Source organism: Cyanobium sp. ULC082 (assembly GCF_977927535.1).
Window position 1 is genome coordinate 764,133 of record NZ_OZ376397.1, and the last position, 53,377, is coordinate 817,509.

Consider the following 53,377-nt stretch of genomic DNA (forward strand, 5'->3'; position numbering starts at 1 on the left):
CACCTGGGAAGTGGCCGGAGCGCTCAGCCAGGCCCTTGATCAGGCGGAGCCCGGCCAGCTGCTGCTGATCGATTCGCTCGGCACCTGGTTGGCCCATCACCTGGCGCTGGACGCCGGTGACTGGAGTGATTGCCAGGCGGAACTGCTCGAGGCGCTGCTCCGGTGCCGCTCAGACCAGCTGATCGTCTGTGAGGAGGTGGGCTGGGGTGTCGTACCGGCCACGGCGATCGGGGGATTGTTCCGTGACCGGCTTGGCGAGCTTCAGCAGCAGCTGCATCAGCGTTGTCAGGCCAGTTGGCTGGTGGTGCATGGCCGTGCGATCAACCTGCTGGCGCTCAGCCAGCAGGTGCCCTGCGGCTAGTTCCATGCCTCGGCTTGTTCTCTTCCAGCCCCAGATCCCCCCCAACACCGGAAACGTGGCCCGCACCTGCGCTGCCACCTGCACCGAGTTGCACCTGATCGCTCCACTGGGGTTCAGCCTTGAGGATCGCCAGCTCAAGCGGGCCGGCCTCGATTACTGGCCCTGGGTGCAGCTGCACCTGCACAGCAATCTCCAGGCCTTTGCCAGGGAGCGCTCCGAGCGCGGCGGACGGCTGGTGGCCCTGAGCAGCCAGGCGGATGCTCCCTACACCCACTTCAGATTCGCCGACGACGACTGGCTGCTGCTGGGCCGCGAAACAGACGGGCTGCCTGCCGAGGCGCTGCAGCTGGCCGATGCGCAGCTGACGATTCCGATGCCAGGTTCGGTGCAGCTGGGTGGTGGCGTCCGCAGCCTCAACCTTTCGGTGGCTGCGGCGATCGTTCTGTTTGAAGCGATCAGGCAGTTGGAGAGAGGGATCTGATCCTTTCCCTCGCTCTATTCAGGCCCCATGAGGAACGGGTGAGACTTGTGCCTGGAGGTTCATACCGCTACTCTCGGCGCGGTCCGGGGATGCTGGCTTCTCCACCGGGCTTTGTTCCTCTGGGGATTTGCATGAAGCCTTACAAACTCCTCTGGCCCCTGGCGGGGGCCGTCCCGGTGCTTTCGCTGGTGGCCGTTGGAGCCATTCCCGGCAGTGCTGACTCCCGCTCATCCGGTTGGGACACCCTGCCGGAGGCCATCTCGGCTGAATCTCATCAGGTGGCAGCGCTGCCGGAGCCCAGCACGGCACGGCTCTGGGCGAAGGTCCGCTTCGGGATCAGGCTTGATGAACTGGCCTCCCAGCTCCGCTTGCCCCCCTCCGGACTGGCCCAGCTCAACGCCCTTGAAGCGGACCACCGCCTCCGAGCCGGGGACTGGGTGATGCTGCCTGCCAACAGAGGCGAGCAGGCCAGGCAACTGGCTTCCATCGATGCTTCCGAACTTCGCCGCCGGGCACCCCTCTCAACACCACCTCCGCTGGAAGCCATGGGCGTTGTGCGCCTTGGCGACAATCTTCGCAAGCTTGCCCAGCGCTATGGCATGAGTCTTCAGGATCTGTTACGGCTCAATCCCGGGCTGCAGGCAGCAGGCCTGGTGGCCGGCACCCAGATCCGGGTGGCCAATGCCGCGCCGGTCCGCAGTCGGATGATCCTGGGTCTCAATCCTGTCGGCAGCGGTGGCCTGAGCTGGCCTGAACTGCCGAATTTCGGGCGTCCTGCCGATGAGTCACCCCGTCCTGCCAATTCCACCTGGATCTGGCCGAGCCGTGGGGTGTTCAGCTCAGGCTATGGCTGGCGCTGGGGGCGGATGCACAAGGGCATCGACATCGCCAGCAATGTCGGAACTCCGATCGTGGCGGCCCGCTCCGGCCAGGTGAGCTTTGCCGGCTGGCACGACGGTGGTTACGGGTTCATGGTCGAGATTCAGCATGAAGACGGCAGCAAGTCGCTTTACGCCCACAACAGCCGCCTGCTGGTGCAGGTGGGACAGGTGGTGGCGCAGGGGGTGACGATTGCCGAAATGGGCAGCACCGGACGCAGCACCGGTCCCCACCTCCATTTCGAGATTCATCCTCCCGGCCGTGGTGCCGTCAACCCACTCACCTTTCTGCCTGGCCGGGCCTGAACGGTTGGCATTGATTCATTCCGGCTGGCTGGCCACGGCTTAAAATTCAGCTCAGGACTGACAACTTTTCTGCAGCCAGGTCAACTTCAGTGCAGACAGCTCCTCTGGCCACGGATCCCTCCTCCCTACTCACTGCCCTGCAGTGGCGCTATGCCACCAAGGTGTTCGATCCCGGCCGCCTGATTGCAGCCGACACCTGGAGCGCCCTCGAAGCCGCCCTGGTGCTCACGCCATCCTCCTACGGCCTGCAGCCCTGGAAGTTTCTGGTGATCGATGATCCGGCTCTGCGCTCCGAGCTGCGACCGTTTTCCTGGAACCAGAGCCAGATCACCGATGCCTCCCATCTGGTGGTGTTCCTGGCCCGGCGCTCGATCATCGCTTCAGATCTGGACCGATTGATTCAGGCCACCAGCGCGGCCCGTGGCCTGCCGTTGGAGCAGCTCGGCTTCTATCGCGATCTTATCCAGAAGGATCTGGTGGATGGTCCGCGCAGCGCCATGATCGACCAGTGGTCCACCAATCAGGTGTACATCGCCCTGGGCAACTTCATGACCGCCGCCGCCCTGCTGGAGGTGGACACCTGCCCGATCGAAGGCTTTTCTCCGCCCGATTACGACAGGCTGCTCGGCCTGGATACATCGGGCTATCGAACGGCGGTGGTCTGTGCGGCCGGCTACCGGGCCCCGGAAGACAAGTACGCCAGCCTGGCCAAGGTGCGCTTCCCTGCCGCCGAGCTGATCGAGCACATCTGAATCCGCCCCGCCTCGCCTTCCCTTCACTGCTGGCTCTGGTCCAGTGGGTTTTCGGGTGTGTCCATCCGCTGCCCATCGTCTAGGTTTGATCGCTGGAGGCTCGGTAGCTCAGCTGGTTAGAGCGTGGGATTCATAACCCCAAGGTCGGGAGTTCAAGTCTCCCCCGAGCCATTGATCGATGCTGGGGGGATGGCCAGGGAGCCTGGCTCCCGATGAGCTGGCTGGAGCCCAGCAACCTTCTGCTGCTGGCCTGCGCCCTGATCTATGGCCTGATCGGGGAATGGGCCGACGCCGGCATCCTGCTGCTGTTCGTGCTGGGCATCAGCCTGCTAGATGCGGTCCAGCAGCAACGCAGCAACCGCGCCCTGGCTGAACTGGCAAGGCTTTCGGCGCCGCGCGCCCGGGTGCTGCGGGCCGGCCAGACGCTCGAGCTGCCGGTCGAGCAGGTGCGTCTGGGTGATCTGCTCCGCGTTGAGGAAGGCGATCGGGTGGCGGCCGATGCCGAGCTCACCGAGGCGGTGGGGTTGTGGCTGGATGAGTCCCTGCTGACGGGTGAATCCCTGCCGGTCGCCCGCTCCAGGCCCGGGGAGCGGATTCTGGCGGGTTCGCTGGTGGCGGGCGGCCGCGGCTGGGCGGAGGTGACGGCCGTGGCCGATGCCACCGAACTGGGCCGGCTCGGCAGCAGCCTGGCCACGGTGCAACCGCCGCCCACCCGCCTGCAGCGCCAGACCCGTCGCCTCACCGGGCGCCTCACGGTTCTGGCCCTGGGGCTCTGCGCGGCCCTGGCCCTGATCCAGGGGGGACTGGGCGGCAACTGGCCCCAGGCCCTGCTCGCCGCCCTGGCCCTGGCCCTGGCGGTGCTGCCCAACGAAATTCCCGTGGTGCTGGCCCTGTTCCTGGCCCTGGGCGCCCTGCGCCTGGCCCGGATCGGGGTGCTGGCCCGCTGGCCCGCGGCGGTGGAGAGCCTCGGCAGTGCCACGGTGCTCGCCGTCGACAAGACCGGCACCCTCACCGAGAACCGGATGGGGGTGCAGCAACTTCTTACTTGGCCAGCGCTGGAGGGCTGGTGTGCTGGGGAGACCCTGGAGGAACCCTTTCACGCTCTGGTGGAACTGGCGGTGCTCTCCAGCCGCGGTGATCCGGTGGATGCGATGGAACTGGCGATCCAGCGCCTGGCTGCCGACCATCTCGGTGGCACCGAACACCTCCACCCCGACTGGCCCCTGGAGCGCGAATACCCGCTGCAGAGTGATCTGCTGGTGTTCTCCCGCCTCTGGCGGGACGGCGAGGGCGGCCTGCAGCTGGCGGCCAAGGGGGCACCCGAGGCGATCGCCGATCTCTGCCACCTCGATGGTGGGCAGAGCTCCGCACTGCTGGCCGCTGCCGATGCACTCGCCGCCAGGGGGTTGCGGGTTCTGGCGGTGGCAGGTGGGCTCGATGGCGCGCCCGTTCACGACGGGCAGCCGTTCGCAAGCAGCGGTGCACTGCCGGATGATGCCCATGGCTACCTGTTCGAGCCGGTGGGTTTCCTGGCTCTGGCGGACCCGCTGCGCCCGGATGTGCCGGCGGCGATCGCCACGGCGCGGAGTGCCGGCGTTCGCGTGGTGATGATCACGGGAGACAGCCCTGTGACGGCCCGCTCGATCGCCGATCAGGCTGGCCTGCCGCCAGGTCCGGTGCTGAGTGGTCAGGAACTGGAAGCCCTTTCACCGCAGGCGCTGGCTGTCTCCATCCGCGAGGTGTCGGTGTTCGCCCGGGTGATGCCCCAGCAGAAGCTGCAGCTGGTGCGTGCCCTGCAGGCCGCCGGTGAGGTGGTGGCAATGACCGGTGATGGCGTCAATGACGCCCCGGCCCTCAAGGCCGCCGACATCGGTGTGGCGATGGGCAAACGCGGCACCGCCGTGGCGCGTGAATCCGCCGATCTGGTGCTGCTGGGCGACACCTTCAGCGATCTGGTTGGGGCCCTGGAGCTGGGCCGCCGCGTCGACGCCAACCTGCACCGGGCCCTCGGCTACACCCTCGCCATTCACCTGCCGATCGCAGCCCTGGGCCTGGTGCCGCTGCTCAGTGGCCAGCCGCTGATCCTGCTGCCGGTGCACATCGCCCTGCTGCACCTGGTGATCGATCCGGCCTGCACGGTGGTGTTCGAGGCGCTGCCGCCCGCTCCTGGCCTGATGCGGCAACCGCCCCGCCCGCCGGAGGCGCCTCTGTTCGGTCCAACGATCTGGCGCCAGGCCCTCAGCCAGGGAGCGGTGCTGGTAGTGGCCGCCCTGGTGCTGGCCTTCTGGCCAGACACCGACGCCGAATCACGCCGCAGCCTGGTGTTCTCGCTGCTGCTGCTCGCCGGTGGGGGTCTGGTGTGGCTCAACGGTGATCCCAGGGAACCGATCACCGCCGTCGGTCCAGGCATCGGCATCGGCCTGTGGCTGATCGTGCTCGCCCTGCCGGGCCTTCAGCAGCTGCTGAGCCTGGCGCCCCTGCTGCCGGCCCAGATCCTCATACTGTTGGCCATCACGGTGATCGCTTTGCTGCTGGCCTGGCAGCTGGCCCCCCATCCAGCCGCTGAGTCTTCGCCCTGAACCCGCCATGGCCCGTCCCTACCAACCCTCCCTGCTGAGGCTGCTGCATGGAACCACCGCCGCCGGTGTGGTGCTGGCCTGGCTGAGCGGGCTGTTCGTCTACAGCCAGTACGACGGGCGCTGGGGACGGATGCCGATCCGCCTGCCCGGTGAGTGGATCGATATCCACGGCACGGTGGGGGTGGCGTTGCTGCCGCTGGCCGTGCTGTTCGCTGCCTATGCCTTCACCCTGGGGCGGCGGCAGCTCGCCAGGGCCAGCAATGCGCTGGCGCTGACCGCCCTGGCCCTGGCGATCGGCACCGGCAAGCTGATGCAGGAGGACTGGTTGCGGCAGGGAAACCTGAGCCAGCTCGTCTACAGCCTCCATCTGTTCGCCTGGGGCGTGATGGCGATGGCGGTTCTGGCCCATCTGGCCGGGGTGCTGGCCCGCGGTGGTTGGCCGCTGGCCGGCTCGATGGCCAGCCTGAGGCTCAAGGCCGGTGATCGACCCGCTGACTGGCCCCGCCAGCTGGCGAAGGCAGTTCGGCGCTCTGACCCACCAGCTCGGCGCTGATCGCCCAGAGCGCCTCGGCCAGGCTGTCATCGAGAGCTTCAGCGCTTGGTTCGCTCAGCTCGAAGCGCAGGCGGCCCAGACCCACCACCCGGTTGCTGCGGTAGCTGAAGCCTGGGCTGCCGTGGAGATCAGCGCTGGCGAGCTCCGCCAGCAGGCCTCCGGCGAGCTCAACCGTTGCGGTGATGCGCAGCAGGTCACGGGCCACCAGGGCAAACAGGCGCTGGCCCCATTCGTTGTGGCGGCGGCTGTAGCGGAAAAAGCCGCCGCTCCCTGGCGGGATCACCAGGCCCGGGCTCCAGGCGAGCACCGGCATCGGTGTGCCGCGCACCTGCAGGCGCCGCTCCAGCTCGCGAGCGAACAGCAGGTTGCAGAGCTTGCTGTCCTTGTAGGCCTTGTCGGCATCAAACGGCAGGCCGCCAGCCACCATCTCGAAGCCCGAGCCAGCCCTGAGGCCGGCCAGATCGCCCAGGCCAGCTGGCTGGCCGACCCGGCCACCGGCTGCGGCGGGGTCATGCACCTCCGAGGCGGTGACCACCAGCCGAGGGGCCTGGCTGCCATTGAGCAGGGGAAGCAGCCGCTGGGCCAGGGCCTGGTGGGCGAGGTGGTTCACCGCAATGGTGAGTTCATGGCCCTGGGCTGATCGCCTCGGCTCGGTGCCGCCGCTGTACTGGAGCCCGGCGTTGAGCACGAGGCTGTCGATCGGTTCACCGCGCCCGAGCAGTTCGGCGGCGCAGCGCTCGATGCTGGCCAGATCGGCCAGGTCACAGACCGGCGCGCGCGCGGATGGCCCCACCGGCTCGGCTTGTTCGAGACGCGCCAGCGTGGCCTCAGCCGTGGCCGGATCCCGGCACGGCAAGGTGAGCTGGTGGCCGGCGCGGCGCAGCTGCAGGGCAGCCTGATGGCCGATGCCGGAGCTGGCGCCGGTGAGCAGGATGTGCCTGCTGGTGTGGACCGGAGTGGAGCTGGGCGTCATGCCGTTCACCCTATGCAGATCCAGACTGGAGCGATCCGCGCCGAGCCGATGCTCCAACGACCCAGGCTTCCCCATCCGGAGCAGCGCTTTGGCGACGACGACGATGGGGACGACTGGCCGGTCGATCGTGGCCGCCCCCTGGCCCTGCGCTGGCTGGCTCTGGTGGGTGCGCTGGCCTTCGTGATGCTGGGGCTCAGCAGCCTTCAACCGTTGCTCCAGCCCGCGCCCCAGCCCTTGCCGGGTCCCCGTGATGCCGCTGTTTCCTGAATGACCTCCTCCTCATCGGAAGCTCCGCCGCCGCTGCAGGTGGCCCTGGCCATGCTGGAGCGGCAGGGATCCTGGCTGGTTCAGCTCCGTGACGACGTGGCCGGGATCGTGGCACCGGGCTGCTGGGGACTGTTCGGGGGGCATCTGGATCCAGGCGAAACGGCCGAGCAGGCCCTCAGGCGTGAGCTTCAGGAAGAGATCAGCTGGCAGGCGGGTGCTCTTCACTTCTGGTTCACCGACATCAATCCCCAGCGCAGCGCCCATTTCTTCAGGTCGAGCCTGCCGGTCCCCCTGGAGGCGCTGCGGCTGCTGGAAGGCCAGGACATGGCCCTGGTGAGCCTTGCTCAGCTGCGATCCGGTCGGATCTGGAGCCCCAGGTTGCAGGAGCCCAGGCCCCTGGCCCCCTCTCTGCAGCGGGCCGTCGAGGCTCTGCTGGCCGAAGGCATCCAGCCAACGGCCTGATCCGGCCGCGCGGTCTCGATAGCGTTGTCTCCAGCATGGGAATCCGCACTGTTCTGTGCCATCCCTCTCGGTTGATCCATGGCTGAACCTGCCCTCACCCTCCTTTTCGATGGGGCCTGCCCCCTCTGCCGGCGCGAGGTGGAGAGCCTGCGGGCCCGTGATCAGGGGCGCGGCCTGATCCGCTTCGTCGATATCGATGCGGCCGATTACGACCCGGTGGCCCATGCAGGGATCAGCTACCGGGAGGCCATGGGCCGCATCCGCGCCATCGGCGCTGATGGCCGGGTGATCAAGGATGTGGCCGTCTTCCGTGAGGCCTGGCGGGTGGTGGGCTGGGGCTGGCTCTACGCGCCCACCGCCTGGCCGTTGATCGGGCCGCTGGTGGATGCGCTCTATGGGCTCTGGGCCCGTTGGCGGCTGCGGCTGACCGGCCGGGGCGACCTGAACACGCTCTGCGATCTGCGGGGGTGCTGAAGCGCATCAACCCCGTGCAGCAGCCGGTGCAGATCGTCTGGTTCAAACGGGATCTGCGGGTGGCCGATCACCAGCCGCTGCTCCAGGCCAGCCGCCTTGGTCTGGTGCTGCCGCTGCTGGTGGTGGAACCCGAGCTGTGGCAGCAGAGCGATGCCTCAGCGCGCCAGTGGGCCTTCTGCGCCGAGAGCCTCCAGGAGCTCAGGCAGGCCCTGGCGGAGCTGGGTCAGCCGCTGGTGGTGCGGATCGGCCCGGCGCTGGACGTGTTGGAGCGAGCCCGCCGCCAGTTCGCAATTGCCGGGCTCTGGAGCCATCAGGAAACCGGTAACGGCTGGACCTACGACCGCGACCGGCAGGTGGCCCAGTGGGCCCTGAGCCATGGCATCCCCTGGACTCAGGTGCCCTCCTTCGGTGTGATCCGCCGCTTGCGCAGCCGCAACGGCTGGGCGCGCCGCTGGGAGGAGCGCATGGCCGAGCCGCTGGCGCCGCCGCCGCCGGGTCTGCCGTCCCTGGAGGGGCTTGATCCCGGTCCCATTCCCTACGCCGCCGAGCTGGGTCTGGCACCTGACCCCTGCCCGGGGCGTCAGCTCGGGGGGCGGCAGCAGGGACTGGCCGTTCTGGAAAGTTTTCTGAGCGAGCGCGGCTCTCGCTACCACCGTGAGCTCTCAAGCCCGCTCACGGCCTTCGAGAGCTGCTCGCGCCTGTCGCCCCACCTCAGCTGGGGCACGCTGTCGATGCGGGAAGTGGTGCAGCGCAGCCGCCGCCTCCGCAAGGCGCCGCTGGGCTTCGAGGCGCGGCTGCACTGGCACTGCCATTTCATCCAGAAGCTCGAATGCCAGCCGGATCTGGAGTTTCGCGAGCTCCATCCGCTCACCGCCGGCCTGCGCAGCAGCGACCCCGAGCGCCTGGCGGCCTGGGCCGAGGGGCGTACCGGGCTGCCGTTCGTGGATGCCTGCATGCGGGCCCTGATCGCCAGCGGCTGGATCAATTTCCGCATGCGGGCGATGCTGATGTCGGTGGCCAGCTACCAGCTGTGGTTGCCGTGGCGCCAGAGCGGGCTGCATCTGGCCCGCCTGTTCGTCGATTACGAACCGGGCATCCACTGGAGCCAGTGCCAGATGCAGTCGGGCACAACGGGCATCAACACGATCCGGATCTACAACCCGATCAAGCAGGGCCTCGAGCACGATCCCAACGGCGATTTCATCCGCCGCTGGCTGCCGGAACTGCGCAACGTGCCGGCGGTGTACCTTCATGAGCCGTGGACGATGGCGATGGTCACCCAGCAGCGGGTCGGCTGCGTGCTCGGCGTGCACTACCCACTGCCGATCGTGGAGCCCGCCGCCGCCGCCCGCCAGGCCAAGGAGAAGATCTGGGCGCGGCGTCAGGAGCAGGGCTTCAAGGAGATTGCCGATGCGATCCAGAGCAGGCACGGCTCCCGCCGCTCCGGCCTCGCGGCGAGTGGCGGCAGGCGGCGGCGGCGGCAGCGGCCAGTGGCGGCGAATGCCGCCGGTGATCAACAGCTGCAGCTCAGCCTGCAGCTCGACCCTGATTCGGCCTGACCATGGGCAGCTGAGGCGGCCGTCGCTTCGGCGGGATCAACCCAGGAAGGGATCCAGGAAGCTGAGCGGCCTGGCCATGGTTTCCGAGAAGCCGAGAATGCCGCGGTCGCGGTAGCAGTACAGAAGCGTGTCGTCGGCCTCGAGCAGGAAGGTGCCGCCCCGCTGGGTGAGGAAGTCGTCGCGGGGCACGTAGGTACGCCAGTGGCCCAGCACTTCGCTCATGTTGCGCAGCCGCACCGTGGCCAGCTCGAAGGGGCGCTGGAATCCAGTCCCGCCCGCCTTGGCAAAGAAGGAACCCTGAATCGGCGGCAGGGGGCCCGCCTCGATGGTCTCGTCGTCGGCGATGCGCTGGGGCGCGCTGCGATCGCCCGTGTAGCCCCGCAGCACCTCGGCCAGGGTGCCGGGGGAGCCGATCCCGGCGCACATCATCAGCAGGTTCGGCCAGGGGCCGCCGATCTGCCGCAGGCCTTCGTAGAGCCCCAGGGCCCGATGCAGCTGGGGTTCAGCGTCCACCTGCAGCCGCTCGCTCGGAAAGCCGGTGAAGGCGCAGAAGCGCTGACGGCCCGCCTCATCACCGATGCCGATTGCCAGTACAGCGATGCCGGCGGCCTCCAGCTGCGGCCAGGCCGCCACCAGGGCCTGGGCGTATTCAATGCTGTCGAAATCGCCCAGTTGGGGGAACAGCAGCACCAGCCGGCGGCGGCCCATCCCCATCCCCTCCAGCTCCGCCAGCCGCTCCAGCAGCGCGGCGGGTGCGGCCAGCCGGGACTCACTGTCGACGGGATTGGTCACAGGCAAGGGCTCGGTCACAGAGAAGGCTCGCTCATGGCTGGCACCATCGTCGCCCGCTCCAGAAACGCCTCGGCGGCGGCGTTCAACTCCTCGCGCCGCTGGGGATCCATCCGCTCCAGCAGGCGCACCATCATTGAGAGGCGGGGGTTCCCGCGGAAGAACGCCTGGTTCCGCTCGATGAAGCGCCAGTAGAGACCGTCCCAGATCTCGCACCAGGGCCCCTTCTTGAAATCACTCATCTTGAGGATGTAGTTGGAGCCGCTGATGTAGGGCTTGGTGGCGAAGAGGCCGCCATCGCTCATCAGACCCATGCCATACACATTGGGGCCCATCACCCACTCGCAGGAATCGAGGTAGCGCTCCATGAACCAGCGGTGCACCTCGCCGGGATGGATCTCAGAGAGCAGCATCAGGTTGCTGATCACCATCAGTCGCTCGATGTGGTGGTTGTAGCCGAGGCGATTCAGCCGCTCGATCGCGGCATCCAGCGGCGGCAGGCCGGTGTTTCCCTCGCTCCAGCAGGGGGCCAGGCGGCGGCGATGGTTCCAGAAGTTGCTGCTCGCCTGGCGTTGGCCGTGCACCAGGTCGATGCCGCGCACGAACTCGCGCCAGCCGATCACCTGGCGCAGGAAGCCCTCCAGTGAGGCGATCGGCACTGGTTGGTCGCTGTTCTGCCGGCTCTGCACGTGGGCGAGGGTCGCTTCGATCACGCCAGCGGGCGTGAGCAGACCGATGTTGAGCAGGGGAGAGAGCAGGGAGTGATTCAGGGTGTCGTGGTGGGCACTCAGCGCGTCTTCGTAGGGGCCGAAATCCTCAAATCGCTCGATCAGAAACTGCTGCAGCCAGGCCTGGGCTCCGGCGTGATCGAAGGGAATCCAGAGCGGCCCCAGCTCGCCGGGGTGGTCGGCGAAGTGGCTGGCAATCAGCTGCCGCACCACCGGTTCATGGGGGCTGGCCGCCACCGCCGGCAGCGGCGGCTCCCTGTATCCCTTCGGCAGCTTCCGCCGGTTGTCAGCGTCGAAGCTCCACTGGCCGCCGGTCGGCGAGCCGTCGGCTTCGAGCAGCAGCCCCAGGCGCCGACGCTGACGTTCGTAGAAGGTTTTCATGAAGGGGCGGCGGCGGCCTTGGAACCAGGCCCGGCTCTCGGCCCCCGATTCGAGGAAGGCGGGCGACGGCAGCACCGTGAGCTCCAGCGCCTGCTCCTGGCAGAACCGCTCCAACCGCGCCGCGAAGCTCCGGTCGGCGATCTCTGCCACCCGCAGCTGCTTGGCTCCGGCCAACTCAAGCTCCAGCCGCTCCCAGAACGACACCTCCGCCGAGGCCGGCAGCTCGAAATAATGAACCGGAATGCCCTGCTCAATCAGGGCATCGCGGAAGCTGCGCATCGCCACGAAGGTGTGCAGCAGGCGCAGCTGGTGGTAGCGGTAAGCGGACGCCACCGCCAGGTCTTCGATCATCAGCACCTGGCTGCCGGCGGCCAGTTCCAGTGGCGAGGCGGTGAACCACTGGCTGTGCAGCTGGTCGCCAAGGATCAGGGTGAGGGTCACAGGATGGGGGGTTGAGGGGGGAGGTCCTGGCGTCAGCTCCAGAGTTGGCGGTGGGTTTCCTCGGGGTCGTAGCGGCGCAGCTGGCGCTCGAGATCGAATCGGCGTGGCGGGCCGCCGAAACTGCGCGGATCGGAGCCGACGCCGGCCAGATAGGCCCAGTTGCCGGTGTTCACGGCCGGGTGGGCATCGATCAGGGCCCACTCGAAGAAGCGCGCGCCCCAGGTCCAGGGCAGTTGAAGCTCATTGATGAAATGGGAGGCCACCCACTGGCGCCCCCGATTGGAGAGGTAGCCGGTGGCCAGCAGTTCGCGCAGCTGGGCATCGATCAGGGGGTGGCCGGACTCAGCCCGGGTCCAGCGGGCGAAGCGCTCCCGGTCTGCGTCCCACGGCGGCGGCCGGTTCTGAATACCGCCGGGGGCGTGGAAGGCGGCGCCATGGCGCTGCTCCGACCAGAGGAAGAACTCGCGCCAGAGCAGTTCCTGCTTCAGCCACTCGGAACCCTCATCGGCGCCATGGAGGCCCTGATAGCGGAGCAGCTCCTGCCAGATTCGCCGCACCGAGAGCGAGCCGATCGCCAGAAAGGGGGAGAGCTTTGAGGAGAACTCCGTGCCCACCAGGCCATTGCGGGTGGCTTTGTAGTTGCGGAGGCCATCGGAGCCGAACAGGTAGTGCTGCAGCCGGGCCAGGGCGCTGGCTTCATCACCGCGGAAGGGAAAGGCACTGCGGGGATCGACGCGCTGGACCCCTGGCGAGACCACTGCCGGCGAGCTGAGCCAGGTCTTGGGCCAATCCTGCCGGTTGCCGCCGAGCCCGCTGAGATCGGCTGGGGGCAGCGGCGGTTCGGGAGCCCGGCTCAGGCCACGGCGAAAGTCGGAATACACGCGAGGGAACGTCTCAGCCGCCATCGGCCAGTCGCTGAACAGCCTCGACTCGCGGCAGTGGAGCACCGCCTCGGCGCTGAACTCAGGCGCCTGCAGCAGCGGGATGGCCGCCGCCGCCAGGCGCTGTTGCAGCGCGTTGGTCGCCGACGCTGCAATCCGGCGTTGATGGGGCCCCCGCAGCCGCTGGCTTTCCGGCCGGTTGGCCAGCACCACCAGCCGCCCGGCAGCGCGGCGGGCCAGGGCCACGGCCTCGTGGAAGGCAGGCTGGTCATCGAGGCGCAGCTGCCCATCCAGGGCCACCGCGATGGTGGCGACCGGCGGCATGATTGCATCGCAGGGTGGATCAGCCTGGCAGGAGTGCTGCGCTGATCGCGACTGCCGTTTTGATGACGGATTGCTGCACGGCCAGCCGGAGTGAGTACGGACCTTAAGGATTGCTCTAGGTTTCAGGCCTGCCTGAACACGTCGTGGCCCAATCTGTCGCACTGCTCGCTGCCACCGGCCTGGCCGGTCTTGCCCTGGTCGGCCTGACCATGAGCTTTCTGATCTGATCCAAGGAGATCAACTGGGTGATCAGCCCCGGACGTCGCGGTGCCGACTGACGGCCGCCAGGCTGAATCGGTCGCCGTTGCCGATGGCGTGCCGTTTCGCTGGGGTGGATTGAGCCATGACCGTGTCGGTGCTGAGCGAGCAGGAGCGCTGGAAGCAGGATCGATCCGATGACGCTCTCTTCTACGCCGAGCCTCGTTTTGTTCACCATCTCGATGCGGAGTTCCGCGCCAGGCTGACGGCCCTCTATCGGGAGCAGATTCCCCCGGGCGCAGTGGTGCTGGATCTGATGAGCAGCTGGGTGAGCCATCTGCCCGATGACCTGGCCACGGCAGCGGTGCTCGGCCATGGTCTCAACGCCAGGGAGCTGGAAGCCAACCCACGCCTGAGCCGGCACTGGGTTCAGAACCTCAACCTCGATCAGTGCCTGCAGCTTGAGGGCGGCAGCATCGACGCGGCCTTGATCGTGGCGGGCTGGCAGTACCTGCAGCAGCCCGAAGCGGTGGCTGCTGAGCTGCTGCGGGTGGTGCGCCCGGGCGGCCAGCTGATCGTGGCGTTCTCGAACCGGATGTTCGCCCAGAAGGCTTCCAGGGTCTGGATGGAGGGAAGCGATCGGGATCACCTGGCCGTTGTGGCGAGGGTGCTGATGGCCCAGGGCTGGCCCCAGCCGAAGCTGATTGCCGAAGCCACCCGGGCGGCTGGCCCGCTGGGCTGGCTGAACGGCAAGGGAGATCCGTTCTTCGCCGTGATCGCCGAGAAGCCACTGGCAGGAGACCGATCGGAAAATTGAGCATGCTCCCGCTGGCCGGGAAGCCACAGTTAACAGTTCTTCACATTAGAGTGGCCAAAAGACCGGACTCACGCTTGGAAGACCTGTTCGCCGCCTTGTACTTGATCTGCTTCGCGGTGATCGCCGGAGGCGCTTTCGCTCTGATGAGCCAGAACCTGCGCCGCTCCGCTCCAAGGATCACCGCCCAGCCAGCCGGCAACCGCCGAGCTCGTCACCCCGAGGCTCCCCAGCCTGGCGAAGAGGTGATGTACGTCGATCTCAATCGTGAGCGCCTTGAGCAGCTTTTTCAGCAGGCCAGCTGATTGTCTGTGTTGAAAGCCCGGTTGGAGTTAACCAACCGGGCTTTTTCATGGAATCAACCAGCCTGAATTGAATTCAGCCCAGGCCGATCTGGGACAGGATGCTCTGACCGGTCAGCAGCTCGGTAGCCAGGCCGATCACGAAGCCCAGCATGGCCAGACGGCCATTCCAGGTTTCAGCGAAAGCAACGAAGCCGAAGCGGGGGGAGGAATCAGCCATGGTGTGAAGGATTTTGCTGAACGTTACCAATTGTAAACGTGATGGCCCGGCTCAGTGGTGCCGGTTTCGGCCCAGGGGCTCGATCCAGTGCTCACGCACGCTGTCGTGCTGGAGCTTTGCAGCCGGGATCCGGCAGCCCAGCTGGATGGCGCCCTGGTCGATCAGACGGCCGAGCCGCAAGGCGGTGGCTTCTTCGATCCTGGAGAAGCGGTCTTGCTGGTGGGCGAGCCAGGAGAGCTCGTCGGGTGTGATCACGCCTGTGGAGAGGGAATTGAGAAAGAGCTGACCGACCGTCATGGATCATGTAACGGAACGTAAACATTCTGTCTCATCGGTTGGCCGCCCGTGGCATGTCGCCGCCTGGGAGGATGGAACACCTGAAGGTCGGTGGCCGATGTCCCGTGAGCAGCTGAAGGCCTTCCTCAGCAGGATGCAGAACGACGCTGAGCTGAAGCGCCAGGTGCTGGCCGCTGCCACCGCCGATGACGTGGCCCAGATCGCCCTGAAAAGCGGTTTTGAATTTTCGGGCGATGAGCTGCTGCGGGCATCGGGCCAGACGTTCGACAAGGTGACTGTGCGCAAGAACGACATCCCAGGTGAATACAACTGATCGATCTCGCCTTCAGCGGCCGTTGCGCCGGTGTCGCCGCAGCCTGGATGGTCAGGAGCAGGAATGGAGGCTGAATGGCTCCGGGTGCAGCGTGTGATCCGCTGGCCCCTGCTCACAGCTCTTGTGGTGCTCTCCGGCCTTGTCAACGGCCTGCCGGCTGGCTGGGCCAATCCCCAGAGGCCGCGGTCCGTCACGGTGCTGTCGATCGGGGATGGCGACACCATCCGCGTTCTGCAGGATCAGCAGCGGATCACAGTGCGCCTGGCCTGCATCGACGCTCCCGAGCTGGCCCAGGCCCCCCATGGCGCCCAGGCCCGCAGCTACCTGCAGAGCCGCCTGCGGCTGGGCTCCGCCGTGACGCTCCGGCCCCACACCGTGGATCGCTTCGGCCGCACCGTGGCCGAGGTGATCAGCGGCGTGAATCTCAATCTGGCGCTGGTGGAAGACGGCAAGGCCTTCGCCTACCGCCGCTATCTCGGCAGCTGTGATGCCAGGGCGTATCTGGATGCCGAGTTGCGGGCTTCCCGCCGCCGCCAGGGGGTGTGGCAGCAGCTCGATGGCATCACCCGTCCCTGGGACTTTCGCCGCAACCGGAGGGCGCAGCGCTCTGCGTCTGCCGCCGGGCAGGGCACCAGGCTCTGAAACGGTTTGGTGGCTGAGGCCACAGGGGTTCAGGCCTGACAGCTCATTGGATGTGGGCGATCGATGGCAGAGGTTTGCGCAGCATTCCAGTTGCCATGAGATCGATTTTAGGTCTCGTGGTCTGGTTTTCTCTGATCCTGTGGTCGCAGCTTCCGCCGTCCTGATCAAGAACGGAAGGATCGGCCATTCAGGAGAGAATGAACCTCCAGGCGCTGCCCGGGGGGTGTTCCCAACCCCGGAGGCACCCCATGCATTTCAGGTACTACGCCAAGGAAGATCCCTGGCAAGACGATGACGACGGCAACCACGGCAGGCCGGTCACCCTGGCCCGGATGGGCGATGGCCCTGACACCGAAGCGATCTGGGCTGTCGTTCGCGGGGCCTGGCAACCCTTCCCCGATCTCTGGGGTCGCCTGATCGGCGGCGACTGGTGGGACCGGATCCACGAAGAACGGGCCCGCCGCTACTTCGACGCTGAAGCCTTCGCTGGCGGCGAGATTCTGGAGCCCCTCCCGGCAGCCGCCATGGATCTGCTCTGTGAGGCCTATCAGGCCCGCAATGCGCGGAAAGCGAAGGCCAGAGCCCAACCATGAACCCCCAGCAGATCAAGCCGATGAACACCAAACCCCCAACCCACAGCCCGCGCTACGACGAGGCTCTGCTCTGGGCCGCCCAGCTGCACCGCTGCCAGAGCCGCAAGGGCAAGCCGGTGCCCTACATCTCCCACCTGATCGCCGTGAGCGGCCTGGTCTGGGAAGACGGCGGCAGTGAAGATCAGGCGATTGCCGCCCTGCTCCACGACGCGATTGAAGATGCTGACCAGACCCATGGCTCGATCGCCGAGCGCTTCGGGGTGGAGGTGGCCGACATCGTGCGCGACTGCACCGACACCGCCGAGGGACTGACCGGCGCGGTCAAAGAACCCTGGCGGCTGCGCAAGACCCGCTACCTGGCCTCTCTCGATCACAAGAGTGAGGGCTCCCTGCGGGTCACGGCCGCTGACAAGGCCCACAACGCCCGCGACATGGTGCTCGACGCCAGGCGCGACCCCAGCAGCTGGGAGCGCTTCAATGCCGGCCTGGAGGGCACCGCCTGGTACCTGCTGCGGATCCACCAGACCCTCAGCCACCGGCTGTCCGGCAGCCGCTCCACCGAGCTGCTCGGAGAAGCCGTGCAGGAGATCCTGGCCAGTGACGGCTACGGGCGATTGGTGCCCGCAGGCCTGGCCCCGGCGGTGTGGGCGGCGGGATACCTGGAGCGGCCGGAGCCATCCCGGGCTGGATCGCTGGCCGACGGCTCAACCGGCATCGGTGCATGACAGCTGGGGCCCCAACCTCCGACCCACGGTTGATCGCCGGACCCGACGCCGCACCGGCCAGCGTGCTGCTGGCCCATGGCGCTGGAGCAGCGATGGACAGCCCGTTCATGGCGGCCATCGCCGGCGGCCTGGCGCAACAGGGCTGGCGGGTGGTGCGCTTTGAGTTTCCGTACATGGCGCGCATCCGGGAAACGGGCCGCCGTCAGGGTCCCGATCGGATGCCGGTGCTGCAGGAGGTGTTCCGCCAGCAGGTGCGGCTCGTGCAGGCGGAGCAGCCGGGCCGGCCGCTGTTCATCGGCGGCAAGTCGATGGGCGGCCGGGTGGCCAGCCTGCTGGCCGATGAGCTGGCCGCCAGCGATGGGGTACGCGGCTGTCTCTGCCTGGGCTATCCCTTCCACCCGCCCGGCAAGCCGCTGCAGCTGCGCACCGAGCACCTGGGAGATCTGCGTACGCCCACTTTGATCCTGCAGGGGGAACGCGACACGTTCGGCCGCCGTGAGGAGGTGGAGACCTACAGCCTCTCGCCGCAGGTGCAGCTGCGCTGGATCCCAAGCGGTGACCACAGCTTCAAGCCCACCCGCAGCTCAGGCCTGAGCGAGGCGCAGAACTGGGCCACGGCGGTGGCCTTGAGCGATTCGTTCCTGAGGCAGCTGTTCAGCGGCTGAGCCCTGGCTTCCCAGACGGAGATCCTCGCCAGGGCGGCCCAGCTGGAGGCGGCGGCGGCAGCATGAAGGGCCACTGATCTCGGCTGATCGATGCCCGCACCCGAGCCGATTCGCTCCATTGATCCAGGCAGCCTGGATGGCGGGGCGCTCTACCGGCTCTGCACCAGCCTGGTGGTGCCTCGGCCGATTGCCTGGGTGAGCACGATCAGCAGCGAGGGGCAAGCCAACCTGGCGCCGTTCAGTTTCTTCAATGCCGTGAGTGATCAGCCGGCGGTGTTGATGGTGTCGATCGGTGCCCGGCGTGATCGGGAAAAGGACACCCTGCTGAACATCCGCCAGACCCGCTGCTTTGCGGTGCATGTGGTGGATGAGCGGCTCGCCGAAGCGATGAACATCACCGCCACCGACTATCCGCCTGGCACCGATGAGTTCGTGGCCGCTGGCCTGACGGCCGTGCCCTGCAGCCGGATCGCGGCCCTGCGCGTGCAGGATGCCGCCGCCTGCCTCGAGTGTGAGCTGCTTGAGCTGATCCCCGTGCCAGGAACCACATTCACCATGGCGCTGGGCCAGGTGGTGATGGTGCACGTGCAGGAGCGTTGCCTTGGCCGCACTGCTTCTGCTTCGGCGGAAGCACTCCGCCCGGTGGGCAAGTTGGCCTCGAACGACTACACGCGCCTGGGTGAGGTGTTCGAGCTGGTGCGCCCCAGGCTGGGCCAGGCATGACAAAACCCGGTGACGAGGCCACCGGGCTCTGGAGCAGTTTGGTTGTGAGGGCGGAGCTGCTGACGCTGGCACCTGGGGCCAGTTGACAAGTGGGACCTCCCGTTTGGTCCGGGGCACCTGAGGCGAGGCCTTTAACGGTGCAATGGACGGCGTTGCAGCAAATCAAACAGCCGCGTCACACGCCGGGGAAGTCAGTGATCCGTCGAGAGTGTTGGAGCAGGGACCGGATCGTCAGCGCACTCCTAAAGGATGCTCAGGTGGGGTGTCTTCCATGCTCTGGAGCCTCCCGATTGTCGATGAGTTCACAATCGGCCGGCCGCCTGATGGGGGCAATAGGGGTTTATGCCTGAGTCAGCCAGCCCCGGGCACGGGCCAGCTGGTTCGCTTCCTGAACCGCCTCGACGCAGCGCTTGGCACGCCGCCACTGCTGCGCATAAGCCTTCGGCTAGAGGTCGTCCTGGCGGGTCGCGTCAATTACGGAGGCGGGTAGGAGCCCCCCACCCTTGCCATGGCAGCGAGGTGGTGCGGATCGTCAACGCCGAGAGGCTGGGCGATGCCGCCTGCACATCGCAGACGTGGTGCTGGGGCTGCTGCTGGAGTGGCGGTTCCGGCGGGAGCTGGATCCAGCGACCGGCTGCGCCGAGCTACACATCAATCCTCAGGCTCCTGCTCAGGTGGTGGCAACCGCTTGGGGGGATCAGATGGTCAAGGCTCCGCCAGTGCCGTGATCGCACGAAGCTTCTGCAGCAAGTCCGGCAGTCGTTGCTGGCTGGCCTGATCAGGTGGGAGAAACGCAGGAAGTGCCTCGATGAAGGCAGAGGTGGCCAAGAGGTCCTTGAACTGTGCCGCGAGATCATTCCGCAGCTCAGGCAGGCTCAGCCGACACTCCTCCAGCAGCGACTCACGACCGTCGACCACGGCCATCAGGTCCTCCAGATCGTGGCTGAAAAGAAACTCTCCCTGGCCACGCCCGTGGAAGGCCTCCAGCTTGGTGGCCAGGAACACCGGTGCGCTCACCATCCGAATCGAGCGACCGCTCGGCAACGCCTGAAGCTGGGCGGTATCCATGGCCAGGGGATACCAGCGATTGGAAAAGCCCAGAATCTCGCCCTGGGTTGGCATCAGGTCGAGGATGATCTCCTCGATGCACCAGCGGCAGAGTGGTGCGCCGGGCCGTGTGTCTTCCTGGAAGCCCCGTCTCTTCAGCTGCATCCCCAGCTGGTAGTAGTCGGACCTGGCGATGACTCGGCAGATCACATCCACGTCCTGGGTGGGCCGGATGTCCGGCATGGCGGGATCTGTGATCAGCACACCGGCCACCACCCCGCCGACAAACACCAGTTGATCGAGCAGGGGATCTCCCAAATGCTCAGCCGCCCGTTCGAGCAGGGAGACGTTGGGATCGTTGGGGTTCATGGCTGCAGACGCTCCTCCAACAGGGCCACGGCCAAGGCCTGTTCACGGGCGCTGCCGCCACGCACCGCGTCGAACAGGGCCAGCAGTTCGCCCAGTGCCGGATTGCGCGCCGCCGCCTCAGGGACACTCGGGTAGAGCGGGTAGAAGGCGATGCCACGGGCCGTGCCCTTCTTCCACGGCCAAACCGGCGGCGGATCGTTGCCTGACCGGAACTGCTCGTTGAGAGGCGAGGCGGCGTAACCAGTGGGCACTCCGCGGGTCAGGCCGCCCTGGCTGGCCGGGAAGCAGTAGCGGGCGCCGTGCTGCACAAAGGATCTCAGGGCGGCACGTACCACCGAGGGCTTGCCATCGACACCCTTGGTCGCCAGCTTGGCAGCCACGGCACGCTCCACCGCCGCATGGGCCTCAGAGGCCGTCATGCCCAGCTCGGCGCCAAGGGCCGCATAGGTGGGCGCCGGGCCATGATCGAGAGCCAGGCGCAGCAGCACCACCAGATCCTGCGGGCGCAGGACGAGCTGAGGGTTGGAGGGGGATCGGGCCAACGTCGGAGGCATTAATTCGCCATTCGCGAATAGCGAATATAGAGCGCTGAAGCCGTCTTGGCCACCCTTCTGCCTCATGGGGAGGGTGGGGCGGAAAGCAGCCGCCGCTCGATCACCTCATGGGGCACACCCACCTGCTGGGCGATCAGCATCACCAGCTGCTCCAGTCGAACGAGGCCCAACCCTTCGGGGAGCTGGCCGCCAAAGTCAAGAAGGCGCGCAGCGCGATCGCCGCCCGGGATCTGCGGCAGGAGCAGCCCCAGGAGCTACGGCAGGACGCGGTGAGCTACTGCACCCGGGGGGTGTCATCCATCGTTGTGCCTCCGAAACTGATACGTGAACGATCGGCCTACCGGCAGGGGCAATAGGGGTTTATGCCTGAGTCAGCCAGCCCCGGGCACGGGCCAGCCGGCCTGCTTCCTGAACCGCCTCAACGCAGCGCTTGGCCCTGCGCTTGAGGTCGTCCTGGCCCTGGGCGCGCAGCAGGTAGGCCTCCATCGCTTCCGGGGTTTCGATCACCGCCAGCAGCCCGCTGGTGCGCTCACCGATGGCGAGATCGTTCAGCAGACGGCTCACCTGGTTCAGCTCCCAGAGTTGCGCTCCCATGCCGCCGGGCTGAAACAGCTGCTGGTGCAGCACATTCAGGCAGCTCTGCTTAAGCGCATCCAGCTGGCCGGGCCTGAGGCGGCGGCTGTTGGGCAGGCTTTCTGCAGGGCCAGACTCGACGCTCCAGCTCAGGCCGGTGCCGGGCACCCCCACCGTGGTGCGGGCACCGCCGGAGCGCGCCACGGGAATGTTGAAGGAGGCCCCAGGGCCACCGAGCGAGATCGAGCTGAGGCCAGAATTGGCAAAGTTGAAGCGCAGGGGGCCCAGGCGGGCGCTGCGGCGGAAGCGGAAGGGCATGGGAGCGCACTGGCTCAGGAGCCAGGGTGTAGGCCGATCTTGCCGCCTCCTGCCTGGGCTGCGGTGTTTCTTCTCCGGGATACCTCGAACCGTGGCTGCGCCCCTGATGGCCCCTCGGCCCGGCGTTGCCTGCCCAAGCACTCCTGCCGGCCGTGAACCGTCTGCTCCAGCAGCTTGACTCAATTTCCCAGCGAGGTCACCAGAGGGTCTGGCAGGGAAAGGCGGAGAGCTGTGAATCGGCCGTGAGCAGCACCAGCCGTTCCAATTCGGCCTGGGCGGCGAGGATGCGATCGAAGACGCAGTCTTCCGCGGAGCGGTGGGGATCTCGGTGAGGTTGGGGGTAGGCCCCGGCCCTCAGCCCATGGGCTGCTGTGATCGGCAGGCCAATGAAGCCATCGGCCTGCAGCAGCCCCTGCAGATCAGCGATGGCATCAGCGAGTTCAGGCAGCTTGCCGCGGTGGTATTTGAGGCTGAGTTCCCACACCGAAGCTGCGCTCACCAGGATCGGGTTAGTCGGGTCGATGAGGCGTTCCCGAACAGCTGAGGAGAGCCGATCCGGATCGAACCACCACCAGAGCAGCACATGGCTGTCGATCAGATAGCCGGCAGCAGCGCTCACGGGTGAGGGACTGCCGAGATCAGGGAGCTCTCGTCCCAGCTGGCGAGCTCATCAGCCTCCATCGGCTCCAGCAAGACGCCGGGATCGCCCAAGGGGCCCTGGCTGCGCAGGCGACCCGGAACACGCTGCGGGGGTGGCGGTGCCAGCGGCATCAGCCTGGCCCAGGGCTTACCGGCCTTGGCCAGAACGATCGTCTCACCGGCATGGGCATCATCGATCAGCCGCGACAACTGGGTTTTGGCCTGATGAACATTGACCAGACGAGGCCCTGGGTGCGGCAGCGGAAGAGCTGGCTCCATGGCGAAGGCTTCCAAGGATGCCCCTAGCTTAGGCCTCGACTAAGGCCATCAGAACCCATCACGATCACCAGCTTGCGGATCCGCATTCGCGGAGGCTGGTCGGAATCCACTCCTCGATTGAGACGTAGAAGCACAGGGAGCAGGAGCGCTCCTTGTGACCTCGCATCAACGACTAGGCAAGTGCCCATTTCGGAGAGGGCAACTGGTTTTTCAGCGAACTCCTAGGCTCCAAGGGTGTGGGCCGCCGGGCTGGGCTTCTACAACGGCCTGATGGTGCAGCTGCGCTCGATCGGACCGGGGCTGTGCGCTGACAGGTGGCTGTTTGAGGAAGCGCCGGAGCTGCGGGGCTTGCAGGCGGCGGTGCTGCAGGAGCAGGTGCAGCAGAACGTCCCCAGCATCAATGCCGACATCGACCGCCTGGCTCCTGCCGCGGTCGTGAAGGCGAGCCGGGGGATGAACGCGGCCTATGCCTTCCAGGCCGCTGAGCTGGTTGGCCTGCCGCCGCTGGCGGTGCCGTACCAGGCAGCAGGGTTCGAGGCGCTGGCGCGGGAGCTGATCACCACCACCCAAGAGCAGGCCACGACGGCGGATCCGGATCGGGAGATGATCGACGGCCAGCCTGAGCCTGGCCCAGGCGCTGCTGGAGCTGGATCCAGGCGAGCACCGCGACGAGGCCGATGCGCTGCTGCTGCGGGTGATCGAGCAGCACCCCTACGGGGAGCTGGGTGAGCAGGCCAAGGCGCTGCGGGGGCAGGTGGCAGCACGGGATCTACGCCAGGCCAGCAGAAACGGTCTGCGGCAGGACGCGGTGAACCACTGCCTTGATGCCCTGAGCCGCTTCCAGGAGATGGACCAAGCCGAGTTCATGGCCGTGATCAGCGAGGTGGCGGCCGTGGGCCAAAGCGGGCTGCAGATCAATGAGCCAGGCACCTCCCGCAGCCTGAAGACCCTGCCCGGCAGCTGGAGCGACCTGGCGCTGGCCTGCCTGATCCATGTGGGCCTGAAACGGCTGACGCCGAACGAGGACTCAGGGCTGGGGATCGAGGCGGAGTATGCGGAGGCTTTGCGGCTGCATAGTCCCTGATTGGTTTTTGCACCGAAACGCTGTCACCCCAGTGATCGTTTCGGGTCATGAGCGCCCTCCAGGTAAACCCCTGATGGTGCATGGTTTTGCCAGGAGTTAGTCAGCTACGCCATCCAGGCATCATCCTGTGGTCCAGATAGCTGCACCCCTGCACCACCTGGATGGATTTCCGCCAGCTGTTCAAGCTCCGCCTGGTGGTAGCGGCCATGGGCGAGACCCAGCGGCTGGGCTGGTGGAACAGTGGCGTGCTCACCGGCACGGGGGATTTCCTGTTCCAGCAGGGCTTTCCACGCTCAGCTCCCTTCGCACAGGCGCGGGCTGGGTTCCGGGTGGCTCAGCTGGCCTGCGATGAGGCGCTAGCGATCCAGCCCAACCCAGGCGGGCCGATCACCTGCCACCTGTTCCGGCTTACACCCCAGCTCGAGGACGCCTTCGAGAACGAGCGCAACCGCTGGATGGATGAGCCTGATGCTTTGGCCGAATGCTTCAAAGCGGCCTGGGCCCTCACCTCTGAGCAGTGGCCTCAGGCGCTGCTCGACCTGGCCGACCTCGATCCAGAAGCTCTCAGCTGGGCACGGCTGCAGACGCCCCAGACGGCCAAGGCCCTGCACCTGGACGACCCTTTCGAGATCAATCAGGGCCACATTGAGCGCCTGGCCGCAGGATTCCTCTGCGGAAAGCCCGGCCAGCTGGTGGTGCCCTATCTGCAGGTGGCGGTTTGATGACAGCTGCAACCAAGGCGAAATACAAGCCGGCTCAGGCGGCAGCTCCAGCTCCAGCGCCCAAGAAGAACCCTGCGCCGGCGGTGAAGCAGGCGGCCGCCAACCATCCCCGCAAGGCCAGCAGCAAAACCAAGCCCAAGCCCAAAGCCCCTGCCATCCCCAACTACCGGAGCGATGGCCTGATCCGCGGCCCTCTGATCAGCGACACCCTGCAGGCGTTGCAGGGGTGGGATCTTGAGACCAGCAAGCGGGTCAACATCCAGCGCCTGCGCCAGAGCAACAGCATCGGTGCCCCCACCCAGGCCTGGCTGAAGAAGGTCTGCAGTGCCCTCAGTGCCCGCTTTGATCCAGCGGTGCGGGATCGAGCCTTGGTGCTGGCGGCGCGAACAGGGACCGGCCAGCGCCACTGGAAACCGCTGCTGCTGTGGCATCTAGCCAACAGCGATCAGCTGCTGGGTGATGGGCTGAGATGGAGCGCGCAGGTATACAGATCCGGCGGTGACTTGCTGCAGACCGGTCAAGCACTCACCTGGCTGGATGCCAGGGGCAACCAAGACCACCCGGAGGTGGCCGCTTGGAGTGAAGCCACACGCAAACGGGTGGCCGGTGGCCTACTCAAGGCGGGTGTGGATCTCGGCCTGCTGCAGGGCCAGGTAGTACGCCGCTTCACGGCGTACTACCTGGCCGATGAGCCTTTGCTCTATGTACTGCTGCAGTGCCTGGCCAGCAACCGCACCACCGTGGCGGTCCTGAGCGATCCGCGCTGGCTGTGGTTCCGGCTGCCGGAAGCCGAGCTGGAGCATCGCCTGCTGCTGCTGCATCAAGCCCAGGTGATCAGCTACTACCGCGCTGGCTCGGTGGTTGATCTCAAACTGCCGGCCAGCAGCGCAGAGGCCCTGGTGCAGGAGGTGTGGTCATGAGCCAGTCGCTGGGGCCGCGGGGCGTGGGGATCAAGGAGTGGAAGCGGTGTCTGCAGCAGCAGCTGGAACCAGTGCTCACGGCTGCTGATTCCGCTGCCGGGCTGAGCACCTACACCGACATGCCGTTCGGGATCTTCCTCTACCCACCAGAAGACGAATGGGAGCTCCGGGGGGAGCTGGGTGATCTGGTGATCCGGCTGGAGAACGCCGGCAAGACAGTTCAGCGCCTTTCGATGGCTGTCTTGTTGGACCAGGCAATCGAGGCGGCTGGGCTCTCGATGGAGGAGATCGCTCAGGGGGAAGCCGACTTGGGCATCGCCATAGTCCGCGACACCATTCGCGACGTGCTCAGTGGTAAAGCTGCTGGGTCCACACCACTTGATCAGCTAGTGGCCGAGGCGGTGGATCGCTCCAAACCCACCTCCAGCCACATCGTCTTTTTGGAGCGGGTCGGTGCGTTGTTTGGCCTACATCGGCCTTCAGCACTGTTGGACAACCTTTACCGCCCTGACGACAAGCGGGAGAACAAGAAAGACCAGACACCAAAAGTCACTCATCCGCTGGTGCTCTTCTACCCGGGCCAGCGGGATGGTCCGGCGGGGCTGCGCTTCATGGATGAAGCCGAAGCCGATCACAACTACCGCCCCAAACTTTTCGCCTGACCATGACCACCCAAGCCATCCGCGAGCTCTTCTCCGGTCGGATCGACCGCAAGATCGAAGAGGTGATCAAGGTCGATCAGGACGATGTGGCGATCGTGCGCCAGGAGATCGACGAGTACATCCTCACCGAGTCGATCGAGCGCAACATGCTGCGGGTGCTGGAGGGATACCGCCAGTCGGTGAATCAACCCAGCGAGGCGATTGCGATCTGGGTGGCGGGCTTCTTTGGCGCCGGTAAGTCGAGCTTCGCCAAGTACGTGGGGCTGGCGATCAGCAACCGCGATCTTGGCGGCGAAAGTGCCGGGGATCTGCTTGCGCAAAGGGCCAACAATCTGCAGATCAAGGCCCTGTTGGGGGCGATCAAGGAACAGATCCCCACCGAATCCATCATCTTCGATGTCTCAGCGGATCGCAACGTCAACGCCAGCGAAGCGCTCACCAAGATCTTATATCGCAAGCTGCTCGATCACCTTGGCTACTCCAGCAGCCTGGAGGTAGCCGAACTGGAGATCGAGCTGGAGGAGCAGGGCCGGATACAAGACTTCCTGGCTGCCTTCGCCGAGCTCTATCCCGGCGAGGAGTGGAGCATTGTCAAAACACGCCTGATGCAGGCGGTAGGCAGAACCAGTGCGGTGATGCACAGGCTGGAGCCCCAGACCTATGCCAATGAGAAGAGCTGGATCGACTACGCCCGCAGCACCGCCGTGCCGATCAGCCCCGCGAGCCTTGCTGAGCGCACGATCGCGTTGATGGGGCGCCGACACCCCGGCAAGCAGCTGATGTTTGTGGTGGATGAGGTGGGCCAGTACGTGGCCCGCGACATTCAGAAGATGCTCGATCTGCAGGCGATCGTGCAGCAGCTCGGCATCAAGGGCCGCGGCAAGGTGTGGGTGATGGTCACCTCCCAGGAGAAGCTCTCCGATGTGGTGGGCTACCTCGATGACAACCGCACCGAGCTGGCCCGCCTACAGGACCGCTTCCCCTACAAGCCGGTGCTGGAGCCCTCCGACATTGCCGAGGTCACCAGTCGGCGGGTGCTGGGCAAGAGCGCCAAAGGAGAGGTGACCCTGCAGGAGCTGTTCCAGCAGCATCAGGGGCGCTTGGCCACCCACACCAAGCTCGACACCAAGATTCGGCTGCCGGAGCTGGGCAGCAAGGGCTTCGCCGATCTCTACCCCCTGCTGCCATATCAGATCGAGCTAATCATTCAGGTGGTGTCCGGCCTGCGGCTATCCGGTGGCGCCAGCAAGCAGTTTGGCGGTGCCAACCGGGCGATCATCAAGCTGGCGCAGGAGTTGCTCACCAACCCCCAGAGCGGCCTGGCTGATCAGCCAGTCGGCGCCCTGGTGACGCTGGATCGGGTCTACGACCTGCAGAGCAACAACATCGATTCGCAGTACCGCAGCAAGATCAGCGACATCTCCACCAAGGCCAGCCATCCGCTGGCGGTGCCGGTGGCCAAGGCGATCTGCCTGCTGCAGTTTGTGGATCAGGTGCCGGCCACCGAGCGCAATGTGGCCGTGGTGCTGCATCCGCGGGTGGATGCCGATTCGCTCGAATCAGAGGTGCAGGAGGCCTGCCGGCACCTGGCCGAGCGCAACCTGATCCGCAAGGCCGCTGATGGCACTTACAAAATCCCCACGCCCCAGGAAGAAGACTGGGAGCAGACCCGCAACCAGCAGGCACCCTCGGTGCCCGAGCGCAGTGCGCTGCTGGCCGATGCCCTGAAGCTGACCTGGGAGCCGGTGCCCAGCGCTGCCCTGGGCGCTGGCGTGAAAACCTTCAAGGCTGCGCTGAACTTCCGCGGCAGCGAGGTGCTCAAAGGCGATGTGCCCGTAAAGGTTGAGCAGGTGGATGGAAGCGAACTTCTTGAAGACCGGGTGGAGCAGCTGCGCCAGCTGAGCCAGAAGGAGACGAACACCTTCTTCTGGGCCATGCGCGCCAGCCCGGAGCTCGACCGGACCCTGGGCGAGTGGTTCCGCTCCCAGAAGGTGATCGACCTCAAGGGCCGCGATGCCAGCGATAAGGGCCAGGTGCAGCTGGTGAGTGAGGAGCGCCGCAAGCTGGATGGCTTTCGCAAGGAGGCCTGCCGACTGCTGGAGCAGTCCCTTATCCATGGAAAGATCCTGCTCAATGGCGGCCCCTGCGAGCTGACGGCGAACCCCGCCAGCGCAGTGGATGCGATGCGCGAGGCGCTCAAGGAGGGCCTGGGCAAGATCTACGAGCGCTTCTCAGATGCAGAGGTGAGCCCCAGCGGCGATGAGCTCACCAAGCTGCTCAGCGCCGACAACCTCAAGGGCCTCACCGGTTCGATCGAGAAGCTGCGGCTCTGCAAGGAGGAGGGCGGCCAGTGGGTGATCGACACCAACCGGCCAGCGTTGCAGGCAGTGCTGAGCCGCATCCAGCTCAAGACGGCCGGCCTGAGCGGCAAGGAACTGGCAGACCACTTTGGCGACGCTCCCTATGGCTGGACGCTGGATGCGGTGAAGTTCCTGGTGGGAGCGCTGCAGGTGGCTGGCAAGCTCAAGGCCACCCACAACGCGCAGAGCTTTGTGGGCAGCGCCAACCCCCAGGTGCGGCCTCTGTTCACCAACAACAGCACCTTCCGGGCCACGCTTTTCGCTGCGTACAAGTCGGGCGTCACGCCTGAGGAGGTCCTCGAGGCCAGCCAACTGTTCCAGAAGATCGCCGGAAAAACCGTGCCCGGCGTGCAGCCAGGGCCACTGGCCCGTGAGATCCGTGCCACAGCGGTGGCCGTGAATGCTGAGCTCAACAGTGTCAGCCGGGGAATGGCGCCGCTGCAGCTGCCGGGGATCGACGCGCTGGAGCAGGCGAGTGAGCAGGTGTCCACCTGGCAGGACAACAACGACGAGGAGGTGGTGAAGGCGTTCAGGAGCAGCGCCGAAGCGGTGAAGGAGGCATGGCAGCGGGCCAAGGGAATCAAGGAGGTGCTCGAGGCCCGCAGCGAAGACCTGCGTCGCGCCCGCTCAGCCCTGAGCCCGCAGATCTGGGGTCAGCTGCAGGAGGAGACCGACCTATCGGACGATCTGCAGAAGGTTCAGGCCACCCTGGCGGATCGACTGCAGGCACCCAGCTTCTACGAGAAGCTGGCGGAGATCGATCAGCTCACCAGCAAGCTTGAGGTCGCCTACGCCCAGCGCCGCTGCGAAGCCCTTGAGGAGTTGTCCTCCCAGGTGGAGCAGCGGATTGCCGAGCTGGAGCAGAGCCCCGGCTTTTCAGCATTGGAGCCCGAAAAACAGCAGCAGCTGCGAGCCCCCCTGGAGCAAAAAACCAGCGACGGCGAAGGCCTTGATCTGGTGCGCCTACGCGATCAGCCCGCCATGCTCGAAGGCTTGCTGCGCCAGCAGGAGCAGATCGCCCAGAAGTGGGCCTTCCCCGAGCAGGAGGTGAGCACCGTGAACGTGCGCGACCTCTGCCGCGAGCCCTTCGATGCCGCAGGACTCGACGACGTGCTCAGCCGCATCCGCCAGCGCTGCGAAGAAGAGCTGGGCAACGACCGAAAGGTGCTGCTGCAGTGAGGAGGCCCTGAAGCATGGAAAAAGAACAACGCAGCCGCCTACAGAAGGCCACGCAAGACGCCCGCCGTCTGCTGGAAGAAGAGTTCCGCAGCCAGCTGCTGGAGACCTACGACATCAACGTGGCTGCAGGCCGCTGGAATGAGGAGTCCGGAGCTCACCTGCAGGGCGAGCAGCGGCTGATCCGCGAGAAGCTCGTGGCCTGGATCGAGCACAAGGAAGCCCAGATCAGTGACCGCAAGGAAGCGTTGCTGCTGGCGCAGCGGGAGATGGCCTTTACGGCGCTGAACCGCTTTGTGGCGCTCAAGCTGATGGAGGCCCGCGAGCTGGTACGGCCCTGCGTGAGCGGTGGGCTGGAGAGCGAGGGGTTTCAGGAGTTCACAGCTGTGGCCCAGGGGCTGCTGGCGGATCAGGAAGCTGCCTACCGGCTGTATCTGGAGACGATCTTTGAGGACGTGGGCCAAGAAGTACGGGTGCTGTTCGATCCGCGTGATCCCGCCAGTGCGCTCTGGCCTCGGCGAACGGCCCTACTGGAGTTGCTGGCGATTCTCAACCGCCCGGAGCTAGCTGAGCTTTGGGCAGAAGACGAAACGATCGGCTGGGTTTACCAGTACTTCAACGGTGATGCCGAGCGCAAAGCGATGCGTGAGGAATCTTCCGCGCCGCGCAATAGCCGCGAGCTGGCAGTCCGCAACCAATTCTTCACCCCGCGCTACGTCGTCGAATTCCTCACCGACAACACCCTCTGCCGCCTCTGGTATGAGATGACGTGCGGCGAGACAGCCCTGCGCGATCACTGCCGCTACCTCGTACGCCGGCCCACGGAGATTTTTTTGAAACCGGGCGAGTCCGCGCCTGAGAATGCCGCCGGCAGTGAGGCGCAGACCGGGGGAAATCCCTCGCAGGAAGAACTGCTCCGGCAGCCCGTCTACATCCCGCATCGTCCGCTCAAAGACCCGCGCGAAATCCGGCTGCTCGACCCGGCGTGCGGCTCCATGCACTTCGGCCTCTACGCCTTCGACCTCTTCAGCGTCATCTACGACGAAGCATGGGAAATCGCCCACGGCCCCGACGAAGCGGCGAAGTCCGCCGAGACCTTCGCGCCCTTCGTGACTTTCGCCGCCACCTTCGCCGACAAAGTCGCATTCCTCCGCGAAGTGCCGCGCCTCATCGTCGAGCGCAACATCCACGGCATCGACATCGACCCGCGTGCCGCGCAAATCGCCGGGCTCTCGCTCTGGCTGCGCGCCCAGCGCGCCTGGCACCAGGCCGGTGTGAAGCCCTCCGATCGGCCCCACATCATCCGCTCGAACCTCGTCTGCGCAGAGCCCATGCCGGGGGAAAAGGAGCTGCTCCGTGAATTCGTCGAGCAGCAGTTCCCAGCCTGCGAGCGGCCCGCCTTTGCCTTCCTGCTGGAAAAGATCTTCGACCGCATGACCCTCGCCGGTGAGGCTGGCTCACTCCTACGCATTGAAGAGGAAATCCGCTCCGGCATCGGCGAGGCGCGCGCCCTTGCTAAGAGCCAGTCCGCCCCCCGGCAGACTCGGCTCTTCCCCGGCGACGAAATACTCGAGCGAACCGAGTTCGACCTGAACGGGCTGAACGACGAGCAGTTCTGGCAAAGGGCCGAGCAGCGGATATACGACGCGCTCGAAGCCTACGCCGAGCAGGCCGAGAGCGGCGGCGGATTCCAGCGCCGCCTATTCGCCGACGACACCGCGCAGGGCTTCGCCTTCATCGACCTCTGCCGCAAACGCTACGACGTGGCGGTGATGAATCCGCCGTTCGGCGACGCTAGCCTACCGTCAAAAAGCTACATCGACGAAACCTACGGCGACACCAAGGGCGACGTTTACAAGGCATTCGTTGAATGCTTCAACGACCGGCTCGTTCCCGCTGGCTATCTCGGCATCATTAGTTCCCGCACCGGCTTCTTCCTTAGGCAAAGCGAAGACTGGCGCACGCGGGTCGTCCTCCGCCTCTTCCGGCCGCTCGCGCTCGCCGACCTAGGAATGGGTGTGCTCGATGCCATGGTGGAAGTCGCCGCCTACGTCCTCCGAAACCTTTCCGACGAGGAAACCCGCGACCTGACGCTTTCGCTCGTGCCCGTGCTGGAGCAAGTGGAGCGAGACCGCCAAGACCGCTTCAGCCTCCCTAAGTGGCAGTCCGCCCGCGGCGGGCTAAAGCGCCATCAAGCCGTCGCTGAACTTGAGCATCTGGAAGCAAATGGTTTCATCCAGCGCAGCCCCGGTGACATTGTCCGTTACTCGCCGCTCTGGCAGGTCGCTAAGAAAGCCACCGCTCCTGCAAAGCCTCTCTATCCGCCGCTAATGTGCGTTCGCGCGCTCGGTGACACCGACAAAGGTGCAGCGATACTGGATGCAATTTCTCAGCCACACGCTGGCAAACTGACAATTTGTGACCCCGGCTCGTTTCGAGAAATTCCGGGCGCTCCCTTCGCGTATTGGGCTAGCCCAACTGTTCGCGGACTTTTCAATAAATTTCCTCAATTTGAGTCGGACGAGCGAAGCGTTCGGGTTGGATTGCAGACTTCGGACAACTGCCGGTTCCTACGGTCATGGTGGGAGGGACCACCGACAGACGCACGTCAAGCCTGGGTGCCGTTCGCAAAAGGCGGCTCAACGCAAAACTTCTTTGCTGACGTTGTTTCGGCAGTTAACTGGCAGGACAATGGCGCAGAGCTAAAGGCGTGGACAGAGACCCTTCCTGGCTCAACTCACTGGTCGAGAAGTATACGGAGTCCTGACTTCTATTTTAGGCCGGGAATCACATGGCCACTGCGGGCGTCGCGCTTTTCTCCTCAGGCCATGCCGTTAGGTTGCATTTTTAGTATTCGTGGCCAAGTGGCTTTCGCTTCGGAAGAAGAATTACCGTGGATGCTCAGCTTAATGGCGTCAGCTGCTTTTGACGCCATCTATAAGACAATGCTCGGGCGATTTGGATTCCCGGAGTTTGTTGTCGGTGTCCTTCAGCAGCTTCCATTTCCAGAAGTCGGAGCGCCGGAAAAGGCTCGATTAGCAGCTCTCGCGGCGGACGCGTGGCGTCACAAACGTACCCGACATATTGCTTCAGAGGTTTCCCAGTATTTTCTTGCGGCTGGAACGTTCCAACTAACGGGGGTTACTCTCTCCAAACGTGCCGCAGGCTGGGCCGCACGTGTGCGCATTAGCCAGGACACTGTCGCCGCCATCCAATCCGAAATCGACGATCTCGCCTTCCGCCTCTACGGCCTCGATGCCACGGACCGCGCTGCTTTAACCTTCACCCTTGCCATCGAAGCGACAGGAACCTCGGAAGCTGAAGCTGGCGAGGACGACGCTGAGGAAACAGATACTGCCGACACCCCCTCGCTCGTTGCTGACCTACTTGCCTACACACTCGGCACCGCCTTCGGCCGCTGGGACATCCGGTATGCCACGGGCGAGCGGGCGGCGCCGGAGTTACCAGACCCGTTTGCGCCGCTGCCGGTCTGCCCGCCCGGGATGCTTCGAGGCGACGACGGCCTGCCGCTTTCGCCCGAAGCAGGCCGCCGGCTTCGGGCCGCGGGCGATTACCCGCTCGACGTGGCTTGGGACGGCATCCTCGTGGACGACACGGAGCACCCGCTCGACCTCGAACACCGCGTCCACGCCGCCCTCGCCGTGCTCTGGGCCGATCGTTCCGAAGCGATCCAGCACGAAGCTTGCGAGCTGCTCGGCGTTTCCAAACTGCGCGACTGGTTTCGCCGGCCCGCCAACTTCTTCGCCGATCACCTAAGTCGCTACTCCAAAAGTCGCCGCCAGGCCCCGATCTACTGGCAGCTTTCTCTTGGAAGCTGCAGTTATTCCGTGTGGATCTATTACCACCGCTTCACGCCAGACATGCTCTATAGGGTTCTCCGCGACTTCGTGGAGCCGCGACTTCAGGAGGCCGAACGGGAACTCTTCGATCTCGAAACCCAGGGGGTACTCTACGGTGCTGCTGCCGAACGACTCCAAACCACCCAAGCCCTGCTGCCCGAGCTCAAGTTGCTCAAAGCAGAACTAGATCTTGTTTCGCCTCTATGGAATCCCAACCTCAACGATGGTGTGGTCATCAACCACGCCATCCTCTGGCGCATCACGCCCTACACCCCCTGGCAGAAGAAGTGCAAGGAGTGTTGGGACAAGCTTGTTGCTGGCGATTACGACTGGGCCCATCTCGCCTTCCATCTCTGGCCTGATCGGGTAATCCCCAAGTGCGCCACTGATCGCAGTCTGGCGATTGCCCATGGCCTAGAAGAGCGCCTCTGGCAGGAAACCAAAAACGGCAACTGGGTGCCGCGTCAGGTGTCAAAAGCTGAGCTTCGGGCCCTAATCACCGAGCACACAAAGCCCGCAGTGCAGAACGCCCTTGAACGATTCCTGGCGGCGCCACCGCCGGTGGCTGCTGCTCGCACTCGTTCACCAAAGGCTGCACGCTCGTCCTCCACTGGCACCACGCGGCGGCCACGCGGCACCGCCACCGTGGTGGATGCGGAAGCCTCCCGCCAGACCCTGCTTGTGCTCACCGCCGCCCCAGCCGAAGGCCTCGGCAGGAACGCCATCGCCGATCTGCTCGCTGTAGAGGCCGCATCCCTTACGGCAGTGATCAAACAGCTCAAGGAGGAAGGTCAGATCGAGCAGCTTGGTGCCGCCCGTGGTGCCAAATACCGGCTCACGGAGCAGGGGCGGGCTGCGGTTGCGTGCCAGGCAGGGGAGGTCGACTAATGGCAGCGGAAGGCCCACAAAAAATGCAAAGATGCGTCAAGCAGGATCGTGTCCAATCACAAGAAGCTCATCCTGGGTCACATGCCGTGACGGTGCGAGCTGAGTTCGATGGCCGAACCCTCACGTCTACGAGGCCTTCCCGTGCGGGTAGCCACCAACCAACCCGTGGTTGGCGAGCGATAATCAAGCTAGTCGAGGGAGGAACATGAGACCACGACAGAACCATGGAGCTAAGAAGAAGTTGGTCGATATCAGTCAATGGCCTGAAGACAAGCTCAAATCACTTGCAGACCAACTGAGCTACAGCGGGAATCCACTTCACAAGCGCAATCCTGGAGACTACAATTTGACCCCACCATGCGCTGGCGGCCGCCCCGGCAAAACTCTATGTGACATAGCCAAGATCTTTACTAGAAGAGAAGCCCTAATCCTACTGAGGGATGGATGCAAAAAGGGGCTCATTGATTCCAACTTTGAGGACGGCTGGCCAAAGCGAATTTGGTCAGTGCATGAAGGAATAGTTCTTGAGGCGCAGCTTGACAAGAGTCCTCCTGGCAGCTATCACGGATACCCTTTGCAATCGGACGATCACTTTCAGGACTTCATACTTTCCAGGTGGGAAGCGAGGCCATTACGATGAATCTTTTTCAGATCGGCAAGTGGGAAAGTATTGACTCCCTACCTATTGAGCAGGCAGTGACCTGCGCGCGCATGCAGATCAGCCTGAAAGGGACCTGCATAACAGAACACGAAGACAACTTCTCTCATACTGTGCGTGAAGATGTCCTCTTGTCAGCTTATCCACTGGCGATATGGTTCGCAACAAATTGGTGGCGCATCCTTTATGAACCGCGGCCATCCAATGGACCAGCCAACACCGAATGGCGCATCTCGCATGAAATGCCATCCGCAAATGAAGGCTATCTATGGCCAGTCCTTGTGTTTGAAAGTGAAGGGCCATCCATTGCGATGACAGTGCCCAAAAGGGCAGGATCAAAAGACGACTCTTTGAGATATCTTAATACGCAGGTACATCCTGTCTACGTGTGGCGCAACGGCCTTGAGACGTCACTTCGAGAGTTTATCGATGAAACAGTTTCCCGATTGGAGGCTATAAATGTAATAGATACTGAGCTTGCGAAGCTTTGGGATGAGGTTCAAGATGAATGTCGCAGTCCGGATGACTCCGCCTACCGAATACTCGAAGCATGCCTCGGTTACGATCCCGATGAGGCCCCTCATGGCTTGGTTGAAAAGCTACTGGAGCTTACAGAGCTTGCAGGACTTGATACGATCCTTGAGTTCGCACCATCTCTTTACGGAAGTCAGAGCCAGTCATCCATAGATCTCCAGGTTCTTGCATCCTCGGCTTTTGACTCATCCGGCTTTTTCGGAAAACCAAGCATTCCACAACTAACCGAGAAACCTAATCTTGCTGCTTTGATGGCTCCTTGGAAGCAAGCAAGTAGAGCCGCGTCAGAGCTTAGGCAGAAGCTTTCAATCGGCCTTGAAAAGCTGTCAACAAATACATTGTGCGATCTTTTAGGTCTGAATCCTTTAACTCTTGATGTTGATGAAAGCCCTTTCGGGGATCTGCCCGTGAGCCTTGGGATCCGTCATGCTGATGGAAACATCAGATACTTCCTGAGGTCGCTCAAGCGTTCAGACAAATCAGTCATGCAAAAGAGTATTCGGTTTCAGTTGGCGCGCCTTGTTGGGGATGAGCTTATTAGAGAAAGTACTAACCAAGGCTGGCTCACATGTACAGAATCTCGCACCTGGCGACAGGCTTTCCAGAGGGCGTTTGCGGCCGAGCTTCTCTGCCCACCCGATATGATTCTTGAGAAATGCAGATCTCTTGCTGCACCCCTAGCCGACGAAGTAATCGAAGATGTTGCATCTGAATACGAGGTGAGCGAGATGGTTGTCATGAATCATATCCAGAACTCACAAGCCTCATCGGAGCTGCCAAAGTTAATGTGGCGCCAAACATATTCCAGTCTTTCCGAATACCCTGCCACATCTTTAACCTAGCCTTATGCAATGTTAAAAGTGCCAAGGGAGTGCTTGTCCCCTAACAAGCTCCACCGCCGGCTTTGCCAGGAGTTGACCCGGCAGCTCAGCGAGCATCGGGTGCTCTTGGTTTTTGACCCGGGCCAGCAGCTGCGGTCCTTTCTCGATGAGGTGGCCACAAGCCAGCCAACTGGCAGCGAGCTGGGCGTTCTGAACCTTGGCGAGCAACAGGCGGGCTGGCTGGTGGCTGGCGCCAGCCTCTACCAGCTGCGCAGCCAGCTCGAACCCCACGTATCTCAGGCTCAGCCCGCTACTTTGCTCGTCTATTTGCCCGATCACCAGGAGACAGAAGGCCGCGCCGTGCTGCTGGAGCTGCTCCGCGGCGGCGCCAGCTTTGATATCCAGCTGGTTAATCGGGCCCGCAACTTTCTGCGTGAGGTGCTGGAGCCCGAAAAGGTGCAGCAGCTGCTCCAGCGGCCCGACCTCACCTATCGCGACATTGCCTTGGCCCTTGAGCATTCGGGCGATGGTGGTTTCAGCCAGCTCAAGGGGCTGTTTCTGCAGCAGCTTGGTCGCAACAGCTCACCTGAAAACGCCGAACTGGCCCGCTTCTGGCTGGCCTCCGCTGCCCTCGATGCCGCCATCACGGCCAAGGGCCTACAGAACGAGCTGCAGGATCTGCTCCACAGCCGCTGGGGTCTCGGCTTTCCAGCAGAGGCATCCCTGGCCGACTGGCGCCAACGGGCCCAGCGAGCCCTGCTGCTGCACGAGTTCCTGCGCGACTGGCACGGCGATGAACTCACCGCCTTCTCAAAGCTGGCCCTGCCGGTGGGCAAGGCCGCCGAGGAAAACGCCCTTGCCGATGTGCAGGGGCTGCGCCGCAACCACGCCGAGGCCTACATCGCCATCGCCTCCCGCATCGAGGCCGAAGTCCAGCTGCCTGAGCTGATCAGCAATGAGCGGCCCGGCGTGCTCGGCTCGATCGACACCTTCCCCTGCGAAGAGCAGTTCCTGCTGCGCAGCGTCGATGCCTTCCTCGCCCAGGGCGAGTACGCCAAAGCGCAGGAGCTGGTGGCCGCCCGTCAGAACAGCTTCTGGCTGGTAGGCCAGCCCACCGATGCCCAGCAGTCCCGCCGCAGGCAGCAGTGGGATCTGACTGGCACCGCCGCCTCCCTCGGCCTGGCTCTCGATCAGGCCCAGGCCCAGCTCCCCAAAGCGGCAGCCCCCGCAGAAGCCTGGCTGCCCTACCAGGAGTCGTTCGCCCACCACGCCGATGGCCTGCAGCGGCGCCTCGAGCAGCAGGTGGCTGAGCTCTCGGCCTCCGAGGTGGAGATCGCTGCCGGGCTGGAGCAGCTACGGAGCCGCTATCAGGCCCTGCTGGAGCAGCAAACCCAGCGCTTCACCGATGCCCTGCAGCAGGCCGGCTGGTTGCTTCCCGGAGCCTTCCCGCAAACGCGCACCTGGGCCGATCGGGTGCAGCCAGGTGCGGGCCGGCCAGTGGTGTTCTGGGTGGATGCCCTGCGCTACGAGATGGGCGCCGGCCTGCAGGAGCGCTTCAGCGGCTGGAGCCGCGAGCAGCTCACCGACCTCAAACTCGAGATCGCCCAGGCGGCCCTGCCGTCGATCACGCCAGTTGGCATGGCGGCGCTGCTGCCCGGTGCCGAACGAAGCTTCGCGGTGGCTGATATCGCTGGTGCCCCCTGCTCAGTGGTGGATGGGGTGCCCGTGGGCTGGAGCGAGGGCAAGCCCAAGCGGCTCGCCCATCTGCAGCAGCGGGTGTCCACGGCGGTGGTGCTCTCGCTGGTGGATCTCATCCGCAGCAAGGAAGCCGCCTTGCTGGAGAGGCTGGCCGGCAGCGGCCCGGTGGTGATCACCAGCATCGGCATTGACAACGCCGGTGAGCGCGACACCGACGACAACCTCGCCAACGTGCGCACCGACATGCAGCGCGAGCTCGACACGATCGAGAAGGCGGTGCGTGTGCTGGCCGAGTTACCGCTGGAGCATCCGCTGGAGCGCTTCGTGATCACGGCCGATCACGGCTTCCTGCATCTGCCCCTGGGCCGGGAACCGTCGATGCGCATCGATCCCCCCGCCGGCAACACCTTCAAGCTGGAGCGGCGCTGCTGGTTGGGCCATCCCTCTGCAGTGACGCGACCCTGCGTTGAGATTCCACCAGCGGCCCTCGGCTACGGCCAGGACGGGCTCACGGTGGTGGTGCCCCGCTCCTCTGGTGTGCTCAAAGCAGGTGGCAGCCTCTGCTATCACCACGGCGGCGGCAGCATCCAGGAGCTGCTCATCCCCCTGCTCAGCTTCCGCTGCCCCCCGGCTGCCAAGGCCGACGCGGCCGCAGCTGGCTCAGCTGCAGGCGGTAAAGGCAAGCCCAAAAAACAGAAGCCCTGGCCTGGAGTGCTGGTGGAGAAGGTCACCAACCGGATCCTGATGGTGCCGATCGAGCTACCCAGCGACCTGCTCAACCAGGGCCAGGCCCGTCAAACCATCCTCGCCGCCTACGACTGCAAGACGGAAGACCTGGTAGCCACCCCCATCCAGGCGATCGGCGCCGAGCTGGATCGCGATACCAACCGCCTCACTCTCACCGCCGGCCAGGCCGCCACCATCGGCCTGCTCATTCCGGGTGATTGGAGCGGCAAGAAGCTCTACCTGGAGCTCCGCGATGCGGCCACCGATCTGGTGCTGCATCGCAGTTCCGATCTGCCGGTGGACTTGATCGGCTGATGGAAACCTAGGAGGTACGTAGCGCGCGCGCTAACATGAAACCGTCATTCCAGATCGTCTACTACAACCCTCGGGTGCGCGGGGAGATCGAGACCTGGCCCGTCGACCTGCTGGCCCGCTGCGATGAGCTGCTGGACCTCCTGGAAGACCACGGGCCCCAACTCAGGGCACCCCATTCAGAAGCCATGGGTGACGGCCTGTTTGAGCTCAGGCCCAAAAGCCGCTCTGGCATTGGACGGGCCTTCTACTGCTACTGCAGCGGCCAGGTCATCACCATCCTCCACGCCTTCGTCAAGAAGACCCAGAAGACCCCCAAACAAGAGCTGGCGAAAGCCCGCCAACGCCTCAAAGAAGTGAAACGCCATGGCTGACCTCCCCTACCAACCCGTTGCTCGCGATCGCCAGGCCGAACGCGCCCGCGCAGCCCAGCTCCCCGGTTATGCGGCGGCCAGGCAGGAGGCAGCTGCTGAATTTCGCCTCCTGCGCCAACTCCTCGATGCCCGCAAACAGGCAGGGCTGACCCAAGAAGAGGTTGCCCTGCGCATGGGCACGACCCGTAGTGCCATCAGTCGCCTGGAGGGGGCACGCAAACATCTACCTGCTCTGACCACCCTGCGTCGTTATGCCGAGGTACTCGGCTGTGATGTGGAGATCAACCTTGTTCCTCGCCGTGGCGAGCAAACCCCCGCGGCCCGATGACAGCAACAACGCTTCGCGACGCCCTCGACGACAAGGTCAATCAGGTTTTCGCGGGTAAGTGCGTCCGCAAGGACTTGGTGCGGGCCGTGAAGGTCGGCGCCAACGTGCCGGTGTTCGTGCTCGAGTATCTGCTCGGCAAGTACTGCGCCTCCACTGATTCGACCGCCATTGAGCTGGGGCTGGCCGTGGTGCGCGACACCCTGGCCAACAACTACATCCGCCCCGACGAGGCCACCAAGGCCCAGAGCAAGGTCAAGCAGAAGGGCCGCTACACCTTCATCGACAAGGTGAAGGTGCGTCTTCTCGGCTCCACCTACGTAGCCGAGTGCGTCAACTTCGGCAGCAACACCCTGCGCATCGCCGATGCCGATGTGCATGCCTACGAGCGCCTGCTAACCGGTGGGGTGTGGGCTCAGGTGGAGGTGGAGTGGGACGAGAGCGATGGCAAGGCCCCCTTCTCGATCAGCCAGCTCACGCCCATCCAGCTGGCCAGCTTCAACCTGGAGGAGTACCGCCAGCTGCGCACCCAGTTCACAACCGAGGAATGGATTGATCTGCTGATCCGCTCGATGGGGTACGAGCCCTCTCAGTTCAGCCAACGGCTCAAGCTGCTGTTCCTGCTGCGGCTGATCCCCCTCTGCGAGCGCAACTACAACCTCGTGGAGCTTGGCCCCCGCGGCACCGGCAAGAGCTTTGCCGTGCAGGAGCTCTCTCCCTACGCTGCCTTGCTCACAGGGCCCACCACCGTGGCCAACCTGTTTGGCCACATGAGCGGCAAGGTCAAGGGCATGGTGGCGATCTGGGATGTGGTCGGCTTCGACGAGGTGGCCGACCTCCAGAAGATGCCCAAGGAGGTCATCACCACCATGAAGACCTACTGCGAGTCGGGGCAGTTCCAGCGTGGTGCCGAGAGCTTTGCCGGTGATGCCAGCATCGCCATGTTCGGCAACACCCAGCAGCCGATCGACGTGATGGTGCAGACGGGCCATCTGTTTGCGCCGATGCCTGATGTCATCCGCGATGACCGGGCCTTCATCGACCGGCTGCACTGCTACCTGCCGGGATGGGAGATCCCGAACATGCGTAATGAGTTCTTCACGGACCACTACGGATTCGTGATCGACTACCTCGCAGAAGCCCTGCGTGATCTGCGCAAGCTCAACTACACCGAGCTCTGCGACAGCCACTTCGGCCTGGGTAGCCACCTCAATACCCGCGACCGCAAGGCCGTGCGCCGCACGGTCTCCGGCCTGGTCAAGATCATCCATCCCCACGGGGCACCCTCCAAGGAAGACCTGGAGGAAATCCTTAAGCTCGCCATCGAATGCCGCAGGCGTGTGAAGGAGCAGCTCAAGAAGATGGGCTCCTTCGAATACAGCCAAACCTCCTTCAGCTACTCGGACAACGACAGCGGCCAAGAGCACTTCGTTGGGGTGCCTGAGCAGGGCGGCCAGGATCTGATCGCCGCCGAACCGATGGCGCCTGGCTCGGTCTATGCCAGCTCCGTCACCGGTGATGGCACCGTTGGTCTCTACCGGCTTGAGGTCTCCATTGCCGCCGGCAACGGCAAGCTCAAGCCAGCCGGTGGCATCAGCGGGCCTATGAAGGAATCGATCCAGAGGGCCTTCGCCTACCTGCAAGCCAACAAGGGCGCCTTCTCGATCAGCCATGAGGCCGACAGCTATGACTTCAACGTGGAGGCCATCGACCTGCTGGGCAACAAGGTGGGCGCTGAGGTGGGCGTCGCCTTCTTCGTGGCGGCCTTCTCAGCCATCCGCCGGGCACCAGCACGGGCGGGAATGCTCATTATTGGTGATATGAGCATCCAGGGCAACATCAAGGCTGCCCGATCTCTGGTGGAACCCCTTCAGGTGGCGATGGATAATGGAGCCCGCTGCGCCCTAATCCCCGCTGAGAACAAGCGGAGCTTCCTTGAGGTCAACATGGATGTAATCGATAAAATCGATCCCATTTTTTACAACGATGTCAAGACAGCGACATTTAAAGCGCTGGACATGAATTGAGCCAGCAAGCCACTATGGATACTCCTGGTTGAAGGATATCCTCCTTCCTTTCGAACGCCGCGCCGCTCTGATCCGGCAAGTGCCGTCATAGCCGTGATCAGCTCCAGCGGCGACTAGCTGGTTTGGCGCAATTCTGCAGCCTTCATGTTGCTGACGACTCGCCCTGGGGCTCTAGCCGTTCAGGCGCCTCTGGACAGATCAACTCCGCCGCCTGCCGCGCCTCGCTGAGCACCTGAATCAGCACCTTGGGCGATTCCTTGAGCAGCTCGATCCAGTGGCCGAGATAGGTGGCATGGCTCTCGATCTCGCTGCCGATCTCGAGCCGATCACCCAGCAGCACCGCCCCCAGCTCCTCACGGGAATAGTGCGCATTCCCGAAGGCACCGCCGAGATCCCGCTTCAGCCGCGATTCATGGCCGTTGGAGTGGACGGCTTCATGGGCCCAGGTGGCGCAGAACGCCGCTGACGAGTGGAAGCTGGTGCGATCAGGCAGCTGACTCCGATCGATCGCCGGCAAGTAGCAGGCGCGATCGCCCCCAAAGCTCACCGGCACCGGCCAGCCACCCAGCACGGCTTCTGCGGTCTCCAGCCGCTCGGGCTCCGGCTTGGGCTCCACGCCTTCCGCTGCCTTGCGTGCCTCGATCAGCCCGGAGAGCGCCTGGCCCTCAAGATCGGCGGCATTGAACACCGCCACCGGCCGGTCGCTGGGCCAGCTGCGCAGGCTGACTTCACCGCCAACGCTTGCCTCCTCACGGCTGTCCAGCTGGGGCCGCAGGATGTGAACCGCCTTGCTGCCCTTCTTGGGGAAGATCCCGAGCTTCTTGGCCTCGGCAAAACCGCACCAGAACGGCAGGGCCGCCGCCAGGGCGCTGATCCGGCCTCCAGCAGCTCGATCAAGGAGGCAACGATCTTTTCCTCAGCCGTGGGGCCAGCGATGCTTTTGCGGGAGCGGGACTTGGACGCGGCCATGAATGGCAGAGCGCGGGACGCCCGAGTGGTGCCCCGCGCAGGCAAGGGCGGCGACGGCGCCTGTCGCCGAGCCGCTTGCGTCAGCCCTTGCCCGTGGGGCGACCATGAGGAAGCCCGCGCGACCCATCCCCAGGGGAGTCAGTCCCCAATGGCCCTTCTGGTCGTTCACGGGGCACCATCAGCCGAGGAAGGTGCCATCGTTGGAAAGCGAGTGGAAGCTTCCATGGCGATCGCGATCGAACTCAGCGACCACCAAGCCCAGGCGCTCAGCGAGGCTGCCGCACGGCTCCAGGTACCAGAGGCGGAGTTGGCCGCTGCAGCCGTACGGGATCTGCTGGCTCATCAGTCCGCCGATTTCGATGCTGCCGCGCAACGGGTTCTTGAGAAGAACCAGGTGCTCTATCAACGCCTGGCTTGATGCGTTGGCTGCACTTGGCAGAGGTGCTGGAACTGCACCGTCGCCTGATTCACCAGAGTGGTGGCATGACCGGCCTACGCGATCTGGGCTTGCTGGAGGCCTCTCTGGCCCAGCCTCGCCAACGCCTTGCCGGTGTTGATCTCTACCCAGGGTTGATCGCGAAGCAGCAGCTCTGGGCTTTTCGCTGATCCAGAACCACCCCTTCGTGGACGGGAACAAGCGCGTCGGCCATGCCGCCATGGAGACCACCTTGGTGCTCAATGGCTTTGAGCTTTCCGCCAGCGTGGATGCTGCCGAGGCGGTTGTGCTGGCCATCGCCAGTAGTCAACTGAATCGTGAAACCTTCACCCGCTGGGTGATGGCCAACCAACGATCCCTCAACCCCCTGTAAGCAGAGCGATCGTTCGGCTTGCTTGCTTCGAGGACCCAGGCTGAATCCGTGCCTGTGCCGTGGCTATGGGGTGCACCGCCCCGTTCGTCCAGCGCTCAAGAGATCCTGAGCAGATCACCGCCGCTCCAGCCACCGGTTCAGGGCTGCTTGGCATGGACCCGGGCGATCTGAACCAGCACCTTCCGCGAGCTGGCGCTGATCAAGCTGGCGCCCCCGGCCGCAGGGCCGCCAGCAACTGTTCAGCCAGCAGCTCGCCGCTGCGCAGGGCACCCTCAATACGCGCAAAACCGGCACCGCTGCAGAAATCACCACAGAAGCCCACCCTGCTCTGTGGGCAGAGCATCAGATCGCTGGCCAGGCCGGGTCCTTCAGGGAAAGCCGCCCCCCAGCGCATCAGTTGGGGCTCGGCACTCTCCAGGTCGAGAATGGTGATCCAGGGCTTCAGCACTGCCGCAAGGGCTGATCTGAGCTTTTCGATCAGCGCCTGTTGCCCTTCGGCAGCTGGGATCAGCCCAGGCAGCGGGGCCAGTTCAGCTGTGGAGTGCGCCACCACGGCGCAACGCCCATCAGCCAGGGGTTGAATCAAGACACGCGATAGCCCCCAGCGCTTCTGGGCAGCCTCCTCGAAGCTGAGCAGCCGAAAGGGAAGCAGCCGCCACTGCTCAGCCGCTGCAGACGGGATCAGCAACAGCAGGGCGTGACGCGGACTGGCACCGACCGCCGCGATGGCCGCTGCGGCCCTCTCCAGCTGGGGATCCGTCAGGCTGCTAAGCAGCGCCTGCAGCGGGGGTTCGGACCAGCCAAGCAGCGCCTGGCAGCGGGGGTGCACCAGCAGGGTGCCGCTCAGTACCAGCCAGTCGGCGCCACCCAGCCGCTGCTGCCGCTGATCCTGCAGCTCCCAGCCGCCGTGGGTGGTGCGGGCCAGATGGCGCACCAGGCTGTTCACGTTCAGCTCGATCTCAGCGCCGCCGAGCTCCAGCAGCCCCCGGCAGAGCTGATCCATGCCGCCCTTGCCTCGATAGAGAGCACCCCGGGTGAGCGGATCGGTGGCACCGGCGATCAAGCGGCCCTCCCGATCCAGCTGGGCCAGTTCACCCGACCAGGGCTCGAGCCAGCCCCCCGCCAGCAAGGGAGCCAGCAGGGCTGGTGGGGGGCTGCGGTCGATCGAGAGCAGCGGCGCACCGTGATCGAGCCGCAGCAGGGGGTCGTGGCGGGAGCGGCGGGTGCTGGCACGGCCCCCCGCTCCCCGGCCCGATTCCCAGAGGCTGATCGGACCCCGCCAGCCCAGCCATCGCAGCCTGGCCGTCAGCGCACAACCGGCAACCCCGGCACCGATCACCGCCAGGGAGGGGGCAGCGGGATCGAGCGGGGGCCCTGGCTTCAACTCCACCGGGCCGGGAGCCCATCGCAGTTCGCCAGCACAGTCTGCCGCTGCAGCTCACCCGCCCGCTCCCTCCTGCTGGATGCCAGACGGGCGGGGATCACAGAGCCTCCGGGCTGGGGCCGGTCAACGCTCCAGGCTGGCGATCAGGAGTTGGCGTCCTGCTGGCGGAACACCTCGGCCACCTCGGGGAAGTGCTTTTCGATGCAGGCCTCGCACACCCCATGGGTGAAGGCCACATCGGCGTGCTGCTGGATGAAGGCTTCCACGCTCGACCAGTAGCCGGCGTCGTTGCGGATCGCTTTGCAATAGGAACAGATCGGGATCAGCCCTTCGATCAGGTTGATCGTCTCCAGGGCCACAGCCAGCCGGGCGGACACCCGCCTCAGCTCCAGCTGGGTCACAACCTGGCGGGCGAGCCCTTCCAGGGCCAGCAACTGGGCGGCATTGAGCTCCCTCGGCTCATGGTCGATCACGCAGAGGGTGCCCAGCGGCAGGGCTTCCGGTGACAGCAGCGGAACGCCCGTATAGAAGCGGATGTTGGGCTCCGAGGTCACCAGCGGATTGGCGACGAAGCGCGCATCGAGGTGGGTGTCCTGGACCACCAGGATCTCCTCTTCGAGGATGGCGTGGGCGCAGAAGGAGATGTCCCGGCTGGTTTCCAGGGCCTCGATGCCGAGCTTCGCTTTGAACCACTGCCGGTCGGTGTCAACCAGGCTCACCAGGGCGATGGGCACATCACAGACATAGGCCGCCAGGGCCGTCAGATCATCGAAGGCCTGCTCGGGAGGTGTGTCGAGGATGTGGTACTCCCGCAGGGCTTCCAGCCGCTCGTCTTCTCGCTCGCTCAGTGCTGCCTTCATGGGCCTGAAACCAAAGGATCGTGACGCCCCTCGGTTTCATTGTGGGCCTCACTTCCACGGCGCAGGAGCGGCTTCACGATTCCACACCCCTGCCGTGGCCGCAGCGGCAGCGTTCCTAGGATTCAGGGCCACCTGCACCCACGGTGGACCCACAGGGGAGACAACTGCAGCCGACCCCCTCTGATCTCCAGGCCGCCCTGGCGGTGCCGTTGCCCCAGTTGTGGAGTCAGCTGGGCCAGCGGCAGCTGAGGCCTGAGCTGATGGATCAGCCCGGCCTTGATCCCCGGGCCCATCAGGCGGCCCTGCAGGGTCTGGCCCGCATCAATGCGTTCACCCGCAGTGCCGCCTGCGTCTTCCCCGCCATCCGTCGCCTCGCCCGCCAGGCACCACAGCGGCGCCTGCGCCTCCTGGATGTGGCCTGCGGTGGGGGCGACACGGTGCGGGCCATCAGCCGCCTGGCCCGGCGGGAGGGGATCGATCTGGAGGTGCATGGCTGCGACATCAGCGCTGAAGCCGTCGCCCTTGCCGGTGCAGCGGCCCGGGCAGAGGGGCTGGAGGTCCATCACTTCCAGGCCGATGCGATCGGCGCCCCCCTCCCCGGCGGCTATCACCTGATCACCACATCGCTGTTTCTGCATCACCTCAGGGAGCCCGACGCCGAAGCCCTGCTGCGCTCCATGGCAGCCGCCACCCTCGATCAGCTGTTGGTGCATGACCTGATCCGCAGCCACCTGGATCTGGCGCTCACCTGGATCGGCACCCGCTTGCTGAGCCGCTCCCCGATTGTGCACACCGATGGTCCGCTCTCGGTGGCGGGCGCCTTTCAGCTCGATGAAGTGGCCCAGCTGGCCGCCACCGCCGGCCTGGTGGGGGCGCAGATCACCCGCTTCTGGCCCGAGCGCTTCCTGCTCTCCTGGAGCCGCGATGCCCCCGGCGCCTGATCCGCTGCCGTTGCAGATCGCGCCCTGCTGGGATGTGGTGGTAGTTGGGGCTGGACCGGCCGGCGCCCTGGCGGCCCATGGCCTCGCCAGGCGCGGAGTGCGGGTGCTGCTGGTGGAGCAGCGCCGCTTCCCCCGCTGGAAAGTCTGCGGGGCCTGCCTCAGCCCCCAGGCCCTGGCAGCCCTTGAGGCCGCCGGGCTCGCGGAGCTGGTGGCACAGCAGGGTGGCCTTGCCCTGCGGGTGCTGCAGCTCGGGGTGGCTGGCCTGGTGAGCCCGATCGCTATGGAGGCTGGCCTGGTCCTCTCCCGGGCCCGCCTCGATCAGGCGCTGCTGGAAGCGGCTGTTGCCGCAGGCGCCGAGGTGCTGACGGGCACCCGGGCTGTCCTGGGCGCTGCCGCCACAGGTGCGGACCCGGACCGGGAGGTGGTGCTGCAAACAGGCACCGACCAGCTGCGTGTGACCGCCAGCGTGGTGCTAATCGAGGCCGGCCTCAGCCACCGCTGCTTGGAGAGCGAGCCGGAAATCAGCACCAGCATCGAACCCCACAGCCGGGTGGGGGCCGGTTGTGTGTTGCCTGGGGACGCTGCCGGGCTCCTGCCCGGGGTTCTGCAGATGGCTGTGGGCCGGGGAGGGTATGTCGGTCTGGTGCGGGTGGAAGACGGGGAGATCAATCTGGCCTGTGCTTTCGATCGGGCCTTGCTGCGCTCCAGCGGCGGTGCGGCAGCTGCCTGCCGCAAGATCCTGGCGGAAGCGGGCTTCGCGCCACTCCTCGCTTCTCTGCCAGGCCTGGAAGCGGCGTCCTGGCAGCTCACCGCGGCACTGAGCCGCCGCACACGCCCACTGGCTGGCCACCGCCGGCTGCTGCTGGGCGATGCCGCCGGCTACGTGGAGCCCTTCACCGGCGAAGGCATGGGCTGGGCTCTGAGCTCCTCTCTGGCTGCCCTGCCCCTGGTGCTGCGCGGCCTGGAGCGCTGGGATGGTGCAATCGAAATGGAGTGGCGGCGCCGCCACCAGCGCTGGGTGAGGCGGCGGCAGGGGTTCTGCCGCGCTCTGGCACTGGTGTTGCGCCACCCCGGGATCAGCTGGGGACTGCACCGGCTGGCAGCGCACGCGCCCTTGATCACCAGCTCCATGATTGAGTTTCTGCAACGGCCCGCCCTGCCCTGCTCGACGGACTGATCGACCATGCCCCTGTCCCTGCTTGGTTTCGGCACCGCGGTGCCGGAGCGCTGCCTCAGCCAGGCAGAAGCCCTGGCTCTGGCACCGCAGCTGGGGGGCGCCAGCCCCCGCCAGCAGCGCCTGCTGCAGCGGATCTACCAGCGCTCCGGGGTGACGCACCGCCACTGCCTTCCCCTCGCTGCTTCCACCAACCCCTCCACGGCCGAGCGGATGCGGCGCTATCAGCCGGCGGCGCTGGATCTCGCCCTGCGCGCTTCCCGCCTGGCCCTGGCCGATGCCGGCCTCGAGGCGGGCGCAATCACCCATCTGATCACCGTGTCGTGCACGGGTTTCGGCGCCCCTGGCTTCGATCTGGCCCTGATCGCCGGTCTGCCCTTGCCCGCCGATGTGGCCCGCACCCACGTGGGCTTCATGGGCTGCCACGGGGCACTCAACGGCCTGCGGGTGGCACGGGCCTTCGTGGAGGCCGACCCAAGCGCCTGCGTCCTGCTCTGTGCAGTGGAGCTGTGCAGCCTGCACCTGCAGGAGGGCTGGAACCCCGACCACATCGTGGCCAATGCCCTGTTCGCCGACGGTGCGGGTGCTGTGGTGGCTGCGGGGTCCAGCCGGGGCAAGGGGTGGCAGCTGATCGCCTCGGCTTCCACAGTGCTGCCCGGCACCGAAGACCTGATGGCCTGGATCATCGAGGACCATGGCTTCTCGATGGTGCTCTCAGCCCAGGTCCCCACGCGCATCTCCGCTCAGCTCTGCCCCTGGCTGGAGCCCTGGCTGGCAGGCCAGGGCCTGACCCTGCCGGAGGTGGAAACCTGGGCCGTCCATCCCGGTGGGCCCCGCATCCTGGCGGCGGTGCTGGAGAGCACCGGCTTGCAACCGGCTCAGATCGCTCTCTCCACCGCGGTCTTGCGCCAGTTCGGCAACATGTCGTCGGCAACGATTCTGTTCATCCTGGATCGGTTGCACAGCACGGCCGGCCGGGGCCCGTGCCTGGCCCTGGGCTTCGGCCCGGGGCTCACGGTGGAAGCGGCCTTGCTGGTGAGGGAGGAAGCGAACTGATGGTGGATCTCACCACCTGGGATGGCCTGCTGCGTAGCTTCGTGAACAATCCAGGCAAGGTGCGGCCTGTTTCCGAAGCCGACTTTCTGGCGGCTTCACCCTCGAACGCTGCGTACATTCTGCTTGATCTGAAAGGAGCCAGTGGTTGTGAGACTGAGCTGCGGCTGGTCTTTCTTCCCTTCGACTGGAGCATCAATCAGCGGACTAAGCCACCATGAGTTCGCTCCTGTCAGCGCAGAAGTTGGTGGATTGAAGGATGCTGCTCAAGCTGATCTCCTGCTCCAGCAGGCAGGCGTGACCACTTTCCGGCAGGAACACGGTCTGGGACTGGGGCAGATACCGATCCAGCCGTTTCGCCTCTGCCACTGAAGGGAGCAGCCGATCTGCCCCTGATGCCAGAACGAGAACAGGTTTCTCAATCCGCGCCAGTGCCGATTGATTGATCTCGAACTGGCTGAGCAGTGACAATCTCCAGGCAGCACTCGGTGGACTCACCGATTGCATGGCGGCCAGCAGAGCCTGCTGGCTCAGAACCGGAACACGGTGGGACGCGATCAGCAGCGGCAGCAGTCCAAAGGTGGACAGGCGGTAGAGCGGATCGGGTAAGCGCTGCGTCAGCGAAGCTCCCCAACCAAGCCAGGGTTGGCGGCTGGCCGCAGAGGCCGGGTTCACCAGGATCAGACGATCGAACAGAGGCGGATGGCGAACAGCCAGTTTCAGGGCCAGACAGCCACCAAACGATTCACCACAGAGCACGATCGGACGCGAAGGCGAACGGTGCTGCTCCTTGCGGATCAGTGTGGCGATCTGTTCCACCAATCCATCCCAGCCGGTCAGGTCGTCGGTGGGAATCGACAGGCAACGAATATCGAAACTGGCCCTCAATCCGCCGAGCTGGGGTGCCAGCAACTCGCCTGTGCCATCCATTCCTGGCAGAAAGACAAACAATGGCTGGTTTGGTCTGCTGGAGTTGGAAGCCAATAGCTTCAGCGGCCTGGTGTTGACTGGCATCGGAGGCAGGGAGGAGTTAGGTGCAGCCATGGCGCAGCATTCCGGCAATCTGATCCCAGCAGGATTGGCTGATCTCCCTGGCCAGCCTGCTGCCGCTGCGGCCGCGATACTGTTGCCTTAAATCATCATCAATTCGGATCGGATGGCCAAAGAAAAGGTGGACGCGGCGATAGACAATGGCTGAATGCCAACCCCCGCAATTGAACAGTGGCTCGGAAGGATCAAACAGACGAAACAGTTTGAGCGGGGCCAGCTGATGTTGATTTTCTTCCGTTGACAGGATGGCAACCGGCAGAATCGATAAGTCAGAAACGGGTGCACGCAGGGCCAGGTGGGCAAAACCTCGATGGAAGGGGCTGAGTTGATTGGCCGGCTTAACCTGCACCATCGGCTGCGCCCCCTCCGGAAACACGCCGACCAGCTGCCGTGCCTGCAGGAAGCTGATTGAATTCTCGAAAAAATGCTTCTGTCGCTGGCGAGGGGCGTCGAGCGGAAAGGCACCCATCGCCGACACCACATCCCGCATCACCGGAACACGACTCATGTAGTAATGGCAGGCGAATCGCACCGAGCGATTCATGGCTGCCATCAACAAGGGAGCATCCAGCACACTGCGGTGGTTGCTGACAACCAGGATCCTCTGATCGGCTGGGATTCGCTCGGCATGCTCAAGGGAAAACTTCGTGCCGACGGCCCCAAGCAAGCGACGGGACAGCCGCAAGGGAGCATCCAGGATCTGTTCTGATGGATTGTGGTTGAAGGTCACCGGCACAAGCTGAGATGTTGAAGCGTGACGCGGTGATCAGAGTTCGTGATCATGCTCAATGGTATCGAAAGCCGCCTGCGCCATGAATGATCAATCCAGTCAGTCAAAGTGGATCTTCCTTGGCCGATCAATCTGCCGGATCACGATCGGGTGGATCTGCCCGTTACCGCGATACCTCCAGGCTGGGGTGAGCATGGATGATGAATCATTGTCACTATGCCCAACCACTTCACAAAATGCTAATGCGTGGGCATTGGCTGCGTGGCAGGATCTCAGGGGGTGATCTCCGAACGTTCCAGCCAGGAGTTCCTTGGGCCTGCTGGCTGAAGGCCGCCCCGTTGCCGCTGGCCGGCCTGCGAACACAGCACAACAACAGCAGCGCTGGGCTGCCCGGTGGATGGTTGCTGGTGGGCTCTCACCTGCTTCTGACTGTGGCAACCAGGGAAGCAATCATTCCAGCTGATTTGCAACGACTGGTTAACGTTAATTTCCATCCAGTTCTTGCTGCTAAAGTTATTTTGACTCGTATCAAACCGCCATGGAACCGGACACCTCCAAGACCCCCAGTGCGGTTGATCGCGCCTCGATCCGTGGCGCCTCCGTCACAACCGAGGAAGGGGGTCGCCTCAATGCCTTCGCAACGGAACCTCGCATGGAAGTGGTGAGTGCTGATCGCGGCTGGGGCTTCCACGAGCGTGCCGAGAAGCTCAATGGCCGCCTGGCCATGCTCGGATTCATGGCCCTGCTGATCACCGAATCCGCCCGGGGTGGCGAGGCCTTCACCCGAGGCATTCTGGGAATCGGCTGATCCGGATCCGCCCTCCCGCCAGGCGGGACCTGCACCCTTCGGCCGGTTGGCTCCCTGTTCCATGTCCCTGATCAACACCGCCGTCGGTCTGCTGGCGATCAGTTCGCCGATCGGCGTTCTGCCGGTGGTGGCCCGGGCGGCCGGCGGTGATGCCGGCCGGCTCCGGCAGATCAGCCGCCTGGCGGTGCTCACCTTTCTGTTCACCCTGCTGGCTGCCTGCTGGTGGGGTCAGGCCCTGCTCGATCTGTTCGGCATCACCCTCGATGCCTTCCGCGTCGCTGGCGGCCTGATCCTGCTGCCGATCGGCCTGCGGCTGATCGAGGGAATGGAGGTGAACCACCCCGATGTCGAGTCCGATGCAGGCAGCCTTGGCGTGGTGCCGATCGGCTTGCCGCTGCTGGCCGGGCCGGGGGCCATCTCCCTGGTGGTGGCGGACTCTCCCGCCTCCTGGCAGGGACGCCTGGCCCTCAGCGGCGTGATCGGCCTGCTGGCGTTGGCGATCTACGCCCTCCTGCGGGTTTCGATGCCCCTGCGCCGGGCCCTGGGGGAACTGCAGGAAAAGGTGATCAGTCGCTTGATGGGTCTGCTGCTCAGCGCCATCGGCGTGCAGATGCTGGTGGTGGGCCTGAAGGGCTGCTTCCCGGTGCTCGCCGGTGCGGCCTGATCAGGAACGCTTCCGGCGGATCAGATCGACCCGATCGCCACGCAGCTCGCCTGCAGAGCTGTCAGCCTTGGCTGATACCCACCGCCGCCGCTGCACCGAGCCGCCATGACCGCAGCCCTCTCGCCGCCGCTCACCGAGGCAACGCTCAAGGCTCTGTTCACCAAGCCCTATGGCATTCCGGGGCCCAGCGCTGAGCAGTGGCGGGCCGTCTACGACGCCAATGTCCATTTTCAGGACCCGACCCAGGAGAAGCAGGGCATCGAGGCCTACATCGATGCCCAGGAGGGGCTGATGCGCCGCTGTGATGATGTGTTTCTGGTGCCCGGCGCCGTGGCGCTCAGCGGCGAAACGGCCTTCGTGGAGTGGACGATGGGACTGAAGATCAAGGGGATCGAGTTCATTTATCCGGGCACCACCCGCCTGCGCCTCGGCGCCGACGGCAGGATCGTGGAGCATCGCGACTATTTCGATTTCGTTGGCCCCACCTTTGAGCCGGTGCCGGTGGTGGGTGGTTTCGTGCGCTGGCTTTACCGGCGCTTCGTGTCCTGAAGCTGTCAGCAACACAACTTCATTTCCGAGTGTGTCTGTCGTTCTCAGCACCGAGCCTGTCAGCGGCTGGGATGTCCCTGCATGATCAGTCAACGAAGAGCCAGGATGTTCCGATCGTGCTCCACACCATTCCTTTGCTTGCTGCCACCTGTCTGGCGGGATTTGCAGTGTTGCAAGTTCTGTTCAGCACCGCTTCCTGGTGATTTCTCCTTGCCTGCGGCCGGAACGATCGGTTGATGGTCCGTTTCGTCTGGTTGTGGCTCAAGCAGTGGATCCGCTGGTGCAAGAGGGCCGACCCAGCAGGCGGGTGCATCCGTTCAACCCCTGCTGGGGCCTGGAGATGCCATCAACGCAGCTGATGCGCCTCTACGCAGACATCCCCTGATTCGGGCTCCAGGGAGAGTGCCGAAGGGTTGCCCTCCCTTGACTCTCCACCTAGATGGAGACCTTACGGTGAATGGCAGCGCCGCAGAGGCCATGGCCGCACCAGCCCCCCTCCCACTCCCCCTCCCGGTGCGGCTGCATCGCATCGCCACTGCCCAGCATGTCTGTCCCTATGGCCAGCAGGCGGCGGCCTTGCTGCGACAGCAGGGCATTCCCTTCGAAGACCATCTTCTGCTCAGCCAGGGGGAGGTGGAGCGCTTCAAGACGGCCCACGGCGTCAGCACCACCCCCCAGGTGTTCGCGGGCGATGAGCGCATCGGTGGTTACGCCGAGCTGGCCCGGCGTCTCGGGGTCAGCCCCCGCCCCACCGCGGGCCGCAGTTACCGTCCGGTGAT

58 protein-coding genes and 1 tRNA gene (2 of these 59 only partly in view) are annotated in these 53,377 nt (G+C 65.0%); 43 read left to right on the forward strand and 16 right to left on the reverse strand.

The window, feature by feature from the left end; genetic code table 11:
* The 7 genes from cobU to ACXMDY_RS04115 all read left to right on the forward strand — a co-directional run.
* Positions 1-361, forward strand: the 3' portion of a protein-coding gene (gene cobU / locus ACXMDY_RS04085) for a bifunctional adenosylcobinamide kinase/adenosylcobinamide-phosphate guanylyltransferase (protein WP_399241940.1). The gene continues 188 nt to the left of window position 1, outside the view; 361 of the gene's 549 nt are visible here — the last part of the coding sequence; its start codon lies beyond the left edge, outside the window; its stop codon occupies positions 359-361.
* Positions 362-365: 4 nt separating this feature from the next.
* Positions 366-842: a tRNA (cytidine(34)-2'-O)-methyltransferase gene (locus ACXMDY_RS04090; protein WP_259703276.1), complete on the forward strand. Its 477-nt coding sequence runs from the start codon at positions 366-368 to the stop codon at positions 840-842.
* Positions 843-973: 131 nt separating this feature from the next.
* Positions 974-2,026, forward strand: a complete 1,053-nt coding sequence (locus ACXMDY_RS04095; protein WP_259703277.1) for a M23 family metallopeptidase — start codon at positions 974-976, stop codon at positions 2,024-2,026.
* 89 nt (positions 2,027-2,115) lie between these two features.
* Positions 2,116-2,778 carry an NAD(P)H-dependent oxidoreductase gene (locus tag ACXMDY_RS04100; RefSeq protein WP_259703278.1) on the forward strand — a complete coding sequence of 221 codons (663 nt, stop codon included), beginning with the start codon at positions 2,116-2,118 and terminating at the stop codon, positions 2,776-2,778.
* 97 nt (positions 2,779-2,875) lie between these two features.
* Positions 2,876-2,949, forward strand: a tRNA-Met gene (locus ACXMDY_RS04105).
* A gap of 41 nt (positions 2,950-2,990) precedes the next feature.
* A complete protein-coding gene (locus tag ACXMDY_RS04110; RefSeq protein ID WP_259703279.1) occupies positions 2,991-5,357 on the forward strand; it encodes a cation-translocating P-type ATPase in 2,367 nt (788 codons plus the stop codon).
* Between the two features lie 7 nt (positions 5,358-5,364).
* The gene (locus ACXMDY_RS04115) at positions 5,365-5,910 is read left to right on the forward strand and encodes a cytochrome b/b6 domain-containing protein (protein WP_259703280.1); all 546 of its coding nucleotides are present in this window, start codon (positions 5,365-5,367) and stop codon (positions 5,908-5,910) included.
* On the opposite strand, the gene ACXMDY_RS04120 is transcribed toward ACXMDY_RS04115, so the two are convergent.
* Positions 5,828-6,883, reverse strand: a complete 1,056-nt coding sequence (locus tag ACXMDY_RS04120; RefSeq protein WP_259703281.1) for an SDR family NAD(P)-dependent oxidoreductase — start codon at positions 6,881-6,883, stop codon at positions 5,828-5,830. The genes ACXMDY_RS04115 and ACXMDY_RS04120 overlap by 83 nt on opposite strands.
* Positions 6,884-6,895: 12 nt before the next feature.
* On the opposite strand from ACXMDY_RS04120, the gene ACXMDY_RS04125 reads away from it, so the two are divergent.
* The 4 genes from ACXMDY_RS04125 (at position 6,896) to ACXMDY_RS04140 (ending at position 9,645) form a co-directional block, all read left to right on the forward strand.
* Positions 6,896-7,150 carry a hypothetical protein gene (locus ACXMDY_RS04125; protein ID WP_259703282.1) on the forward strand — a complete coding sequence of 85 codons (255 nt, stop codon included), beginning with the start codon at positions 6,896-6,898 and terminating at the stop codon, positions 7,148-7,150.
* Entirely contained in the window at positions 7,151-7,612 is a 462-nt protein-coding gene (locus tag ACXMDY_RS04130) for an NUDIX hydrolase (protein ID WP_259703283.1), read from the forward strand.
* Positions 7,613-7,690: 78 nt separating this feature from the next.
* Positions 7,691-8,086, forward strand: a complete 396-nt coding sequence (locus tag ACXMDY_RS04135) for a thiol-disulfide oxidoreductase DCC family protein (protein ID WP_259703284.1) — start codon at positions 7,691-7,693, stop codon at positions 8,084-8,086.
* A complete protein-coding gene (locus tag ACXMDY_RS04140; RefSeq protein WP_259703285.1) occupies positions 8,080-9,645 on the forward strand; it encodes a cryptochrome/deoxyribodipyrimidine photo-lyase family protein in 1,566 nt (521 codons plus the stop codon). The genes ACXMDY_RS04135 and ACXMDY_RS04140 overlap by 7 nt, the downstream gene beginning before the upstream one ends.
* A 36-nt stretch (positions 9,646-9,681) precedes the next feature.
* Here the strand turns inward: ACXMDY_RS04140 and ACXMDY_RS04145 are convergent, their stop codons facing one another.
* The 3 genes from ACXMDY_RS04145 to ACXMDY_RS04155 form a co-directional block, all read right to left on the reverse strand.
* Positions 9,682-10,359, reverse strand: coding sequence for a peroxiredoxin-like family protein (locus ACXMDY_RS04145; protein WP_259703325.1), 678 nt, complete (start codon positions 10,357-10,359; stop codon positions 9,682-9,684).
* Between the two features lie 92 nt (positions 10,360-10,451).
* Positions 10,452-11,984, reverse strand: coding sequence for a cryptochrome/photolyase family protein (locus ACXMDY_RS04150; RefSeq protein WP_259703286.1), 1,533 nt, complete (start codon positions 11,982-11,984; stop codon positions 10,452-10,454).
* Positions 11,985-12,016: 32 nt separating this feature from the next.
* A complete protein-coding gene (locus ACXMDY_RS04155) occupies positions 12,017-13,189 on the reverse strand; it encodes an FAD-binding domain-containing protein (protein WP_259703287.1) in 1,173 nt (390 codons plus the stop codon).
* Between the two features lie 343 nt (positions 13,190-13,532).
* On the opposite strand from ACXMDY_RS04155, the gene ACXMDY_RS04160 reads away from it, so the two are divergent.
* Entirely contained in the window at positions 13,533-14,204 is a 672-nt protein-coding gene (locus tag ACXMDY_RS04160) for a class I SAM-dependent methyltransferase (protein ID WP_259703288.1), read from the forward strand.
* A 50-nt stretch (positions 14,205-14,254) separates the two neighbouring features.
* Entirely contained in the window at positions 14,255-14,506 is a 252-nt protein-coding gene (locus ACXMDY_RS04165) for a hypothetical protein (protein ID WP_457767377.1), read from the forward strand.
* 73 nt (positions 14,507-14,579) lie between these two features.
* On the opposite strand, the gene ACXMDY_RS04170 is transcribed toward ACXMDY_RS04165, so the two are convergent.
* Both ACXMDY_RS04170 and ACXMDY_RS04175 read right to left on the reverse strand, forming a co-directional pair.
* Positions 14,580-14,723 carry a chlorophyll a/b-binding protein gene (locus ACXMDY_RS04170; protein WP_259703290.1) on the reverse strand — a complete coding sequence of 48 codons (144 nt, stop codon included), beginning with the start codon at positions 14,721-14,723 and terminating at the stop codon, positions 14,580-14,582.
* A 51-nt stretch (positions 14,724-14,774) separates the two neighbouring features.
* On the reverse strand, positions 14,775-15,020 hold the full coding sequence (locus ACXMDY_RS04175; protein ID WP_259703291.1) for a hypothetical protein: 246 nt from the start codon (positions 15,018-15,020) through the stop codon (positions 14,775-14,777).
* Positions 15,021-15,117: 97 nt separating this feature from the next.
* Between ACXMDY_RS04175 and ACXMDY_RS04180 the strand changes: the two genes are divergently transcribed.
* From ACXMDY_RS04180 to ACXMDY_RS04205, 6 genes are all read left to right on the forward strand, one after another.
* Positions 15,118-15,333, forward strand: a complete 216-nt coding sequence (locus ACXMDY_RS04180) for a Nif11-like leader peptide family natural product precursor (protein ID WP_259703292.1) — start codon at positions 15,118-15,120, stop codon at positions 15,331-15,333.
* 63 nt (positions 15,334-15,396) lie between these two features.
* The gene (locus ACXMDY_RS04185; RefSeq protein ID WP_457767378.1) at positions 15,397-15,975 is read left to right on the forward strand and encodes a thermonuclease family protein; all 579 of its coding nucleotides are present in this window, start codon (positions 15,397-15,399) and stop codon (positions 15,973-15,975) included.
* Between the two features lie 248 nt (positions 15,976-16,223).
* Positions 16,224-16,568: a hypothetical protein gene (locus ACXMDY_RS04190; RefSeq protein WP_259703294.1), complete on the forward strand. Its 345-nt coding sequence runs from the start codon at positions 16,224-16,226 to the stop codon at positions 16,566-16,568.
* Entirely contained in the window at positions 16,565-17,293 is a 729-nt protein-coding gene (locus tag ACXMDY_RS04195; RefSeq protein WP_259703295.1) for an HD domain-containing protein, read from the forward strand. Before ACXMDY_RS04190 ends, ACXMDY_RS04195 begins: the two co-directional genes overlap by 4 nt.
* A complete protein-coding gene (locus ACXMDY_RS04200; protein WP_259703296.1) occupies positions 17,290-17,958 on the forward strand; it encodes an alpha/beta family hydrolase in 669 nt (222 codons plus the stop codon). Before ACXMDY_RS04195 ends, ACXMDY_RS04200 begins: the two co-directional genes overlap by 4 nt.
* A gap of 90 nt (positions 17,959-18,048) precedes the next feature.
* Positions 18,049-18,681: a flavin reductase family protein gene (locus ACXMDY_RS04205; protein ID WP_259703297.1), complete on the forward strand. Its 633-nt coding sequence runs from the start codon at positions 18,049-18,051 to the stop codon at positions 18,679-18,681.
* 705 nt (positions 18,682-19,386) lie between these two features.
* On the opposite strand, the gene ACXMDY_RS04210 is transcribed toward ACXMDY_RS04205, so the two are convergent.
* Together ACXMDY_RS04210 and ACXMDY_RS04215 are read right to left on the reverse strand one after the other, a co-directional pair.
* Positions 19,387-20,097, reverse strand: a complete 711-nt coding sequence (locus ACXMDY_RS04210) for a hypothetical protein (RefSeq protein WP_457767379.1) — start codon at positions 20,095-20,097, stop codon at positions 19,387-19,389.
* Positions 20,094-20,639: a hypothetical protein gene (locus ACXMDY_RS04215; protein WP_457767380.1), complete on the reverse strand. Its 546-nt coding sequence runs from the start codon at positions 20,637-20,639 to the stop codon at positions 20,094-20,096. The genes ACXMDY_RS04210 and ACXMDY_RS04215 overlap by 4 nt, the downstream gene beginning before the upstream one ends.
* A gap of 119 nt (positions 20,640-20,758) precedes the next feature.
* Between ACXMDY_RS04215 and ACXMDY_RS04220 the strand changes: the two genes are divergently transcribed.
* Positions 20,759-21,007 (forward strand): hypothetical protein, encoded by a 249-nt coding sequence (locus ACXMDY_RS04220; protein ID WP_457767381.1) that lies wholly within the window; start codon positions 20,759-20,761, stop codon positions 21,005-21,007.
* Positions 21,008-21,011: 4 nt separating this feature from the next.
* Here the strand turns inward: ACXMDY_RS04220 and ACXMDY_RS04225 are convergent, their stop codons facing one another.
* From ACXMDY_RS04225 to ACXMDY_RS04235, 3 genes are all read right to left on the reverse strand, one after another.
* Positions 21,012-21,542 (reverse strand): DUF4236 domain-containing protein, encoded by a 531-nt coding sequence (locus tag ACXMDY_RS04225; protein ID WP_457767382.1) that lies wholly within the window; start codon positions 21,540-21,542, stop codon positions 21,012-21,014.
* Between the two features lie 196 nt (positions 21,543-21,738).
* A complete protein-coding gene (locus ACXMDY_RS04230; protein ID WP_457767383.1) occupies positions 21,739-22,161 on the reverse strand; it encodes a type II toxin-antitoxin system VapC family toxin in 423 nt (140 codons plus the stop codon).
* Positions 22,158-22,460: a type II toxin-antitoxin system Phd/YefM family antitoxin gene (locus ACXMDY_RS04235; protein WP_457767384.1), complete on the reverse strand. Its 303-nt coding sequence runs from the start codon at positions 22,458-22,460 to the stop codon at positions 22,158-22,160. The genes ACXMDY_RS04230 and ACXMDY_RS04235 overlap by 4 nt, the downstream gene beginning before the upstream one ends.
* Before the next feature lie 234 nt (positions 22,461-22,694).
* Between ACXMDY_RS04235 and ACXMDY_RS04240 the strand changes: the two genes are divergently transcribed.
* From ACXMDY_RS04240 to brxL, 12 genes are all read left to right on the forward strand, one after another.
* Positions 22,695-23,189, forward strand: a complete 495-nt coding sequence (locus ACXMDY_RS04240) for a hypothetical protein (RefSeq protein ID WP_457767385.1) — start codon at positions 22,695-22,697, stop codon at positions 23,187-23,189.
* Positions 23,155-23,544, forward strand: a complete 390-nt coding sequence (locus ACXMDY_RS04245; protein WP_457767386.1) for a hypothetical protein — start codon at positions 23,155-23,157, stop codon at positions 23,542-23,544. The genes ACXMDY_RS04240 and ACXMDY_RS04245 overlap by 35 nt, the downstream gene beginning before the upstream one ends.
* A gap of 161 nt (positions 23,545-23,705) precedes the next feature.
* Positions 23,706-24,266 (forward strand): BrxE family protein, encoded by a 561-nt coding sequence (locus ACXMDY_RS04250; protein WP_457767387.1) that lies wholly within the window; start codon positions 23,706-23,708, stop codon positions 24,264-24,266.
* Entirely contained in the window at positions 24,266-25,186 is a 921-nt protein-coding gene (locus tag ACXMDY_RS04255) for a BrxA family protein (protein ID WP_457767388.1), read from the forward strand. The genes ACXMDY_RS04250 and ACXMDY_RS04255 overlap by 1 nt, the downstream gene beginning before the upstream one ends.
* Positions 25,183-25,848 carry a BREX protein BrxB domain-containing protein gene (locus ACXMDY_RS04260; RefSeq protein ID WP_457767389.1) on the forward strand — a complete coding sequence of 222 codons (666 nt, stop codon included), beginning with the start codon at positions 25,183-25,185 and terminating at the stop codon, positions 25,846-25,848. The genes ACXMDY_RS04255 and ACXMDY_RS04260 overlap by 4 nt, the downstream gene beginning before the upstream one ends.
* A gap of 2 nt (positions 25,849-25,850) precedes the next feature.
* Entirely contained in the window at positions 25,851-29,387 is a 3,537-nt protein-coding gene (gene brxC / locus ACXMDY_RS04265) for a BREX system P-loop protein BrxC (protein ID WP_457767390.1), read from the forward strand.
* Positions 29,388-29,401: 14 nt separating this feature from the next.
* Entirely contained in the window at positions 29,402-34,132 is a 4,731-nt protein-coding gene (locus ACXMDY_RS04270; protein ID WP_457767391.1) for an Eco57I restriction-modification methylase domain-containing protein, read from the forward strand.
* A 636-nt stretch (positions 34,133-34,768) separates the two neighbouring features.
* A complete protein-coding gene (locus tag ACXMDY_RS04275) occupies positions 34,769-36,166 on the forward strand; it encodes an ImmA/IrrE family metallo-endopeptidase (protein WP_457767392.1) in 1,398 nt (465 codons plus the stop codon).
* 72 nt (positions 36,167-36,238) lie between these two features.
* Positions 36,239-38,884: a PglZ domain-containing protein gene (locus ACXMDY_RS04280; RefSeq protein ID WP_457767393.1), complete on the forward strand. Its 2,646-nt coding sequence runs from the start codon at positions 36,239-36,241 to the stop codon at positions 38,882-38,884.
* A 35-nt stretch (positions 38,885-38,919) separates the two neighbouring features.
* Entirely contained in the window at positions 38,920-39,255 is a 336-nt protein-coding gene (locus ACXMDY_RS04285) for a type II toxin-antitoxin system RelE/ParE family toxin (RefSeq protein WP_457767394.1), read from the forward strand.
* Entirely contained in the window at positions 39,248-39,583 is a 336-nt protein-coding gene (locus ACXMDY_RS04290; protein WP_457767395.1) for a helix-turn-helix transcriptional regulator, read from the forward strand. Before ACXMDY_RS04285 ends, ACXMDY_RS04290 begins: the two co-directional genes overlap by 8 nt.
* Positions 39,580-41,607 (forward strand): protease Lon-related BREX system protein BrxL, encoded by a 2,028-nt coding sequence (gene brxL / locus ACXMDY_RS04295; protein ID WP_457767396.1) that lies wholly within the window; start codon positions 39,580-39,582, stop codon positions 41,605-41,607. The genes ACXMDY_RS04290 and brxL overlap by 4 nt, the downstream gene beginning before the upstream one ends.
* A gap of 142 nt (positions 41,608-41,749) precedes the next feature.
* Here brxL and ACXMDY_RS04300 read toward each other — a convergent pair whose 3' ends face one another.
* The gene (locus tag ACXMDY_RS04300; protein ID WP_457767397.1) at positions 41,750-42,301 is read right to left on the reverse strand and encodes a zincin-like metallopeptidase domain-containing protein; all 552 of its coding nucleotides are present in this window, start codon (positions 42,299-42,301) and stop codon (positions 41,750-41,752) included.
* A gap of 498 nt (positions 42,302-42,799) precedes the next feature.
* Between ACXMDY_RS04300 and ACXMDY_RS04305 the strand changes: the two genes are divergently transcribed.
* Genes ACXMDY_RS04305 through ACXMDY_RS04315 form a run of 3 tightly spaced genes read left to right on the forward strand, consistent with a single transcriptional unit; the run spans position 42,800 to position 43,385 of the window.
* Positions 42,800-42,994 carry a DNA-binding protein gene (locus ACXMDY_RS04305; RefSeq protein WP_259726539.1) on the forward strand — a complete coding sequence of 65 codons (195 nt, stop codon included), beginning with the start codon at positions 42,800-42,802 and terminating at the stop codon, positions 42,992-42,994.
* Positions 42,994-43,182, forward strand: coding sequence for a hypothetical protein (locus ACXMDY_RS04310; RefSeq protein ID WP_259726538.1), 189 nt, complete (start codon positions 42,994-42,996; stop codon positions 43,180-43,182). The genes ACXMDY_RS04305 and ACXMDY_RS04310 overlap by 1 nt, the downstream gene beginning before the upstream one ends.
* Positions 43,182-43,385, forward strand: a complete 204-nt coding sequence (locus tag ACXMDY_RS04315) for a Fic family protein (protein WP_259726541.1) — start codon at positions 43,182-43,184, stop codon at positions 43,383-43,385. Before ACXMDY_RS04310 ends, ACXMDY_RS04315 begins: the two co-directional genes overlap by 1 nt.
* A 199-nt stretch (positions 43,386-43,584) precedes the next feature.
* Here ACXMDY_RS04315 and ACXMDY_RS04320 read toward each other — a convergent pair whose 3' ends face one another.
* Together ACXMDY_RS04320 and ACXMDY_RS04325 are read right to left on the reverse strand one after the other, a co-directional pair.
* Positions 43,585-44,769: an NAD(P)-binding protein gene (locus ACXMDY_RS04320; RefSeq protein ID WP_457767398.1), complete on the reverse strand. Its 1,185-nt coding sequence runs from the start codon at positions 44,767-44,769 to the stop codon at positions 43,585-43,587.
* A gap of 143 nt (positions 44,770-44,912) precedes the next feature.
* Entirely contained in the window at positions 44,913-45,629 is a 717-nt protein-coding gene (locus ACXMDY_RS04325; protein ID WP_457767399.1) for a GAF domain-containing protein, read from the reverse strand.
* Positions 45,630-45,772: 143 nt separating this feature from the next.
* Between ACXMDY_RS04325 and ACXMDY_RS04330 the strand changes: the two genes are divergently transcribed.
* The 4 genes from ACXMDY_RS04330 to ACXMDY_RS04345 are packed head-to-tail and all read left to right on the forward strand — an operon-like array spanning position 45,773 to position 49,018.
* Positions 45,773-46,570: a methyltransferase domain-containing protein gene (locus tag ACXMDY_RS04330; RefSeq protein ID WP_457767400.1), complete on the forward strand. Its 798-nt coding sequence runs from the start codon at positions 45,773-45,775 to the stop codon at positions 46,568-46,570.
* Positions 46,554-47,747: an NAD(P)/FAD-dependent oxidoreductase gene (locus ACXMDY_RS04335; RefSeq protein ID WP_259726534.1), complete on the forward strand. Its 1,194-nt coding sequence runs from the start codon at positions 46,554-46,556 to the stop codon at positions 47,745-47,747. The genes ACXMDY_RS04330 and ACXMDY_RS04335 overlap by 17 nt, the downstream gene beginning before the upstream one ends.
* Before the next feature lie 6 nt (positions 47,748-47,753).
* Positions 47,754-48,800, forward strand: a complete 1,047-nt coding sequence (locus tag ACXMDY_RS04340; RefSeq protein WP_259726533.1) for a type III polyketide synthase — start codon at positions 47,754-47,756, stop codon at positions 48,798-48,800.
* Complete coding sequence (locus tag ACXMDY_RS04345) at positions 48,800-49,018, forward strand: hypothetical protein (protein WP_259726532.1); 219 nt, start codon at positions 48,800-48,802, stop codon at positions 49,016-49,018. The genes ACXMDY_RS04340 and ACXMDY_RS04345 overlap by 1 nt, the downstream gene beginning before the upstream one ends.
* Here the strand turns inward: ACXMDY_RS04345 and ACXMDY_RS04350 are convergent.
* Together ACXMDY_RS04350 and ACXMDY_RS04355 are read right to left on the reverse strand one after the other, a co-directional pair.
* Positions 49,005-49,811, reverse strand: a complete 807-nt coding sequence (locus tag ACXMDY_RS04350; RefSeq protein WP_457767401.1) for an alpha/beta fold hydrolase — start codon at positions 49,809-49,811, stop codon at positions 49,005-49,007. The two genes, ACXMDY_RS04345 and ACXMDY_RS04350, sit on opposite strands and share 14 nt — an antisense overlap.
* A gap of 16 nt (positions 49,812-49,827) precedes the next feature.
* Entirely contained in the window at positions 49,828-50,577 is a 750-nt protein-coding gene (locus tag ACXMDY_RS04355) for a lysophospholipid acyltransferase family protein (RefSeq protein WP_457767402.1), read from the reverse strand.
* 538 nt (positions 50,578-51,115) lie between these two features.
* Between ACXMDY_RS04355 and ACXMDY_RS04360 the strand changes: the two genes are divergently transcribed.
* The 4 genes from ACXMDY_RS04360 to ACXMDY_RS04375 all read left to right on the forward strand — a co-directional run.
* A complete protein-coding gene (locus tag ACXMDY_RS04360) occupies positions 51,116-51,385 on the forward strand; it encodes a high light inducible protein (RefSeq protein ID WP_259731464.1) in 270 nt (89 codons plus the stop codon).
* Positions 51,386-51,446: 61 nt separating this feature from the next.
* Positions 51,447-52,049, forward strand: a complete 603-nt coding sequence (locus tag ACXMDY_RS04365) for a MarC family protein (RefSeq protein ID WP_457767403.1) — start codon at positions 51,447-51,449, stop codon at positions 52,047-52,049.
* Between the two features lie 105 nt (positions 52,050-52,154).
* Entirely contained in the window at positions 52,155-52,598 is a 444-nt protein-coding gene (locus tag ACXMDY_RS04370; RefSeq protein WP_457767404.1) for a nuclear transport factor 2 family protein, read from the forward strand.
* 477 nt (positions 52,599-53,075) lie between these two features.
* Positions 53,076-53,377: the 5' end (the start) of a glutaredoxin family protein gene (locus ACXMDY_RS04375; protein WP_259728584.1), read on the forward strand. The gene runs 430 nt beyond the window's last position; 302 of the gene's 732 nt are visible here — the first part of the coding sequence; its start codon is at positions 53,076-53,078; its stop codon lies off the right edge, out of view.

What these genes read in the sequence shown, in the direction of transcription:
- ACXMDY_RS04090 (WP_259703276.1), top strand. Translation starts at nt 366, where the DNA reads ATGCCTCGGCTTGTTCTCTTCCAGCCCCAGATCCCCCCCAACACCGGA.
- ACXMDY_RS04095 (WP_259703277.1), top strand. Translation starts at nt 974, where the DNA reads ATGAAGCCTTACAAACTCCTCTGGCCCCTGGCGGGGGCCGTCCCGGTG.
- ACXMDY_RS04110 (WP_259703279.1), top strand. Translation starts at nt 2,991, where the DNA reads ATGAGCTGGCTGGAGCCCAGCAACCTTCTGCTGCTGGCCTGCGCCCTG.
- ACXMDY_RS04115 (WP_259703280.1), top strand. Translation starts at nt 5,365, where the DNA reads ATGGCCCGTCCCTACCAACCCTCCCTGCTGAGGCTGCTGCATGGAACC.
- ACXMDY_RS04120 (WP_259703281.1), bottom strand. Translation starts at nt 6,883, where the DNA reads ATGACGCCCAGCTCCACTCCGGTCCACACCAGCAGGCACATCCTGCTC.
- ACXMDY_RS04125 (WP_259703282.1), top strand. Translation starts at nt 6,896, where the DNA reads ATGCAGATCCAGACTGGAGCGATCCGCGCCGAGCCGATGCTCCAACGA.
- ACXMDY_RS04130 (WP_259703283.1), top strand. Translation starts at nt 7,151, where the DNA reads ATGACCTCCTCCTCATCGGAAGCTCCGCCGCCGCTGCAGGTGGCCCTG.
- ACXMDY_RS04135 (WP_259703284.1), top strand. Translation starts at nt 7,691, where the DNA reads ATGGCTGAACCTGCCCTCACCCTCCTTTTCGATGGGGCCTGCCCCCTC.
- ACXMDY_RS04145 (WP_259703325.1), bottom strand. Translation starts at nt 10,359, where the DNA reads ATGGGGATGGGCCGCCGCCGGCTGGTGCTGCTGTTCCCCCAACTGGGC.
- ACXMDY_RS04155 (WP_259703287.1), bottom strand. Translation starts at nt 13,189, where the DNA reads ATGCCGCCGGTCGCCACCATCGCGGTGGCCCTGGATGGGCAGCTGCGC.
- ACXMDY_RS04160 (WP_259703288.1), top strand. Translation starts at nt 13,533, where the DNA reads ATGACCGTGTCGGTGCTGAGCGAGCAGGAGCGCTGGAAGCAGGATCGA.
- ACXMDY_RS04170 (WP_259703290.1), bottom strand. Translation starts at nt 14,723, where the DNA reads ATGGCTGATTCCTCCCCCCGCTTCGGCTTCGTTGCTTTCGCTGAAACC.
- ACXMDY_RS04175 (WP_259703291.1), bottom strand. Translation starts at nt 15,020, where the DNA reads ATGACGGTCGGTCAGCTCTTTCTCAATTCCCTCTCCACAGGCGTGATC.
- ACXMDY_RS04180 (WP_259703292.1), top strand. Translation starts at nt 15,118, where the DNA reads ATGTCCCGTGAGCAGCTGAAGGCCTTCCTCAGCAGGATGCAGAACGAC.
- ACXMDY_RS04185 (WP_457767378.1), top strand. Translation starts at nt 15,397, where the DNA reads ATGGAGGCTGAATGGCTCCGGGTGCAGCGTGTGATCCGCTGGCCCCTG.
- ACXMDY_RS04190 (WP_259703294.1), top strand. Translation starts at nt 16,224, where the DNA reads ATGCATTTCAGGTACTACGCCAAGGAAGATCCCTGGCAAGACGATGAC.
- ACXMDY_RS04195 (WP_259703295.1), top strand. Translation starts at nt 16,565, where the DNA reads ATGAACCCCCAGCAGATCAAGCCGATGAACACCAAACCCCCAACCCAC.
- ACXMDY_RS04200 (WP_259703296.1), top strand. Translation starts at nt 17,290, where the DNA reads ATGACAGCTGGGGCCCCAACCTCCGACCCACGGTTGATCGCCGGACCC.
- ACXMDY_RS04205 (WP_259703297.1), top strand. Translation starts at nt 18,049, where the DNA reads ATGCCCGCACCCGAGCCGATTCGCTCCATTGATCCAGGCAGCCTGGAT.
- ACXMDY_RS04210 (WP_457767379.1), bottom strand. Translation starts at nt 20,097, where the DNA reads ATGAACCCCAACGATCCCAACGTCTCCCTGCTCGAACGGGCGGCTGAG.
- ACXMDY_RS04220 (WP_457767381.1), top strand. Translation starts at nt 20,759, where the DNA reads ATGGGGCACACCCACCTGCTGGGCGATCAGCATCACCAGCTGCTCCAG.
- ACXMDY_RS04225 (WP_457767382.1), bottom strand. Translation starts at nt 21,542, where the DNA reads ATGCCCTTCCGCTTCCGCCGCAGCGCCCGCCTGGGCCCCCTGCGCTTC.
- ACXMDY_RS04235 (WP_457767384.1), bottom strand. Translation starts at nt 22,460, where the DNA reads ATGGAGCCAGCTCTTCCGCTGCCGCACCCAGGGCCTCGTCTGGTCAAT.
- ACXMDY_RS04250 (WP_457767387.1), top strand. Translation starts at nt 23,706, where the DNA reads ATGGATTTCCGCCAGCTGTTCAAGCTCCGCCTGGTGGTAGCGGCCATG.
- ACXMDY_RS04255 (WP_457767388.1), top strand. Translation starts at nt 24,266, where the DNA reads ATGACAGCTGCAACCAAGGCGAAATACAAGCCGGCTCAGGCGGCAGCT.
- ACXMDY_RS04260 (WP_457767389.1), top strand. Translation starts at nt 25,183, where the DNA reads ATGAGCCAGTCGCTGGGGCCGCGGGGCGTGGGGATCAAGGAGTGGAAG.
- brxC (WP_457767390.1), top strand. Translation starts at nt 25,851, where the DNA reads ATGACCACCCAAGCCATCCGCGAGCTCTTCTCCGGTCGGATCGACCGC.
- ACXMDY_RS04270 (WP_457767391.1), top strand. Translation starts at nt 29,402, where the DNA reads ATGGAAAAAGAACAACGCAGCCGCCTACAGAAGGCCACGCAAGACGCC.
- ACXMDY_RS04275 (WP_457767392.1), top strand. Translation starts at nt 34,769, where the DNA reads ATGAATCTTTTTCAGATCGGCAAGTGGGAAAGTATTGACTCCCTACCT.
- ACXMDY_RS04285 (WP_457767394.1), top strand. Translation starts at nt 38,920, where the DNA reads ATGAAACCGTCATTCCAGATCGTCTACTACAACCCTCGGGTGCGCGGG.
- ACXMDY_RS04290 (WP_457767395.1), top strand. Translation starts at nt 39,248, where the DNA reads ATGGCTGACCTCCCCTACCAACCCGTTGCTCGCGATCGCCAGGCCGAA.
- brxL (WP_457767396.1), top strand. Translation starts at nt 39,580, where the DNA reads ATGACAGCAACAACGCTTCGCGACGCCCTCGACGACAAGGTCAATCAG.
- ACXMDY_RS04305 (WP_259726539.1), top strand. Translation starts at nt 42,800, where the DNA reads ATGGCGATCGCGATCGAACTCAGCGACCACCAAGCCCAGGCGCTCAGC.
- ACXMDY_RS04310 (WP_259726538.1), top strand. Translation starts at nt 42,994, where the DNA reads ATGCGTTGGCTGCACTTGGCAGAGGTGCTGGAACTGCACCGTCGCCTG.
- ACXMDY_RS04325 (WP_457767399.1), bottom strand. Translation starts at nt 45,629, where the DNA reads ATGAAGGCAGCACTGAGCGAGCGAGAAGACGAGCGGCTGGAAGCCCTG.
- ACXMDY_RS04335 (WP_259726534.1), top strand. Translation starts at nt 46,554, where the DNA reads ATGCCCCCGGCGCCTGATCCGCTGCCGTTGCAGATCGCGCCCTGCTGG.
- ACXMDY_RS04340 (WP_259726533.1), top strand. Translation starts at nt 47,754, where the DNA reads ATGCCCCTGTCCCTGCTTGGTTTCGGCACCGCGGTGCCGGAGCGCTGC.
- ACXMDY_RS04345 (WP_259726532.1), top strand. Translation starts at nt 48,800, where the DNA reads ATGGTGGATCTCACCACCTGGGATGGCCTGCTGCGTAGCTTCGTGAAC.
- ACXMDY_RS04350 (WP_457767401.1), bottom strand. Translation starts at nt 49,811, where the DNA reads ATGCCAGTCAACACCAGGCCGCTGAAGCTATTGGCTTCCAACTCCAGC.
- ACXMDY_RS04360 (WP_259731464.1), top strand. Translation starts at nt 51,116, where the DNA reads ATGGAACCGGACACCTCCAAGACCCCCAGTGCGGTTGATCGCGCCTCG.
- ACXMDY_RS04365 (WP_457767403.1), top strand. Translation starts at nt 51,447, where the DNA reads ATGTCCCTGATCAACACCGCCGTCGGTCTGCTGGCGATCAGTTCGCCG.
- ACXMDY_RS04370 (WP_457767404.1), top strand. Translation starts at nt 52,155, where the DNA reads ATGACCGCAGCCCTCTCGCCGCCGCTCACCGAGGCAACGCTCAAGGCT.